Here is a 55,419-nt window from a genome sequence, read left to right as displayed (position 1 = left end):
GCCGCCGGGGCTCACGGCAGAGATGAAGACTTCCTTCATCGTGACCTTCAGGTACTCCTGCTGGCCTTCGCCGGCCTTGCGGCAGGTCAGGACCATGTCCTTGAAGTGCTTGCCGCTCACGCAGTTCTTGGCCAGCACCGGGGAGGCCTTGTCGTAGGTGTGCGTGAAGTGGAATTCACCGGGCGTGGCCTTGCCCTTGCCCGAGCCGCCGCCGGAGCCTGCGCCCGACGAGTTGGCCACGTTCCAGGACCACGACGAAATCTCGATCTCGTCCTTGTGGTCCTTGTGGGAAGACTCGCCCTTGACGCCGTCGAGCTTGATGTGAAAGTCAGATGACATGTTCCTACTCCTTGGAACCCGATTGCGTTCGGGCGGTTGATGATCGAAACGAGAAAAATGGCTGCCGGCGGTGGGAGGTAAGTTCCGATGCCCGGCAGCTACTCATAGAACGAAACGGAACCGGGAATTCAAGAAGAATCCCCAGATTTTTTTCAGCCGGCGCCCTTGGCCGTCGGCAGCTTGGACACCAGGCGCAAAGAAACCGTGAGGCCTTCGAGCTGGTAGTGCGGGCGCAGGAAGAACTTGGACGTGTAGTAGCCCGGGTTGCCTTCCACTTCCTCGACGACCACTTCGGCGGCCGCCAGGGGCTTCTGCGACTTGGTGATTTCCGACGAGTTGGCCGGGTCGCCGTCCACGTAATTCATGATCCATTTGTTCAGCCAGCGCTGCATGTCCTCGCGCTCCTTGAAGCTGCCGACCTTGTCGCGCACGATGCACTTGAGGTAGTGCGCAAAGCGGTTGCAGGCAAAGAGGTAGGGCAGGCGCGCCGCCAGGTTGGCGTTGGCCGTGGCGTCCGGGTCGTCGTACTCGGCCGGCTTGTTGAGCGACTGGGCGCCGATGAAAGCAGCGAAGTCGGAGTTCTTGCGGTGGATCATCGACAGCAGGCCGGCCTTCGAGAGCTCGGCCTCGCGCCGGTCGCTGATGGCGATCTCTGTCGGGCACTTCTGGTCCACGCCGCCGTCGTCGCTCGGGAAGGTGTGCAGCGGCAGGTTCTCCACCGCGCCGCCCGACTCGATGCCGCGGATGCGCGAACCCCAGCCGTACAGCTTGTACGAACGGTTGATGTTGGTCGCCATCGCGTAGGCCGCATTGGCCCAGGCGTACTTGCTGTGGTCGGCGCCGGCGGTGTCTTCCTCGAAGTCGAACTCTTCCACCGGGTTGGTGTTGGCGCCGTAGGGCGTGCGCGCCAGGAAGCGCGGCATGCACATGCCGAGGTACTTGGAGTCGTCCGACTCGCGCAGGCTGCGCCAGCCGGCGTACTCGGGCGTGAGGAAGATCTTGGTCAGGTCGCGCGGGTTGGCGAGTTCCTGCCACGACTCCATCTGCATCAGGTTGGGGCTGGCGCCGGTGATGAAGGGGGCATGCGCCGACGCGGCGATCTTGGCCATTTCGCCGAGCAGTTCCACGTCGGGCGGGCTCTGGTCGAAGTGGTAGTCGCCCACCAGCGCGCCGAAGGGCTCGCCGCCGAACTGGCCGTACTCCTGCTCGTAGATCTTCTTGAACATCGGGCTCTGGTCCCAGGCCGCGCCCTTGAACTTCTTCAGGCTCTTGGCCAGATCCGTCTTGGAGATGTCCATCACGCGGATCTTCAGGTTCTCGTCGGTCTCGGTGTTGTTCACCATGTAGTGCAGGCCGCGCCACGCACTCTCGAGCTTCTGGTATTCGGGGTGGTGGATGATCTTGTTCACCTGGTCGGTGAGCTTGGCGTCGATCGCGGCGATCATGGCCTGGATCGACTTGGTCACGTCCTTGCCGATGACGGTGCTGTTGGCCAGCGCCTGCTGCGCCAGCGTGAGCACCGCGGCTTCGACGGCGCTCTTGGCTTCGTCGCTGCGCGGCTTGAATTCCTTTTGCAGCAGCGACGAAAAGTCGCTGCCCGCGTACGCGACATCTTTCAGCGCGCTCTGTTCGAGTGCTTCGGTGGCCATGGTGGTTTACTCCTCGTGATCCTGTGTGGCGGTCGGATGGGTATCGTCGTCAGGCGGCGGGTGTGCCGCCGGCGTCTTCGGGCTTCTTGCTCGCGGCCAGCGTCTGCAGCAGGGCCGGGTCTTCGAGCACCTTGGCCAGCAGGTCTTCGGCGCCGCCCTTGCCGTCCATGTAGGTGACGAGGTTCGACAGCTGCGTGCGCGCTTCGAGCAGCTTGTTCAGCGCGCCCACCTTGCGCGCCACGGCGGCGGGCGAAAAGTCTTCCATGTTCTCGAAGGTGAGCTCCACCTTCAGGTCGCCCTCGCCGGTGAGCGAGTTCTCTACCGCGAAGGCCGCGCGCGGCTTCATGGCCTTCATGCGCGAGTCGAAGTTGTCGACGTCGATCTCCAGGAACTTGCGATCGGCCACCGGCGCGAGCGGGTCTGCCGGCTTGCCAGAGAGGTCTGCCAGCACGCCCATCACGAAGGGCAGCTGCACCTTTTTCTCTGCCCCGTAGAGCTCCACGTCGTATTCGATCTGGACCCGGGGCGCCCGGTTGCGGGCGATGAATTTCTGACTGCTCTTGGCCATGGAGATGCTCCTTGCGGGTGTGAATGGGGGCGGGTGTGGGGTGGTGCTGGCTTACTCGGACGGGCGGCGGCCCGTGACCGTTTCGATGGTGTCCATCGCGTTCGGCGCGAGGTTGGCCATGATTTCGAGAAAGCTCACGCCTATGAGCTTCTTGGCGCGCTCGATCAGAAGCGGCGCGGGGTTGCCCGGCTCGGCCTGCTCGAGGTAGCGGATCACGCGGTCGAGCATCTGCACCGCGTCCTGCCGGTTCTGGATCTCGCCGCGTGCGCCGGCGGGGCGGGAGGCCGCGCTGCCGTTCGCCTGTGCATCGGCGGCCGTGTCGCCGGAGGCATCCGAAGCGGCATCGGCCGGCGCGCCGCTGGCGGCGGCGCAGGCCTTCTGCAGCACGCGGGCGATGGTGCGAAGCGGTTCGAGGTCGACGGCATCGGCGCGGCCGGTGTGATCGGCGACGAGTTTCTTCAGCTGCTCCACCAGCGCGGGCACGCCGAGGGCGGCCTGGATCGCCTCGGGCCGCTCGGCCTGGATGGCTTCGAGCCCGCCATGCACCTGCGCTGCGGAGTACGTGGCCTCGCCGCCGACGGCGGTGAGCGTGTTGTGGGCAATGGCAATGTCGCGCACGCGGATCGGGCCCACGCCGCGCGCGATGCCGATCTGCGCCTCGTACAGGTCGCGCAGGCCCATGCTCTCGTCGGTCAGCGGCGCGAGCGCGTTCAGGCGCATCGTCGGATCGTTGTCGTCGTCGGCATCCAGCTTTGGATGTATGCCTTCCCAGAAGGTGTCGAGCAATCCGTTGAGCAGGCGCAGCCCGGCGGCGAAGCCTTCCACGCCCTGCATGCGGGTGGATGCGCGCAGCAGCAGCACCGCGGCGCGCACGTCCTTGCTGCGGCGCAGGATGCCGTCGGCCCGTTCGCCCACTTCGCGCCACTCGGGTTCGACCGCGGGAATCACGGTGTCGCCGAACTGCTGCTCGGGCTTGCCCTGCGCGGCCGAGACCAGCGTCATGAAGTCCGCGTCGTACTCGAGATCGTCGCCGCACGGCGAGGCCTCGCCGATGGGCGCGAGCAGTGTGGCTGCGAGTTCGTTGGTCAGCATGTTGCCTGTTGGAGTTCGCTGGTGATAATCAAAGATGCGTCTTGACCGGTCAATGCAACGAAGGGAATAGCATGCGCACGCTGGGTACACACCATTCGTCCTATGAAGGCCTCCTTGGCGCGGCAACGCGGCGCCGCATCGCAGCTCTTGGCCTTGCTGCAGCGGGTCTTTTCATCGCGGGCTGCGCGAGCAAACCGGTGGTCACCACGGTGGCCGTGACCCTCACGGCCGGCGCCGACGCCAACCCCGATGCGCGTGGACGGGCCTCGCCGCTCACCGTGCGCGTGTATGCATTGAAGTCGCCTGGCCCGTTCGAGGGTGCCGACTTCTTCTCGCTGTTCGAGAAAGACCAGGCCACGCTCGGCGCGGAGCTCGTGCAGCGTGAAGAAGTGCTGCTGCGGCCCGGCGAGACGAAGAAGCTCGACTTCAACCTGCCGCCCGATGCGAAGTCCATCGGCGTGATGGCGGCGTTCCGCGATCTCGACCGAGCGCGCTGGCGCGAAGTGCGCCCGGTCACCACGGGCAAGGCGCAGGCACTCGACGTGAACTTCGGCGCACGCGCGATCCGTGTCGACGCGAAGTAGTCGCCGCACCTTGCCCCGGGGGCGGCTCATGACGGCCGCCCTGGCCGCACCAGCGGCTGGTCGGCAGGCAGGAAGTGCTCGAACAGATCGTTCACGAAGGCCCCGCCGGTTGAGTCCGATGCGGCTGCCGTGAGGTAGAGCCCGCGCCAGCGCGGCGCGCGCGAGGTCTTGCCGTGGTTCTCGAACAGCACCTGCGCGAACTGTCGCAGGCCGGGCTGCAGCGCGCGCACGGCCTCCACGAATTCGTGAATGGCGAGCCGGCCCGCGGCGCCGGGCTGCTCGCGCAGCAGCGCCATGCGCAGCGCGTGCAGGTGCTTCGCGATGGGCTCGAACACGGTATCCAGCCGCTCGCCGGCCGGTGTCTCGATGAAGGGCGAGGCGTCGGTCAGGCGATGGCCCAGCACCTGCGCCAGCACTTCGGGCGGCAGCGCGCCGCGCAGGGTCGCATAGCCCGTGAGTTGTTCGAGCCCGGTCACGACGAGGTAGGTGGGCAGTTGCAGGCGCAGGGTGTCGCTGGTTTCGTCGAGCAGGCGGCGCGCCCGGGCGGCCAGCGACTTCAGCTCCGTGGCATCGGCATGCAGCAGCTCGCCCGCCGCCACGCCTACCACCAGGCCGTTGAGAGGCAGCCGGTCGCGCCGCTCGGCCAGCGCGAGCAGCGACTGCAGCCACAGGCCGCGCAGCGGCGGCGTACCGGCCGTGTCGCCGAACGCGCCCGGATGGATCTCTATGGCCACCGTCGCGCCTGTCAGCCACCAGTGCCACCACGTTGCGCCGAAGGGTTCGCCGCCACCTCCGCTCGCAGGTTCGGGCGGGGGCACGCGGTCGGCGTGTGCCGTCGCGAACAGGCCGGCCAGGTTGGCCGCAGCGTCGCCGAAGCACAGGAACCACGGCGCGGGCACCAGGGCCTTCAGCCGTGACGAGCGGCGCAGGGCCTGCTGCGCCTGCGCCATGTCGTCCCTCAGGGCGTCGATGGCAGCCTCGTCGGCGCCGGTGGATGGCGCGCCGAGCGCCGCGATGCGCTTCTGCAGCCCACGCCTGCGCGCACCGCGGCCCGCATCGCGCACCACCGCGTACAGCAGGCCGAAGCCGAGCAGGCACAGCGCCAGCAGCAGCCAGAAGCGATGGGTGGGCGAGAGCAGGGCATTCATCGGGAAACGGTCTCGAGGAAGACGAAGTCGGCGATCAGCCGCTCGCTGCTCTTGCCGGCCGCAAGCGCTTCGCGCAGCCGCAGCAGGTAGGCGGAGGCCAGCTCGTAGGGCGGACGGTCGGAGGTTTCGCTGAATGGCGTCGGTGACGACAGCACGGTGACCAGCACGTTGCCGAAGGGCGGGCTCACCAGCCAGCTCGACGGAATGTCGCGGCCCAGCTCCAGCGTTTCGCCGGCGTGCAGCCGCGTGGGCACCTGCCCGGCATTGAGGTGCATGACCGAGCCGTCGACCGTGTAGTAGTCGACCCAGATGTAGCTGTCGTGGCGCGGCGCGACCACTTGCACGCGCACGTTGTCGCCCTCGCGCAGCTGGCCTTCGCGGGCCGAGAGCGCGGTCACGTCCAGCCCGTAGACCTTCTCGTTGTTGCGCATCTGGTAGGGCTTGAGGATGGCGAACACCTCGCAGTGCGGCCATACGCGCAGGCCGATGTCGAAGCGCGGCGCCTTCACGCCGGGCAGCGCGCTCACTTCATGCTCCACGCGCGGCAGGTCGCCCGGCAGCGAGACGAAGCCGGTCACTTGCGTGCGGCCGTCGCGGTCGACGGTGGCCGTGAGGTCGGCGCAGGCAAAAGTCTGCAGGTGCTGCTCGACGCGTTGGCTCAGGCCGGTGGAGGCCGCGGGCGGACCGGTGGACCACAGCCACAGCAGGTAGAGCAGGGGCAGCGCCAGTGCCAGCGCGGCGCTGCTCAGCAGCAGCGTGCGGTCGCGCCGGCGCGTGTCGTTGGGGCCGCGCGGGTCGGGCACCTCGTAGGGTTGCGGCGTGATGCGGTCCTGCACCAGGCTGCCGGTCGACAGCGGGCGCAGCAGCAGCTGGCTGCCGTGCAGGTCTTTCAGCTTGCCCAGCTCGCCCTGGTCGCCGTCCTCGAAGTAGTACTGGCCCTTAAAGCCGAGCGCCAGCGCATGCCAGTACACCTCGCGCACCGCGTCGTCCCGCGCGCCCAGGGCCGACAGGTGGTGGAAGAACTCGCTGTGCGCGTTGTTGGAGTTGAAGAGCTGCACCTGCAGCGGGGCCGCCGCGCCTGCCGCCAAGGTGGCCTCGGGGTGGCGCGCGAGGATTTCGTCGATCCAGGCCACCATTGCGAAAGCCGCCGATTCGATCTGCCCCGCGGGCGTGCCCGAGGCCTCGGCGGCGGCGCGGGCCGCGTCGAGCCGCTGGCGGGCCTGCTGCTGTGCAGCATCGTGCGCCAGCATGGGCGTGCCGGCCGCGATCGATGCGTCCAGTGCGAGGCCGAACGAGATGAAGCTGGAGAAGCAGTCTAGAAGGCGAGCCATGGGCGGGCCCGCTCAGCCATGCGTTGCGAAGGATGCCCGGCGCCAGAGTCTGCTGCGATGGCACATGCCCATGTCCCCGGTTCCTTCGAGTAGGCGTTCATTCTTCCAAAGGGGGCGCGGCGGGCGCCATATCGCTTGGGGTCTATGCCGTTGGTGGGACGGCCGGCCTTGCTGTGCGGGGCATTCGCCGGTATCTTCAGCGTCTGCAAGTGCACTGCACGCTGGGACACGGGGAAAGACATCATGAAAATCCTGATCGCCGACGACCACCGGCTCGTCATCGAGGCGGTCAAAGCCAAGTTGTCGGAGCTGGAGCCTGGCATCGAATTCGTTCTGACGATGAGCGTCGACGAATTGCTTGCCGGAGCCACCGACGACCTCGACCTGGCCCTGATCGACCTCAACATGCCAGGCGCCGACGGCCAGGCCCACATCGACGAAATCCGCCGCCGCCATCCGGCCGTGCCGGTGATCGTGCTGTCGGGCTACGAAGACCCGGCCATCATGCGCAGCGCGCTCGAGCGCGGCGTGCTGGGCTTCATACCCAAGGCTTACTCACCCGAGGTCATGCTCTCAGCCGTGCGGCTGGTGCTGGCCGGCGGCGTGTATGTGCCGCCGATGATGCTGACGGCGCTGCCGCCGGGCATCGTGGCCGGCGTGGCGCCGCAGGCGGCTGCCGAGGCGCTGACGCGCGGCGCAGGCGGCGGCAATGGCGGCACCCAGACGCTGGAGCACCTGCGCAACGTGCTCACCGAGCGCCAGGTCGAGGTGCTGCAGCTGCTGTCGCAGGGCAAGCCCAACAAGCTGATCGGGCGCAGCCTGGGCATCAGCGAAGGCACCGTGAAGATCCACCTGGCAGCCATCTTTCGCGCGCTCAATGTGCGCAACCGCACAGAGGCGGTGGTGGCTGCGCAGGCGCTGACCGAGGCGCAGCAGGCCTAGGCTGCGCGCAATTCGGGCGCCGGGGTACCGGTACTGCCGCGCAATCCCTCTTTTCTCTGCGCAATGGCTTCCGACAGGAATTCCGCGTCGCGAGCCACGCCCGAGAAGCGCCCCGAACCCCAGGTGTGGAGCCAGGGCAGCCCGAGAAAGTACAGCCCCGGTTCGTTCGTCACGCCGCGCAGGTGCACCGGTGCGCCGCGCCCGTTGAACACCGGCGCATCGACCCATGCGAAATCCGGCGAGAAGCCGATGCACCAGACCACGCTGGTGATGCCCGCAGCAGCAAGGTCGAGCCGCGTGCGTTCTTCCCGTGGCTCCCACACCGGCGTGTAGACCGAAGGCGGCGGCGCCTCGATGCCCTGCGCGGCGATGTGCTTGTCGATCGATGCGTTGATGCGGTTGTAGGTGCCGTCGGCCTGGTCGAGGTTGTCGCGCAGGTTGGGCTGCAGCTCGAAGGCGCCGTTGTCGAAGCCGCTCAGCAGGCCATACAGCTCCATGCCTTCGAGCGCAAAGCGCCGCAGGTCGATGTCGCGCCCGCCGTCGCGGCCGGTCACGTAGTGGTTGGTGTTGTCGCGCACGCCTTCGCGCAGCGGATGCTCGGTGACCGGCATGTCGTAGTACTTCATGTCGGCAAGCCAGTCGACCACCTCGCGGCCACGGTAGAAGCGCGCGCAGCGCGGCGCGTTGCCGGTGGCCAGGTGCACTTTGCGGCCGGCCAGGTGCAGGTCTTCGGCGATCTGCGCGCCCGACTGGCCGCAGCCCACCACCAGCACCGCGCCCTCGGGCAGCTGCGCCGGGTTGCGGTACTGCGCCGAGTGGAACTGCGCCACGCTTGCAGGCAGCTTTTCGGCCAGGCGCGGCACGATGGGGCGGTGATAGCCGCCGGAGGCCACCACCACCTGGTCGGCGGTGTAGAGGCCGGCGTCGGTCTGTACGCTGAAGCGCTCGCGTTCGCCGTCACGCGATACGCGTTCGACAGTCACGCCTTCGATGGCTGGCGCCTTCACGTGCTCGACGAAGCCCGCGAGCCATTCGTTGATCTGGTCCTTGACCATGAAGCCGTGCGGATCGCTGCCGATGTAGCCCCAGCCCGGCAGCTGGCACTGCCAGTTGGGCGTGACGAGGCAGAACGAATCCCAGCGCTGCGTGCGCCATGTGTGCACGAGGCTGCGCTTCTCGATCACGAGGTGGTCGATGCCGCGCTGCTGCAGGCAATGGCTCAGCGACAGGCCGGCCTGGCCGCCGCCGACGATGACGACGCTGTAGTGGCTGCGTCCGCCGTAAGGGTGTGACATGGGTTTCTTTCTCTCTCTGGATATGGGGACGGTCAGTCGAAGGCGACGACGGTGACCTGGGCCTCTGCGGTTTCGCTGAAGCGCGCGGCGATGTGTTCGATCTCGGCGAGCTGGTCCATGGCCTGCGAGCAGGCGAAGCCGTACTTCGCGCGAACCCGCTCCGAGGCCATGCCCAATGCCTCGCGCGTGCGCCGCATGAAGTCGGCCAGGGCGTAGCGCTCGCCGGGCGCAAGGTAGTCGCGCACCACGCTGGAAGGCGAGTAGCAGCGGGTTTCGCTGGCATCGGGCCAGCGCACGCGGAAGTGCATCACAGGCATGCGGAGGGCTCCAGCAGGGCGGAGTGCGGCTGGATGAAGGCGTCGCTGCCGAAGTCCCACAGCAGCGCTTCTTCGCCTTCGGCGCGCAGCCGTACCTGCCGGGTGGCATCGACCTCGCCGATCACGCCGCAGGCGATGTCGCGCGCGGCAAAGCGCGCCATCACCGAGGCCACCTGCGCGGGTGCCACGCTGAGCACGAAGCCGTAGCTCGGAAACGTCGACAGCCAGCGCAGCAGCGGCACGCTATCGGGCCTTGGCAGCGCGTCGAGATCGATGCGCGCGCCAACGCCAGAGCACTCGAGCAGCATCATGGCCGTGCCCACTGCACCGGCCATGCTGATGTCCTTGGCGGCGCCGCACAGGCCGTCTTCGGCGATGGCCGGCAGCAGCTCCAGGTCTGCACGCAGCCGCGCGGCGGGCGCGCGGGTCGAGGCGTTCCAGTACGGAAAGGGCTCTTCGTAGGCGCCGCGCAGGTCGGCGGTCATCACGAGCAGGTCGCCCGGCTTCGCGTCGAAGCTGGTCAGCAGCCGGCGCGCGTGGCCGAGGATGGCGACTGCCAACTGCGGCCGCTCGCTGCGGTTGTTGCTGTGCCCGCCCACGATGGGCACGCCGTAGCGCACGGCGGCCTCGGCCATGCCGCGCAGCACGTCGTCGGCGGGGCTCATGCCGCTGCTCCAAAGCGCATCGACTACAGCGGTGGGGCGTCCGCCCATGGCGTAGATGTCGCTCACGTTGACCATCACGCCGCAGTAGCCCGCGAACCACGGCATGCGCACGATGAAGTCTTCCACCAGCCCTTCGATGGCGAACAGCAGGTAGCCGCCATGGCCGTCGGGGATGGCCGCGCAGTCGTCGCCGATGGGCACGGCCTGCGCGAGCGCGGCATGGCCGCCGGGCAGCGAGCGGCCCAGCGCCGACACCACGTCGCTGATGTCGCGCTTGTGGGCGAAGCCGCGCGTGGCGCGCAAGGCCTCTGCAATCTCGTGGACCTTCGTCGTCATGCCAGCACCTTGGCGCGCGTGACGAAGCCGCTCACGGGGTCATGGCATGGCGGATAGCGGCCGAGGTCGGCCTGCATGCGCGCATGCGGGCGGCCGTGCATGCTCGTTTCTTCGAGCACCGTCCAGCCGAGCTTGTTGAACAGCGGCACGTTCTGCATCTGCACCTGCGCGAGAAAGGTCTCGCAACCCAGCGCGTTGGCGCGCGACACCGCCAGCCGTATCAATGTCGCACCCAGGTGCCCCTGGCTGCGGAACGCGGGGTGCACGGCCAGCCGCGAGCCCCGCCATTCGCCTTCGGCTTCACCGCGATGGATTCGCACAGTGCCCACCACCTGCTCGGGCATGCCGCCGTTGCACGACATGGCCACCAGCAAGCGCGCATGGTCGTCGATGGCATCGCGGTCGTCGCGCACGAAGATGCCCTGCTCGATGCAGAACACCGCGCGGCGCAGCGCCATGGCCTCGTCGCGCTCCCACCGCTGGGCGGCTTCGCGCACCAGGTATTCGACGGGCGCGTAGTGGTCGCCCATCCGTTCGCGCATCTCGCAGAGGTCGTCGATGCACAGCATGCTCAGCTTTCGTAGACGGAGAGCGACGAGCACGCGCCGCATTTGCCGCAGCCGGCCTTGATGTCGGCCGAGCGCAGGCCCGCCGCCACCACGCGCTCACCCAGCGGCGCGAGCAGCGACTTCATGAACTCGGGCGAGGGTGCGGGATGGTCTTCGAGCGGCGTGCCGCTGATCGGCACGAAGGGCACGACGAAGGGGTACACGCCGCGCGCCAGCAACTGGTCGCAGGTGTCGAGAATGGCCTCGCGCGTGTCGCCCAGCCCGGCCAGGATGTAGGTGCTGACCTGCCCGCGTCCGAACACGCCCACGGCGGCTTCGAAGGCGCTCATGTAGCGTGAGACGGGCACGCTGGCCTTGCCCGGCATGATGCGTTCGCGCACCTCGGGCGTGACCACTTCGAGGTGCATGCCCAGCGTGTCGATGCCAGCGGCCTTCATGCGGTGGAACCACTGGTCGTCGTCAGGCGGCTCGCACTGGCCCTGGATGGGAATGTCGACCGCGGCCTTGATGGCGAAGGCGCTCTCGCACAGCACGGCCGCGCCGCGGTCGGTGGCGTTGGGCGTGCCGGTGGTCATCACCATGTGCTTCACGCCGTCGAGCAGCACGGCGGCGCGCGCCACCTCGGCAAGCTGCTCGGGCGTCTTGCGCGCGATGGTGCGGCCGGCCGCGAGCGACTGGCCGATCGCGCAGAACTTGCAGCTTTTTTTGCGGCTTTCGTAGCGGATGCAGGTCTGCAGCACGGTGGTGGCGAGCACGTCGCTGCCGTGCAGCGTGGCGATGTGCGAGTAGGGCACGCCGTCGAAGGTCTGCATCGCGTAGAAGCGCGGCTGCTTCGGAAAGCTGACGCTCGCAATGGGAATGCTGCCGCGCATCACGCGGCTCATGCCGGTGGCGTCGGGCGCCTCGGCGGTGAAGGGCGAGTGCCAGGCGGTGGAGGTGTGGACCGGCACCATGATCGTGTGGCCGTCGACCGTCACGGCCTTGTGGTCCGAAGGGCCCGCGCCGCCGCGGCGGCTCGAGACGCCGGCCGAAGGGTCAACCAGCCGCAACCCGAAGGACTGGAGCTCGGTCATCAGCTGCCGGCTGTCCTGCGGCTGCATCGTCGTGGGTGTTGTCGTCATGGTCGGGGCTCCGTTGGGCAAAAGGTTGCGTGAGGTGCATGGGCACGGTGGTCTGCGCCGGCCGGTCGTTGATGGCGAGCGACAGCAGTTCGGGCCGCGCGTAGTGGCCGACCGAATCCATCATTCGCTTGCGCTTGGCGATCAGCGCCATGTCGAGGTCGGCAACCACCATGCCTTCGCCCTCGGTGAGCGGCGGTGCGAGGTGCTTGCCCTCGGGCGAGACGATGGCCGTGTGGCAGCCGCCGCGCAGCGCCTTCTGCAGGTTGGCGTCGGGCGTCACGCTGCGGATCTGCTCGTCGGTGAGCCAGCCGGTGGCGTTGACCACGAAGCAGCCTGACTCCAGCGCGTGGTGGCGGATGGTCACTTCCATCTGCTCCGCGAAGATCGGGCCGACCAGCGAACCGGGAAACTGCGCGCAGTGGATCTGCTCGTGCTGCGCCATCAGCGCGTAGCGTGCGAGCGGGTTGTAGTGCTCCCAGCAGGCCAGTGCGCCGACGCGGCCCACGGCCGTGTCGACCACCTTGAGGCCGGCGCCGTCGCCCATGCCCCAGACCATGCGCTCGTGATAAGTGGGCGTGATCTTGCGGCGCTTCAGCACCAGAGTGCCGTCGGCGTCGAACACCAGCTGCGTGTTGTAGAGGCTGCCGTGGTCGCGCTCGTTCACGCCGAGCACCACCACCATGCCGCGCGCACGGGCCCGCTCGGCCACCGCCTGCGTGACGGGGCCGGGCACGACCACCGCGCGCTCCACCAGCTGCAGGTGCGGCGCGCCCTGCAGCACCGGCGGCAGCACGAAGCTGAAGTAGGGGTAGTAGGGCACGAAGGTCTCGGGGAAGACCGCGATCTGCGCGCCCTTCGATGCGGCCTCGTCGATGGCGCTGCACACCCGGTCGAGCGTGCCGTCGGGCCGCTCGAAGTCGGGCGCGATCTGGATCGCCGCTGCGCGCACGATGCGGGAGGTGAAAGCCATCGCTCGTGCCGCCTTACAGCGTCCAGGTGTCGATGACCACGGCGTTCGCCTTCTTGTGCAGCAGCACGAGGTCGAGCACGTCGAGCGGGTTGATCGGCGTGATGCCCTCGATCAGCGCGCCTTCGCCATGGCCGTACAGCGCCTGAAGCGCGAAGCGGCAGGCATACACCTTGCCGCCCTCTTCCATGAACTTGGCGAGCTGCTTGTTGAAGTTCTGGTGGCCCGGAAAGGCTTCGTCGCCCAGCGTGGGAAAGCCGCGCTGCACGCCCAGCGTCACGCCGGGGCCGTACAGCAGGACGGAAGTCTCGAAGCCCTTGCGACGCAGCCGCGTGGCCTGCAGCAGGTTCACGAAGCCGATCGAACCCTCGAAGGCCACGGTGTGGAAGGTGACGAGCGCCTTCTGGCCGGGTTCGGCCTTGACGTCTTCGAACACCTTCTCTTCGTAGTCGACGAGGAACTCGCCTTTTTCGTTGCGGGGGCGGGTGACTTTGGGCATGAGGTACTCCGGTTGGGTGATGGGTACGCAGGTGTTGCGTGCCTTTTCCTTCGCAGGCGATGTGCCAGCGGTTTGCCGGGTTCATGCGATCAATGCGCGATCAACGTGCAGCAGTGCGGGCTGCGTGCACGCAAAAATTTTTCCGGTACCCGAAAACGCCGCCTCGGGGTGGGCCCGCGTGGCCTGTTCTGCACCGCGACGACGCACATGCCATGCGATCAATGCACCCGATCAATGGGGTTGATCGCACCTGATCGAAGCATTCATCCCCTCTGGCGCGGGCGCGGATCCTGCATGTTGATCGGTGGCCAGATGCAATCAATGAATGCAATCAACTTCGCCGGACCATCACCGATGACCACGATCACCGCCCACTGGCGCAAGCAGCTGCGCAACACCGCCCGGCCGGCCTACCTGCTGCTGGCTGACCTGATCGCCGACGACATCAAGACCGGCCGGCTCGGCGTGCGCGACCGCCTGCCCACGCTGCGCGAGCTGGCCGCCGACCTGGAGCTGAACTACACGACGGTGGCGCGCGGTTACGCCGAGGCGCGCAAGCGCGGGCTGATCGACTCGCGCGCCGGCACCGGCACCTTCATCCGCTCTGGCAGCCCGAGCCTGCGGCTGCGCGGCGGCAGCGGCGCCGAGATGACGATGAACATGCCGCCCGAGCCCGACGACGAGCACCTGATGGCGCGGCTGCACGACAGCGCCAGCCGCGCCTTCGCGCAGGTCGACTTCCACGACCTGCTGCGCTACCAGGACTTCGGCGGCACCGCGCATGACCGCGCCGCCGCAATGCACTGGCTGCGGCCCTTCGTGCCCGATGCGAGCGTCGACCGCATCCTGGTGTGTCCCGGCATCCACGGCGTGCTGACCGCGCTGTTCTCGCAGCTCGCGCGGCCGGGCGAGCTGATCTGCGTGGAAACGCTCACCTACCCGGGCGTGAAGGCCATCGCCGCGCAGCTCGGCGTGCAGCTGCACGCGCTGCAGATGGACGACGACGGTCCCATCGCCGATGCCTTCGAGCACGCCTGCAAGACGCTCAAGCCCAAGGCGCTGTACTGCAACCCCACGCTGCTGAACCCCACGGCGGCCACCGTGTCGCGCGCACGGCGCGAGGCGCTGGCCGACGTGGCGCTGCGCTATGCGGTGCCGATCATCGAGGACGACGCCTACGGCATGCTGCCGCGCCAGACGCCCGCGTCACTGGCCACGCTGGCGCCGGGGCTCACGTACTACGTGAGCGGTTTCTCCAAATGCTTCGGCGCGGGGCTGCGCAGCGCGTACGTGTGCTCGCCGACCGTGGTGCAGTCGCAGCGGCTGGCGGGCGCGATGCGCGCCACCACGGTGATGGCGTCGCCGATCACCAATGCGCTGACCACGCTGTGGGTGGAAGACGGCACGGCCGAAGAGATGCTTCAGGCGGTGCGCGCGGAGTCGGTGGCGCGACAGGTGCTGGCCACGCGCTACCTGGGCGACAGCGGCCTGCAGGCGCACCCCGAGGGCTTTCATGCGTGGCTGCCGCTCACGCCGGGCTGGAGCCCGGTGGAGTTCGCGTCGTACCTGCGCACGCAGAACGTGGGCGTGGTGGCGAGCGCGGCCTTTTCCACCGATGGCGATCCGCCCGATGCGGTGCGCATCTGCCTGGGCGGGCCGATGTCGCGCGAGCAGTGCGATCAGGCGCTGCGGTTGATTGCGGACACGCTGGCGCATCCGCTGCATCCGCACGCAACGCTGCGCTGACGAGCCACTGTCGTCATGGCTACCAGCGGTAGGTGAGCTTCGCCTGCACCGTGCGCCCCTGGCCGAAGTACTGGCCGTAGCCCGCGACGTAGCTCTTGTCGAAGAGGTTGGTGGCGTTCAGCGCAAAGCTGTAGGGGCCGCGTTCGTAGCGGATGGCCGCATCGACCAGCGTGTAGGCCGGGTTGTAGCTGCTGTTGTCCACGCTGGCCGGCACCTTGCCGACGCGGCGCACGCCGCCGCCCACGCTCCAGCCCTGCAGCTCGGGGCTGCCGAAGCGGTAGTCGAGCCACAGCGCGGCGGTCTGGCGCGCTGTGTTGAGCGGCTGCTTGCCCACTTCTTCGGGGTTCAGGCTGCGGGTGATCTTTGCGTCGAGCAGGGTGTAGCTGGCCACCAGCTTGAGTTGGCGGGTCAGCGAGGCACGCGCCTCGAACTCCGGGCCGCGCGTGCGCACCTCGCCGATCTGCGAAACCGGGTTGAGCACGTACGGGGTGAACGTGGGCGAGTTGTTCTTTTTCAGGTCGAAGACCGACACGGTGAACAGTGCGTCCACGTTCGGCGGGCGGTACTTCAGGCCCACCTCGAACTGCCGGCCGAGCTCGGGCTTCAGGAGGTCGCCGCCGGCGATGGTGCCCAGCAGCGGGGTGAACGAGGTCGAGTAGCTGAAGTAGGGCGCCAGGCCGTTCGGCGCAAGGTAGAGCAGGCCCGCGTTGTAGGTGGTCTTGGTATTGGTGTCGAGGCCGATGGATGACGCTGCCGCCTGCGGCCCCGGGCTGGCGCTGTTGTGCGCCCGGTCCTGCCGCACGGCCAGCCCGAGGGACCACGGCCCCGCGCGCATCTGGTCCTGCACATGGAGCCCGCGCTGCGTGATGCCGTTGGTCGACTGAACGGAGAACGCGGGCTCGGGCACGGGCGCGCCATAGACCGGTGCGAAGGCATCGATGGAGGAGGCCGGATCGACGCTGGTCTGCGTGGTGCTGCTCTGGCGCTGGTACTCCAGCCCCATCAGCAGCGTGTGCTCCACCGGCCCGGTGCGAAAGCGCCCCTCGAGCTGGGTGTCGAGCGTGGTGGTGCGGCTCTTGTCCTTCATCCGCACCACCGAGCGGTCGAGTGTGCGCAGGTCGCTCTCGAAGCCGGTGCCGTAGATCTGCCGGTAGTCGATGTCGAGCGTCGCGTGGCGCGCGTTCTGCCGCAGCGTCCAGTTGTCGTTCAGCTGGTGCTCCAGCAGGTAGGTGAGCGAGAACGCATCGCGGTTGTAGCGGTCGAAGCCGGGCTCGCCGATGAAGCGCTCGCGCGGAATGCTGCCGTTGGGGTTGGGCGAGATGAGGGCGCCTTCGGGCCAGATGCTCTTGGGCGTCATGCGGTCGCGCGTGGCCTCGGCCATCAGCGTGACCTTGGTGCGCGGCGATGGCGCCCACGTCAGCGACGGGGCAATGAAGTTGCGGTCGTCGCGCGAGAAGTCGGTCTGGCCGTTGCTGTTGCGCAGCACGCCGTTGAGCCTGAAGAGCAGGCTGCCGTCGGCGTTCATCGCGCCGCCGAGGTCGAAGCTTCCCTGGTAGCGGTTGCGGTTGCCCACCGAAAGGCTCACCTCGCGCACCGCCTCCGCCGAAGGGCGCTTCGACACCATGTTGATGGCCCCGCCCGGCGCCGACGGGTCGTAGACCGCGCCCGGTCCTTTCAGCAGCTCGACGCGCTCCAGCACCTGCGGCTCGACCAGCCACCGCGTGACGAGGCTGGTGGTGGGGAGCTTGAAGCCGTCGAGATATTCGGCGGGCGTGAAGCCGCGCACCGTGAGCGACGCGAAGCGCGGGTCGTAGCCGCTGACCTCGGTGAGCACGCCGGCGGAATAGCGCAGCGACTGCTCGACGGTGTGCACGGCCTGGTCGTCCATCTGCGCGCGCGTGACGACGGTGACGGCGCGCGGCGTTTCGAGCAGCGACGTGTCGGTGCGTGTGGCGGCGGCGCTGCGCTGCGCCACGTAGCCCTGCACCTGGCCGTCAGCGCGCTCGCCCTGTGCGGTGACGGTGAGCGTGGGCAGGGTGCTGCCGGTGCCCGGGGCTGCCGCCGTGGCCACGGCCGGGCGCACCGCATAGGCGCCGCTGCTGCCGGGCACGGCCTCCAGCTGGTGGGGCGACAGCAGCTCGGCCAGGCCTTCGGGCACCGTGCGGCTGCCCTGCAGCGCGGCCGCGTTCTTGCCGCGCACCAGCGCCGGATCGAAAGACAGCGTGATGCCGGCCTGGCGCGCGAAGGTGCTGAGCGCGTCTTCGAGCGCGCCGGCCGGAACATCGAAACCGGCGCGTGCGGAGGCCTCCGCCTGTGCACGTGCGGATCCTGCGGGCGCAGCCCATCCCGCCGCGACGCCCAGCAGCAGCGCGGGAAGCAGGGTGGGCCTTGCCGGCCGGAACCGCCAGAACCCGGGAGGGCGGTCCGGATTAAGCCGTCTCAACGTCGCGCAACAGTCAATGTGCCTCCTGTGCCATGTTCGAGCCGTACAGGCAGTGTGCGAACCAGCGCTTCGAGCGCGCGGCCGACCGGGTCGGGGCCATTGAGCTGGAACACGCCCGACACGCGCAGCGAGGCCACGTCCGCATCGCACAGCAGCGGAGTGCCGTGGTAGCGCGCCAGTTCGGCGACAAAGGCGTCCAGGCGCATCTGCCGGGCCACCAGCGCGCCGTCGGTCCAGGCGTCGGGCTCGAAGCTGCGGTCGACGATGCGCTGGGGCTGTGCAGCGCCGCCGCGCACGATGTAGCCGTCGCCGGCCTGCGCGACCACCGGCGGCGCACCTTCGGTATGGATGGCCACGCGGCCTTCGGTGAGCGACAGCCGCGTCTGGTCGTCCTGTTCGCGCACGCCGAAGCGCGTGCCGAGTGCCTCGAAGCGTGCATGCGGCGTCTCGACCCAGAAGGCGCGGTGGCCCAGCAGCGCGCCGCTGTCGGCGCCGGTGCGCACGAAGAGCTCGCCGCGATTCAGCACGATGCGCCGCTGGCGCGGCGAGAAGATCACCTGCACCTCGGAGCCGGTGTTGATGTTCAGCTCGGTGCCGTCGGCCAGCGTCACGCGCTGGCGCTCGCCCACGGCGGTGGCGTAGTTCGTGCGTTGCTCCCAGGGCGTTTCGCGCCAGACGAACAGGCCGACAACGCCGCCCGTGACAGCCAGGCCCAGCACGCCGAGTGCGCGGCGCCGGCTTTGCTGCTGCCGCTGCTGTTGCGCGCGCATCAGGGCCGCGGCCTGCAACGCGCCGTGGGCCAGCGCGCCGCCTGCGTCGCCCATGTCGCTGCTCATACCGCCGCTCATACTGCCGCCGATTCGCGGCACCTGGCGGAAGGCGTCTTCCACGGCCTGCACCTGCTGCCAGGCCTGTTCGTGCGCGGGGTGCGCGGCGCGCCATGCGTCGCAGGCGCTGTGCATTGTTTCGTCCGCGCTGCCGGAGCCCAGCCGCACGACCCAGGCGATGGCCTGTTCGAGCAGGTCGGAGGCGTTGCCGCCGTCGCCGGACGAAGGAGAAGAAGAGGGGAATGCAGGTTTCATCGCAGCGCCAGGCAGTGGCGGATGGCAGTTGCCATGTATTTCTCGACCGAGCTCAGGCTCACGTTCAGGCGCTGCGCGATCTCGGCATAGCCCAGGCCGTCGAGCCGCGAGAGCAGGAAGGCGCTGCGCGCCTTGGGCGGGAGACCGTCGAGCATGGTGTCGATGCGCACCAGTGCCTCGACCAGCAGCAGTTGCGTCTCGGGCGAGGGCGCTTGAGGCTCCGGCAGGGCCGCGATGGCTTCCATGCAGGCGCGCTCCAGCGTGCGGCGGCGCACGTGGTCGACCACGAGGCCGTGCGCGATGGTGGTGAGCCAGGCACGCGGCTCGCGCACCTCTTCGACATCGCCCGGACGGCCCAGCACGCGCACGAATGTGTCCTGCGCGAGGTCGGCGGCGTCGCCCGCGTGGCCGAGCTTGCGGCGCAGCCATCCGAGCAGCCAGCCGTGGTGGTCGCCGTAGAGGGTTTCCACACTGCGCGTGGGAGGACGGTCCGGCATGGAAGGGAAAGAGAAGTCGTTCGGGAACGCAGCGAGCGTTGCAGGCATGAATCTATCTCACTGGGTTGGCATTTGTGAAAGCTTTACTGCCGCGGCTGCATCCCGCCGGGGGATGGCCCCGGGTCTGCATGATCGGCGCGAGCGTGGACAGGCTGGCGGCGCTGGTGCTGCCAGCCTCGCAGCGCCCGAGGCCGATCGACAGCGCAAGGCCGCCCGCCGCCGCGCCGAGGCAGCCCGCGCTGGCCAGCCAGGAGCGCAGGGAGCCTGAGGCGCCGACGGTGGCTCGCGCCCGTGTTCGTGCGCGGGTGGGTGGCGGCACGAAGAGCCACGGGGTGGCCATCACAGCAGCCCCTTCGGGGCACGCACCGCGCGGTCGCCGTACAGCGGAAACCGCAGCGTGAGACAGCCGTCGCCAAGAGGAGAGGGCGCGGTATAGATGCGCGCGCCATGCCGCGCCACGATGGCCCGGCAGGCATGGATGCGGGGCGTGGCCGCGCGGCTGGCGCTGGTTTCGAAGGCGTGCGAGAGGCGGGGTGCGTCGGTGTCGCTGTCAATAGTGGCCTCGCGCCAGCTGATCACCGCCTGGTGCCCTTCGGCGCGCGCCAGCACATGCAGCGTCGTGCCCTGCGGCAGGGTGGCAGCCGCCGCGTCGGCGATATGCGCCATGAGCTGGGGCAGGTCGCCCGCGATCACGGCCACCGGCAGCGGGTCTTCCGGCAGGCGCAGGTCGAGCCCGATGCCGCGTTGCGCCAGCGTTGCCCCGTGGGTGACGGCGAGCGCGCGCAGCGGCTGTCGCAGGTCGATGCGCTCGCGCGTGGCGACAGGCTCCGGCCGGGCGCCGATGTGGGCCGGCGGCGTGCCCGCGGCGCGCACACCGAGCGCCTTGCCCGTGAACCAGACGACGCCGAGCGCGAAGAAGGCGGTCGCGACGACGCAAAGGCTGCTTGCGCTCATCGGGCAGCCTCCTGGCGGGGCAACGTGGAAGATTCGGGCGATGACGGTGGCGTGCGGAAAGTGCTCTGAAGCATGGCGAGGCGGCTCCTCTTTCGGTCTCAGGTGAATGCACTTCCTTGCCGAATGGAGCCACCAAAACCCGTAATGGCGTATCGAAAAAAGTTGCGGGTGTCAGTACCTGCACTCGGGCGCAGCCTGGTCGAGCAAGGCCACGATGCGCCCGACCAGCCGCTCGCTGTAGGCCGGGGCTGGGTGCAGCACGTCCGCCATCTCGGCGGGCTTGAAGGACACGGCACCCCAGTCGGCAAACAGCGCGCCGGTCTCGCCGGCCACGCGCCTGGCGATGTTGTCGGCCGCGTCCCTGCCCGGGGCGGGGTGCGTCTGGCGGCTGAGGCCGGTGACGACCGGCGTGCGCCCCTGGGCCTGCACGTGCGCCACCATGCGGCGCAGCGCCGGCTCGTAGGGCTGGCCGAACTGCCCGTCGTTGATGCCGTGTTGCAGCACCACGAAATGCGTGGTCAGCGGCGTGCTGGAGAAGGCGGCCGCGCGCTGGGCGGCCGTCGACCCCGCCACGCTGTTGTCGAGCACCGTGTAGGCCGGCCGCATGCGCTTGAGCATCGCCGCGGGCGGCTCGTCGAAGCGCTGGTTGTTGTTGTAGGCGCCATAGAGGATCGAGTCGCCCTCCAGGGTGACGGTGCAGTCGCGGGGAGCGTCGTCGGGCGCTTTCGCGGACGCCGCCGGACGGGTCGGGGCACTGCTGCTGTGGCTATTGCTGCTGCCCCTGTCGCCTCCGCAGGCGGGGACCAGCGCACCGATCGCAAGGATGGCAAGCAGCGTGAAAGCGATGTCGGACAGGCGGACACAGGCCGCGCGTGGGCGTGCAGAAAGAGAAACCAAGGCGATCTCCGGCAAGGGCCTCCGGCGTTTTCCGGAGGCATCGATCCCTTGCCGTACGAGTTTTCAAAACCCGTAATGCGCCTTGCGTTTCAGGTCAGTCAGCCATGTAAAGCCTGCTTTGTCTTCAGCGCTTGGCGAACACGCCGTTCCACGCGAACACCGAGTTCGGCGCGTTCACGCGCATCGGCAGGGCTGCGGGGCTCGGTAGGGCTTCTTTCTTCTTCGGGGGCTCGTGCTCGACGCGCACGCCCTTGGCCAGCTGGTCTTCGACCAGGCTCTGCAGCGTGACGGAGCCCAGGAATTCCATGACATGGTGCTTGGCGGAGGCCCACAGCGCATCGGTCGAGTAGCAGCCCTTGCTGCTGCCGCCGGCGTCTTCCTTGTTCGGCGAGGCTTCGGTGTCGGCCAGTGGCTGGCCATCGACCGAAGCGAGGATGTCCGCCACGGTGATTTCGGACGCCCTGCGCGTCAGCGTGTAGCCGCCGCCCGGTCCACGCGTTGCCTTGATCAGCGCATGCTGGCGCAGCTTGCTGAACAGCAGTTCGAGCGACGAGCGGGCAATGTGCTGTCGTCGGCTGATCGAGGCCAACGGTACGGGGCCATCCCGTTCGCGCATGGCGACATCGATCATGGCCGTCAAGGCGAAGCCGCCCTTCGTCGTGAGACGCATGGAGTGTTCCTCGGTGTTGGGTTTTGCAAACAATGCGTGGTAGGTGTGCAAAAGACCGGGAAAAGTTTCCTTCGGGAGGTAAAGGCCTTTTTTGAAACAAATCGAAAAAGACCGGCCCATCGACGCTTGCGAGCCTGCAGGAAGGGCTTGGGGCTAGGACGACCAGCGATGAAGTTCCACGCCAGGAGCGTCGAGCGCCAGCTTCAGCACGTTGCCGTGCGTGGAGTCGGTGACGAACAAGGTCGACCTGCCAGGGCCACCGAAGGCGATGTTCGTCGTCGAGGCGCCGGTGGGCCCGCGCAGCACCATGACGGGTTCGGCGCGCGTGTTGAGCACCCAGACATAGCCCAGGCCGGGATTGGCCACCAGCACCCGACCCTGCGTGTCGACCGCAAGCCCGTCGGGGCCGCTGGGCCCGTAGGACGTGAAGAACTGGCTCACCTTGGCAACGCTCCCGTCGGCCAGCAACGGCACGCGCCAGACGCAGTTGCCGCGCGTCACCGCGAGATAGAGCACCTTGCCGTCCGGCGAGAGGGCCACGCCATTCGGGCTGGGCACGTTGGACAGCAGCAGGTCGAGCTGCCCGTCGGGCCTCAGGCGATACAGGCGGCCCGAAGGGTCGTGCAACCCGCTCTGGCCCTGGTCCGTGAAGTAGACGTTGCCCTGCGCATCGAGCACCAGGTCGTTCACGCCCTTGAAGCTCTCGGTGTTGCGCCGCTGAAGGTGCGGCGTGACGCGACCGGTTCGAATATCCACCCGCATCAGGCCGTTCTTGTAGTCGGTGACGAGCAGGGTGTGTGCGTCGACGAACTTCATGCCGTTCGGCTCGCCGTCGTACTCGGCGACCAGCGTCCATTCGCCCGATGTGTCGATGCGGAAGATCCGGCCGAAAGGGATGTCCGTGACGTAGAGGTTGCCGTCGTCGTCGAACACAGGGCCTTCGAGAAAGGAATCGGTCACCTGGCCGCCGCGGTTGGCATCGGCCCAGACGCTGGGCTCCGGGCGGCGGAAGGACTCGGGCATGCTGGTGAAGGTCTGCAGGTCCAGCACCTGGGGCGCTTGCAATAGGTACAAGTCGGTCTCCTCTGCGATCAGGTCATCGCGAAGCCATAGAGCCTCGCCGGGTTGTCGACCAGGATGCGGTCGCGCACGGCGGTGGCGCCGTCGCACCACGCAGAGAGCACGTCGGCCAGGTCGGCATCGTTGACGGTCCCTGGAGTCTCCGTGGTGTGAGGCCAGTCGCTGCCCCAGACCAGTCGTTCCGGCGCTGCCTTGACCAGCGCACGGCCCAGCGCGAAGGCATCCTGGTAGGCGGGCGCCCCGTCGCGCGATCGCATGTAGACGCCCGACAGCTTCATCCACGTGTTGCCACCGTCGAGCAGCCGGCGCGCCACCGCAAATGCCGCGCCGCCGACACCGTCGGCCGGGTCGATGCGGGCCACGTGGTCTATCACCAGCGGCACCGGGAGTGCCGCCAATATTGGCGCGAGTTCCACCAGTTGTTCGGGCTGCAGGAAGACCTGGATGTGCCAACCCAGCCGGGCCACCTTGCGCGCCAGCGTCGTCAGCATCTGCGCCGTGGTGACGCCCCAGGACTGCGGCGTCACGAAGTTCACGCGCAAGCCGCAGACGCGATGCGCCGCCAGGCGGTCGAGCTCGTCGTCGGCCACGTCCTGGCCGACGACTGCGATGCCGCGCGCGCTCTCGCCCAGTTGCGCGAGTGCGTCGAGCGTGCAGGCGTTGTCCGTGCCGTAGGTCGAGGGATTGACGACCACCGTGCGCGAGGTCCCGAGCCGCTGCTGCAAAAGCCGATAGGCGGCCACCTCGGCGCGCGGCGGGTGGCGCTTCCAGTGCGGCGACGCGGCGAAGCGCGGGTCGAAGATGTGCATGTGGCTGTCGCAGGCATCGGCGGGCAGTGCAGTCGCGGGCCGGTTCGTCCCCACCGAATGGGGAACCGGTGGCGCGTCAGGGGCGTGATTCATGGCTGTCTTCAGTCGAGCTTGATGTTGCCCTTGCGGATCACTTCCGCCCATTTCGCATCTTCCTTCTTCAGGAAGTCGGCGAACTCGGATGGCGTCGAGCCGACCGGCTGCACGCCCACGTCCACGAAGCGCCGCTTCACTTCGTCATTCTTCAGGACATCGACCACCGCCTTGTGGAGCTTGTCGGCGATGGGCGCGGGCGTGCCGGCCGGCAGGAGCAGGCCGTTCCACTCGTAGGCCTCGTAGCCGGGCGCAACGGTCTCGGCGATGGTCGGCACATCGGGCAGGCGTGCGGAGCGCTGCGGCGACGACACCGCCAGCGCGCGCAGCTTGCCCGAGGACACGAGCGGATACGACGCCGCGATGGTGCTGAACATGAAGTCGACCTGCCCGCCCATGACATCGGAGATGGCGGGGCCGCCGCTCTTGTAGCCGACATGCACCATGTCGAGCCCGAGCCGCTGGCGCAGCAGTTCCGCCGCAAGCCGCTGCACGGTGCCGCTTCCGCCCGATGCGAAGTTGAGCTTTCCGGGTTCGGCCTTCGCTTTGTCCGCGAGGTCCTTGATGCTCTTCACCGGCGACTCCGCGCGGACGATCACGATGTTGGGCGCCAGCGAGACGAGCGCCAGTGGCTGCAGGGCATTGCCCGTGTACGGCATGCGGGGAAAGAGATGCGGATTGATCGAGTAGGGCGTTGCGTCGTAGAGCACCGTGTAGCCATCGGGCGCGGCCTTGGCCGCAAAGCTCGCGCCGATGGTTCCGCTGGCGCCAGGCCTGTTGTCGACGATCACGCTGGTGCCCAGCTTCTCGCCCATGCGCACCGCCAGCACGCGCGCCAGCGCGTCCGCGGAGCCGCCCGGCGCATACGGCACGACGAGCGTGATGGGGCGGTCCGGAAAGGCGGCCTGGGCGGAAGCGGCAGCAGCGAAGAGGCACGCGGCGAGCATGCGTCGGATGGCTTTCATCATGGGTTCCTTGGGGTGTGCGTTCATTCGGTCTTGAGATCGAGCGTTCGGGCCAGCTCGCCATAGAGCTTGACCTCGCGCGCCAGCTGCGCGCCGAAGGCATCGGCGCAGGTGTTCTGTGCTTCCATGCCGAGCGAACGCAGCTTCTCCTGCGTGGCCGGCGCTTGCGCAAACTCGGTGGCGGCACGGCGCAGCACGGCCAGGACTTCCGGCGGCGTTCTGGCGGGTGCGAGCAAGCCGTACCAGGCGTCGGCCGTGTAGCCCTTGACGCCCACCTCCTCGAAAGTCGGCACGTCCGGCAGCAGTGCCGATCGCTTCGGTGCCGCCACGGCCAGGGCCGTCAGCTTGCCCGACTGCACCTGGGTGAGCACCGAGCCCAGCGTAGCGAAAGAGCTGTCGACCTGGCCTCCCATGAGATCGGTCGTCGCCTGCGCCGCGCCCTTGTACGGGATGTGGTTCATCGACGTGCCTGTCAGCCGCGTGAATTGCGCGCTCGCGAAGTGCCCCGAGCTGCCCGAGCCCGGCGTGGCATAGGTGCGTTTGCCCGGCTCTGCCTTCACCGCCTGCAGGAACGCGCCGAACGACTTGACGGGCATCGACGGCCCTACGACCAGCACCGTCGGGCTCACGGCGAGCGAGCACACCGGGGCGAACGACCGCACGGCGTCGAACTTGACCCGCTGGCTGTAGAGCGCCGGGATCATCGTGTGATTCGTTGCGCCCAGCAGCAGCGTGTAGCCGTCGGCCGGCGCGGCAGCCACTGCCTCTGCCGCCAGGATCGTGTTGGCGCCGGGCTTGTTGTCCACGATGAAGGGCTGGCCCAGTGCGCGCGATGCGTGGTCGGCAAAGGCGCGCGCCACGACGTCGGTGGGGCCGCCTGCGGAGAAGCCGACGAGGATGCGCACCGGCTTGGCCGGCCAGGTCTGTGCATGCGCCGTTGCTACTGCCGCCAGCGTGGCCGACAGCCCGAGCACGGCCACCGCCCGGCGGGCGTTCTTGCCTCTGTTCATTTTTTTGTCTCCTTATCCTGGTCCGGATGGTGCCGCCTTGCGGCTGCGCCTCAGACGCTCGTCGTCTGGCGGGCGAGCACCTGCAGCAGATTCTTCGCCGCGCCCACGCCCATGTTCACGTAGGCATCGCTGGTGACGCCGCCGATGTGGGGGCTCAGCACGATGTTCTTCTCGCCCTGGAACGGATGGCCGGGCGCCATCGGCTCGACAGCGAAGCTGTCCAGCCCGGCCATGGCCACCTGGCCCGAGCGGACTGCCGCCAGCAGCGCGGCCTCTTCGATCAGGCCGCCGCGTGCCGTGTTGATGACGATCACGCCGCGCTTGCATCGTGCCAGCGTCTCGGCGTTGAGCAGCCCGCGGTTGTCGTCCGTCAACGGGCAGTGCAGAGAGATGGCATCCGATTCGGCCCAGGTGGTCGTCAGGTCCACGGCTTGTACGTACGCCGGAAGATTCTTGGCGTACGGATCGAACCCAAGCACGCGCATGCCGAGCGCATCGGCCATGCGCGCAAAGCGAAGCCCGATGGCACCGAGCCCGATGAGCCCGATGGTGCGGCCGCCGAGCTCGAGGCTCTTGTGCGTTGCCTTGTCCCAATGGCCGGCATGCATGCGCGCATCGAGCGCCACCACCGACTTGGCGCAGGCCAGGAGCAGCGCGAGCGCCTGCTCGGCCACCGCCGCGGCATTGGCGCCCACGGCCGCGACGACCTCGATGCCGCGTGCCTGTGCGGCCGCCTTGTCGATGGTGTCCGTGCCGCTGCCGTGTTTGGAGATCACCTTGAGCGCAGGGGCCGCGTCCATGACCGCCGGGCCCACTTTGCCGTAGCGCACGATGATGGCCACCGGGTCATGCGCGCGGCACAGGGCCACGAGGTCGTCTTCGGTCGGTGTCTTGCCCGCGTAGATGACTTCGTATCCCTCGAGGAGGTCGAGTGCCTGTGGCGCGAGGTCGGCGCCCGTCACCAGGATGGCTGTCACAGCGTCTCGCCCTCCTTCAGCACGCCGGCCGTGCGCAGCGCTGCGTCGAGCCACTTGGCGGCGGTGTCCCCGTCCTTGATGGCGGCGATGCGCGCGGCCTCGTCCTTCACCTTCTTCGCGGCGAGAGGCAGCAGCGATTCGATCTTCTCGCGCTCCACCACGACCACGCCGTCGCCGTCGCCGACGATGAAGTCGCCCGGATGCACCGTGACGCCGCCGATCGACACCGGATGGCCGATGCGCCCGCCGATGTTCTTGGTCGGCCCGTTCGGGTTGGTGCCGACGGAAAAGACAGGGAAGTCCATCTCGTCTATCTCGTTGCTGTCGCGGCAGGCCCCGTCGATGACCACGCCGGCAATGCCGACCTGCTTGCAGGCGGTCATCATGATCGTGCCCATGAGCGCGGAGGTCTGGTCGCCCTTGCCGTCGATCACGAGCACGTCGCCGGGCTTCGCCATGGCAATGGCGGCATGGATCATCAGGTTGTCGCCGGGGCGAACTTCTACGGTGATCGCGGTGCCGGCCAGCTTCATGCGGGGGCGCAGTGCCTTGATGCGGCCGTCCACCGCGCCGCGGCGCCCGGCCACGTCGGCCAGGATGGCAGGCTGGAATTCGGCGGCTTGCGCCACGATGTGCGCGGGCACGCGCTCGAAGTTGCGGACGATGTCGGGGAGGGGCGATGACATGAGGGTGCTTTCAGAAGTGATGGGATGAAGAAGGGCGCTCAATCCAGCTTGATGCCCGAAACCTTGACGACGGCGCCCCAGCGAACACCGTCCGTGCGAATCAGCGATGCGAACTTCTCGGGCGGGCCGGACATCACCTCCGCGCCTTGCGCCGCGAGCTTCTTCTGCACCTCGGGCGTGGCGAGCGCCTTGTTGAAAGCTGCGTTGAGCTTGGTGACCGCATCCTTCGGCATGGCTGCAGGGCCCGCCACGCCGAACCATGTGACGGCCTCGAAATCCTTGTAGCCAGACTCGGCCATGGTGGGCACATCAGGCAAGTCGCGGTTGCGTTGCAGCGAGGTCACGGCCAGCGCGCGCAACTGGCCGCTCTTGATCTGCGCGATCAGGGTCGGCACGGACGAGATGTACATCTGGATCTGGCCGCCGACCAGGTCGGTCAGGCCTTGCGATGCGCCCTTGTAGGGGACATGCGTGAACTGCACGCCCGCGGCCTTCTGGAACTGCTCGGTGGCGAGATGGGCCACCGTGCCGTTGCCCGAGCTTGCGTAGTTGAGTGCGGTGGGCTTGGCCTTTGCGGCGGCGACCACGTCCGCGAGCTTCTTGTAGGGCGACGCGGCCGAGACCACCAGCACCAGCGGTGCGGAGGCGACGAGGCCCACAGCTGCGAGGTCCTTCACCGGGTCGTAGGGCAGCTTGGCGTAGAGCGTCGGATTGATCGCGAGGTTGCTGGTCTGCCCCAGCACCAGCGTGTAGCCGTCGGGGTTGGCCTTGGCTGCCGCGTCGACGCCGATGTTGCCGCCGGAGCCGGGCTTGTTGTCGATGACGATGGTCCAGCCCTCCGAGGTCGCGACCTTGTTCGCCACCTCGCGGGCAATGATGTCCGTGCCGCCGCCCGGCGGGAACGGCACGACGAGGCGGATGGGGCGCGCCGGATAGCCTTGAGCCAGCGTCACGCCGCAAGAAAACAGAAGGGCGAGGCCGATGGCCGCGCGGCGAGGAATGGAGCTGGGGCTCGAGGTGCGCATTTGTGTTGTCTCCGGAATCGTTCGATCAATCAGTGCCTGCGAGCGGTGGTGCTCCGAGGCATGAAGCGACTTTAGATTTGCGTTCCGCTCCATACAATGGTGGTCCACTGAACGGACCATGGACCACTGTGCGAAACAAATTGCCGGCAGCCAAGAGGCCGACCGAAGTCATCGAAGAGCCGCGCGAAGTGGACGCGGACGCGACGGGCGGCGTGACCGCCGTCACCCGCGCCCTGCAGCTGCTCGATGCCTTCGGCATGCAGGACGAGCGCCTCTCGCTGGCCGAGCTGACCCGCCGCAGCCACATGCACAAGACAACCGCGCTGCGGCTGCTGCGCACGCTGGCGCTTGCCGGCTACGTGGTGCAGCGCGACGACGGCGAATGGCGACTGGGACCTGCGGCAGGCTGGCTCGGAGCCCGCTACCAAGCCAGCTTCGATGCCAACAATGTCGTGGAGCCGATGCTGCTTGCCCTGTCGCATGCAACGGGCGAGAGCGCGGCGTTCTATGTGCGCGAAGGAAATTCCAGGACTTGCCTGGCGCGCGTGGAAGGGCCGCAGCCCATCCGGCACCACGCGCGCATGGGCGCGATGCTGCCGCTGGAAAAAGGGTCACCGGGGCGGGTGATTCTTGCGTTCTCCGGCGAGCCTGGAAAGCTGTACGAAGACATCCGCAAGAAGGGCTATCACTTCTCCATCGGCGAGCGCGAGAAGAACGTGGCGACCGTGTCGGCGCCGGTCTTCGGCCTGCGCTGGGCGCTGCTGGGGTCGGTGTGCATCTCGGGCCCCGCGGACCGGTTGCCCAAGGCAAAGCTGCTCGGCCACGCGAAGACGATCATGAAGGCCGCGAACGAACTCTCCTACGCACTGGCCGGCCGGCCCACTGCGCAGACTCCGGCGGTGGTCTCCACCTGGCATCCCTAGAAGGGGCCGGTGGAGTCCGCGCTGAGCTCAGGCCGATGCGCGCAGTGTCTTGGCGGCTGCCACCATGTTGGTCAGCGCCGGCACCACTTCAGCCCACTGGCGCGTCTTCAGGCCGCAGTCGGGGTTGACCCACAGGCGTTCGGCGGGAACGCGCTCGGCCGCCTTCTTCATCAGCTGCACGATGTGCTCCTGGCTCGGGATGTTCGGCGAGTGGATGTCGTACACGCCCGGGCCGATCTCGTTGGGGTACTTGAAGTTGTCGAAGGCATCGAGCAGCTCCATGTCCGAACGCGAGGTCTCGATGGTGATGACGTCGGCATCCATGTCGGCGATCGACGCGATGATGTCGTTGAACTCCGAGTAGCACATGTGCGTGTGGATCTGCGTCTCGTCGCGCACGCCGTTGGCCGTGATGCGGAAGGACTCGACAGCCCAGTCCAGGTACTCCTGCCACTGCGACTTGCGCAGCGGAAGACCTTCGCGCAGCGCCGCCTCGTCGATCTGGATCACGCGCACGCCGGCTTTCTCCAGGTCGAGCACTTCTTCGCGTATGGCCAGCGCAAGCTGGTGGCACGACACTGAGCGCGGCTGGTCGTCACGGACGAAAGACCAGTTCAGGATGGTGACCGGACCGGTCAGCATGCCCTTCATCGGCTTTTGCGTGAGCGACTGCGCGTACTTGATCCACTCCACGGTCATCGCCTTCGGACGGCTGATGTCGCCGAACAAGATCGGCGGCTTCACGCAGCGCGAACCGTACGACTGCACCCAGCCGAACTGGCTGAAGGCGTAGCCGTCGAGTTGCTCGCCGAAGTACTCGACCATGTCGTTGCGTTCGGCTTCGCCGTGCACCAGCACGTCCAGGCCCAGGACTTCCTGTTCCTTCACGCTGCGGCCGATTTCGGCCTGCATCGCGGCCTTGTAGCCTGCTGCATCGAGGCGACCCGCCTTGAACTCACTGCGCGCATGGCGGATTTCCGCAGTCTGCGGGAATGAGCCGATGGTGGTGGTCGGGTAGGCCGGCAGCTTCAGCAGGGCGGCTTGCTTGGGCGCGCGCTGGGCGTAGACGCTCTTGCGCTGGCCCAAGGCCGCGTTCAGCCTGGCGATGGCGGCCTTGACGCCGGGGTTGTTCACGCGCGGCGAGTTGCGGCGGGCGGAAATGGCGGCCTGATTGGCTGCCAGCTCATCCTTCACGGCATCGCGGCCGTGGCGCAGGGCGGCGGCCAGCACTCTCAGCTCCTCGAGCTTCTGGAGTGCGTAGGCGAGCCACCACTTGACCTCGGCATCGAGCTTCTGCTCGCTGGCCAGATCCACCGGCACGTGCAGCAGCGAGCACGACGGTGCAATCCAGAGACGCTCGCCCAGGCGCTGCGCCAGCGGCTCGAGCCAGTCGAGGATGGCGACCAGGTCGCTCTTCCAGATGTTGCGGCCGTTGATGACCCCGAGCGACAGCACCTTGTGCGCGGGCAGCATGCTCAGCAGAGGCACCACGTCGTCGCGGCCGTTGATGGCGTCGACGTGCAGGCCCGCCACCGGAAGGTTGGCGGCCAGGTACTTGTTTTCCAGCAGCTGACCGAAATAGGTCGCGAGCAGGATCTTGACCTTGGCGGCCTTGAGATGGTGGTAGGCCGTGTTGAAGGCGTGCTGCCAGTCGGCGTCCAGCTCGGTGACGAGCAAAGGCTCGTCGATCTGCACCCACTCGACGCCCTGGGCCGCCAGTGCGTCGAGCAGTTCCGCGTACACCGGCAGCAGGCGCGGCAGCAGCGCGAGCTTGTCTGAGTCGTCCTTGGCCTTTCCGATGGACAGGTACGTCACGGGGCCGACCAGCACGGGCTTGGCCTTCACGCCCTGCGCCTTGGCTTCGGCGAACTGCTCCAGGATGCGCGATGCGTCGAGCTTGAACTCGGTTGCCGACGTGAACTCGGGGACGATGTAGTGGTAGTTGGTGTCGAACCACTTCGTCATCTCGCCTGCGGCAACGCCGCCGCAGCAGCCCGCGTGGTCTTCGGCGGACTGCGCCGAGCGGCCGCGCGCCACGCGGAAGTAGTTGTCCAGGGTGTCGCCGTGAAAGCCGCGCACGCGCTCGGGCAGGTTGCCGAGCGTGAAGCTCATGTCCAGCACCTGGTCGTAGAACGCGAAATCGCCCACCGGCACCAGGTCGATCCCGGCCTGGTCTTGCCAGTGGCGTTGACGCAGCTCGGCGCCGAGGGCCTTGAGCGCGTCGCGCGAGGACTCTCCCTTCCAGTACGACTCGAGCGCGAACTTCAGTTCGCGCCTGGCGCCGATGCGGGGAAAGCCAAGGTTATGGGTGGTGGTCATGGGTATCGGAGCGTCTGGGCAGTCAGAGAAAGGGTGGATCCTAGGTTTGACGACTCTTGAAGTAAAATGGTCTTATTTCACGTACCCATGAATGCTGCTCATTAGTCATGTTGGAGCGCACGCATCTGGCCATCGTCCAGGAAGTGGACAAGCAAGGCTCGCTCACGGCCGCTGCCGAGGTGCTGCACCTGACGCAGTCGGCCTTGAGCCATTCCATCCGCAAGCTCGAGATCCAGCTCGGAACGGAGATCTGGCAGCGCGAAGGGCGCAGCCTTCGCCTGACCCAGGCGGGCCAGTACCTGCTGGCGGTAGCGAACCGGGTGCTGCCGCAGCTCACGCTGGCGGAGGAACGCCTGCGCCAGTTCGCCCAGGGCGAACGCGGGTCGCTGCGCATCGGCATGGAATGCCATCCCTGCTACCAGTGGCTGCTGAAGGTGGTGTCGCCGTACCTGGCGTCATGGCCCGACGTGGACGTCGACGTGAAGCAGAAATTCCAGTTCGGCGGCATCGGCGCGCTCTTCGGCTACGAGATCGACCTGCTGGTGACTCCCGATCCGCTCTACAAGCCAGGCCTGCACTACGAGCCCGTGTTCGACTACGAACAGGTGCTCGCGGTCGCGCGCGGCCACCGCCTGGCGAACGTGCCCTACGTGAAACCCGCGCAACTGACCGAAGAGGTTCTCGTCACCTACCCGGTTGCGACGGACCGGCTGGACATCTACAACATGTTCCTGATGCCCGCGGGCGTGACGCCCAAGCGCCACAAGGCGATCGAGACAACGGACATCATGTTGCAGATGGTGGCGAGCGGCCGTGGCGTGGCCGCGCTGCCTCGCTGGCTGGTGGAGGAGTACGCGGAGAAGATGGAAATCGTCCCGGTCCGGCTGGGCTCGCGCGGCATCGCCAAGCAGATCTTTCTTGGCGCGCGGGAAGCGGACACCGACGTCGATTACCTGAAGGCCTTTGTCGAGCTGGCGCGTCAGGTGTAGCGCCTTTCCAGCGCGTCCCACTCCGGCTTGTCGATCAGAAACTGTCGCCAGGCACGCGCACCCAGCCTTCCATCAACACGCGGGCGCTCCGGCTCATCAGGGCCTTGGTCACCACCCATTCGCCATCGACCTTGCGGGCCTCGGCGCCGACGCGCAGCGTGCCCGATGGGTGGCCGAAGCGCACGGCCTGGCGCTCGCCACCGCCGGTCGCAAGGTTCACCAGCGTGCCGGGGATCGCCGCTGCGGTGCCGATGGCGACCGCGGCCGTGCCCATCATGGCGTGGTGCAGCTTGCCCATCGACAGCGCACGCACGAGCAGGTCCACGTCCGCCGCCTTCACCGCCTTGCCGCTGGAGGCCGTGTAGTCCCTGGGCGTTGCGACGAAGGCCACCTTGGGCGTGTGCTGGCGCTTGGCCGCTTCACCGATGTCCTTGATGAGGCCCATCTTCACCGCGCCATGCGCGCGGATCGTCTCGAACATTGCCAGCGCCTTCGCATCGCTGTTGATCGCGTCCTGCAACTCGGTGCCGGTGTAGCCGATGTCGCCTGCGTTGACGAAGATGGTCGGAATGCCCGCGTTGATCAGCGTGGCGCGCAAAGTGCCCACGCCGGGCACTTCGAGCTCTTCGACCACCTTGCCGGTCGGGAACATCGCGCTGCCGCCTTCGCCGTCGCCCTCGTCGGCCGGGTCGATGAATTCAAGCGGCACTTCGGCCGCGGGGAAGGTCACGCCGTCGAGTTCGAAGTCGCCGGTTTCCTGAACCTCGCCTCGGGCGATCGGCACGTGGGCGACGATGGTCTTGCCGATGTTGGCCTGCCAGATGCGCACGGTGCACGTGCCGTTCTGCGGTACGCGCGCCCGGTTGATCAGGCCCTGCGCAATTGCGAACGGCCCGACCGCCGCCGACAGGTTGCCGCAGTTGCCCGACCAGTCGACGAAGGCGCTGTCGATGGAGACCTGGCCGAACAGGTAGTCGACGTCGTGGTCCGGCCGCGTGGAGCGCGACAGGATCACGGTCTTCGATGTGGAGGAGGTGGCCGCACCCATGCCGTCGATCTGCTTGGCGTAGGGGTCGGGGCTGCCGATCACGCGCAGCAGCAGCGCGTCGCGCGCCGGCCCGGGCTGCCGCGCCGCCGCGGGCAGGTCCTGCAGGCGGAAGAACACGCCCTTGCTGGTGCCGCCACGCATATAGACGGCGGGAATCTTGATTTGGGGAGCGGATGCCATGGCAAATGGGAGTGGTGGTTGTCTCAGGCTGCCGACTTGTTCTCGGCCAGGAAGTCTTGTGCAAAGCGCTGCAGCACGCCGCCAGCTTCGTAGATCGACACTTCCTCGGCCGTGTCCAGCCGGCAGGTCACCGGAACCTGCAGCGTGTCGCCGCCCTTGCGGTGGACGACCAGCGTGAGGTCGGCGCGCGGTGCGGGCTTGCCGATCACGTCGTAGGTTTCGGTGCCGTCCAGGCCCAGCGTGAGTCGCGTGGTGCCGGGCTTGAACTCCAGCGGCAGCACGCCCATGCCGAGCAGGTTGGTGCGGTGGATGCGCTCGAAGCCTTCGGCCACGACGGTCTCCACACCGGCCAGGCGCACGCCCTTGGCGGCCCAGTCGCGCGACGAGCCCTGGCCGTAGTCGGCGCCGGCCACGATGATCAGCGGCTGCCTGCGGTTCAGGTACGTCTCGATCGCCTCCCACATGCGCACGACCTTGCCTTCAGGCTCGATGCGCGCGAGCGATCCCTTCTTCTGCACGCCGTCGACCACCGCCATCTCGTTGACGAGTTGCGGGTTGGCGAAGGTGGCGCGCATGGCCGTGAGGTGGTCGCCGCGGTGCGTGGCGTAGGAGTTGAAGTCTTCTTCCGGAAGGCCCATCTTCGCCAGGTACTCGCCGGCGGCGCTGTCCAGCAGGATCGCATTGGACGGCGACAGATGGTCGGTCGTGATGTTGTCCGGCAGCAGCGCCAGCGGCCGCATGCCGCGCAGCGTGCGCGGATTGGCCGCGAGCGCGCCCACGCCCTCGCTGTCCCAGTAGGGCGGGCGGCGGATGTAGGTGGACTGCGGCCGCCAGTCGTACTGCGGGCTCACCTTCTCGCCGTTGTCTGCGTGGATCGCGAACATGGGTTCGTACACCTTGCGGAACATCTCGGGCCTGACGGAGGCCGCGACGATGGCGTCGATTTCCTCGTCGCTCGGCCAGAGGTCCTGCAGGCGTATCTCCTTGCCGTTCACGACGTCCAGCACGTCGCGCTCGATGTCGAATCGCATCGTGCCCGCGATCGCGTAGGCCACGACCAGCGGCGGCGACGCGAGAAAGGCCTGCTTCGCGTACGGATGGATGCGGCCGTCGAAGTTGCGATTGCCCGAGAGCACCGCGGTGGCGTACAGGTCGCGCTCGATGATCTCCTGCTGGATCTTCGGGTCCAGCGCACCCGACATGCCGTTGCAGGTGGTGCAGGCAAAGGCGACGATGCCGAAGCCGAGCTGCTCCAGCTCGTGCAGCAAGCCGGCGTCGCGCAGGTAGAGCTCCACGGCCTTGGAGCCCGGAGCCAGCGATGACTTGACCCAAGGCTTGCGCTTGAGGCCCAGGCGGTTGGCATTGCGCGCCAGCAGCGCGGCGGCGATCACGTTGCGCGGGTTCGAGGTGTTGGTGCACGACGTGATGGCCGCGATGATCACGGCGCCGTCGGGCATCAGGCCCGCGGCTTCCTGCCGCCTGGCCTCTGCAAGACCGACGGCGATGTTGCGCTCGGCCAGCTGCGAGGTGGGCAGTCGGCGGTGCGGGTTGGAAGGGCCTGCCATGTTGCGCACCACGCTCGACAGGTCGAACTTCAGCACGCGTTCGTAGCTGGCGGTCTCCAGCGCATCGCCCCAGAAGCCGGCTGTCTTCGCATACGTTTCGACCAGCGCGACCTGTGCGTCTTCGCGGCCGGTAAGCCGCAGGTAGGTGAGCGTCTGGTCGTCGATGTAGAAGAGCGCGGCCGTGGCGCCGTACTCGGGGCACATGTTGGAAATGGTCGCGCGGTCGCCGATGGTCAGGCCGTGCGTGCCTTCGCCGAAGAACTCCAGGTACGCACCGACCACTTTTTCCTTGCGCAGGAACTCGGTGAGCGCCAGCACGATGTCGGTGGCGGTGATGCCCGGCTGGCGTCGGCCGGTCAGCTCCACGCCGACGATGTCGGGCAGGCGCATCCACGAGGCGCGGCCCAGCATCACGTTCTCGGCCTCCAGGCCGCCGACGCCCACCGCGATCACGCCCAGCGCATCGACGTGCGGTGTGTGGCTGTCGGTGCCCACGCAGGTGTCCGGAAAGGCCAGGCCGTCCTGCACGTAGACCACCGGAGACATCTTCTCCAGATTGATCTGATGCATGATGCCGTTGCCCGCCGGAATCACTTCCATGTTGGCGAAGGCGCGCTTCGTCCAGTCGATGAAATGGAAGCGGTCCTCGTTGCGGCGGTCTTCGATCTGCCGGTTTTTCTCGAAGGCGTGCGGATCGAATCCGCCGCACTCCACGGCCAGCGAATGGTCGACGATCAGCTGCACCGGCACCACCGGGTTCACCTGCGCGGGGTCGCCGCCCTCGGCCGCTATCGCGTCGCGCAAACCCGCCAGATCCACCAGCGCGGTCTGGCCCAGGATGTCGTGGCACACCACGCGCACGGGAAACCACGGAAAGTCACGATCGCGCCGGCGCTCGATGAGCTGCATCAGGCATTCATCGAGGATAGACGGGTCGCAGCGGCGCACCAGGTTCTCGGCATGCACGCGCGCGGTGTAGGGCAGGGTGTCCCAGGCGCCGGGGCGCAGTGCATCGACCGCGGCGCGGGCGTCGACGTAGTCCAGCGTGGTGCCCGGGAGTTGTTTTCTGTGTCGTGAATTCATCGTGGCAAATCGGGAAGCGGCTTACTCGGAGCGGATGTCGTTGTCTTTCACGACCTTGGCGTAGCGCGGAATTTCGGCGCGAATCAGCGCGCCGAACTGTTCCGCCGTGCCGCCTGCAGCAGACACACCGGTGGGCTCCAGCTTGGCGTTGAGTTCGGGCGCCTTGAGGCCGGCGTCGAGCGCGCCGTTGAGCTTCGCGAGCACGGCGGGCGGCACGCCCTTGGGCGCGATCAGCCCGTGCCATGCCACCACGTCGTACTCGGGCAGGCCGCCGGCCTCGGCGATCGAGGGAATGTTGGGGTAGGCCTGCAGGCGCTGCGCAGTGGTCACCGCGAACGCACGCAGCCGGCCCGACTGCACGTGCGGCATCAAGGCCTCGGTGCCTGCGACCAGCATGTCCACGTTGCCTGCCACCAGGTCGGTGACAGCCGGCCCCGTGCCCCGGTACGGCACGTGCGTGGCCTTGACCTTGGCCATGCCGAACATGTACTCGGTCACGATGTGCAGGTGGCTGCCGTTGCCCGCCGAAGCGAAGGTCAGCTTGCCCGGGTTCTGGCGCCCGTAGTCGAGCAGCTCCTTCAGGTTCTTTGCAGGCACCTTGGCCGGGTTGACGCACAGCACGTATGCGCCCTTCGACAACTGGATCACCGGCGTCATGTCGGCGACCGGGTCGAAGCGCAGCTTGTACAGGGACGGGTTGACGGTGTAGCTCCCGGCAATCAGCAGCAGCGTGTAGCCGTCGCCGGGCGTGTGCAATGCGTACTCGGTGCCGAGCGTGCCGCCGGCGCCCGGCCGGTTGTCCACCACCACGGCCTGGCCCAGCCGCTGGCTGAGCACGTTCGACGCAACGCGCGCGATGAAGTCGGAGCCCCCGCCGGGTGCGAAGGGGCAGACGATCTTGAGCGACTTGGCCGGAAAGGCATCCTTGGCCCAGCCGGTGCGGGCGACGGGCAATGCCAGCCCGGCCAGGGCTGCTGATGAAAAGGCGCGGCGATTCAGGGTCATGCTGTTGTCTCCAGTGTTGTTGTGCATGCCTCCCGCGACGGCGTGCCATCGCGGTGGCAGGCGCTAGTTTGCGCCCGTATGGCAAACCCGCGACAAACGCTCGGAGACTCCTGCGCGGCTCAGATCCGCGCCTCGATCGGCACGAACTTCACGTCCTCGGGGCCGGTGTAGTTGGCGCTCGGGCGAATGATCTTGTTGTCTATGCGCTGCTCGATCACATGCGCGGCCCAGCCGCTGGTGCGCGCGATCACGAACAGGGGCGTGAACATCGCGGTGGGCACGCCCATCATGTGATAGCTCACGGCGCTGAACCAGTCGAGATTGGGGAACATCTTCTTGGCCTCCCACATCACCGATTCCAGCCGCTGCGCGATGTCGAACATCTTGGTCGAGCCGGCTTCGTCGGACAGCCGCCTGGCCACGCCCTTGATCACCACGTTGCGCGGATCGCTCACCGTGTAGACAGGGTGGCCGAAGCCGATCACCACCTCCTTGGCCTCCACGCGGCGGCGGATGTCGGCCTCGGCTTCGTCGGGCGAGTCGTAGCGCTTCTGGATCTCGAAGGCCACTTCGTTGGCGCCGCCGTGCTTGGGGCCGCGCAGCGCGCCGATCGCGCCCGCGATGGACGAATACATGTCGCTGCCGGTGCCGGCGATCACGCGCGCGGTGAAGGTCGAGGCGTTGAACTCGTGCTCCGCGTACAGGTTCAGCGAGGTGTGCATCGCGCGCACCCAGGCCTTGGAAGGCTTCTCGCCATGCAGCAGGTGCAGGAAGTGGCCGCCGATGGAGTCGTCGTCGGTCTCCACGTCGATGCGCTTGCCCTGCGTGCTCCAGTGATACCAGTACAGCAGCATCGAGCCGAGCGAAGCCATCAGGCGGTCTGCGATGTCGCGCGCGCCGGGCAGGTTGTGGTCGTCTCTCTCGGGCAGGATGCAGCCCAGCGCCGAGACGCCGGTGCGCATCACGTCCATCGGGTGGGCGCCGGCGGGCAGGCTCTCCAGCGCGTCCTTCACGTTCGCCGGCAGGCCGCGCATGGCCTTCAGGCGTGCCTTGTAGGCCTTGAGCTCGGCACGCGTGGGCAGCTTGCCGTGCACCAGCAGGTGGGCGATTTCTTCGAATTCGCAGACCTCGGCGATGTCCAGGATGTCGTAGCCGCGGTAGTGCAGGTCGTTGCCGGTGCGGCCCACGGTGCACAGCGCCGTGTTGCCCGCGGTCACGCCCGACAGGGCGACGGACTTCTTGGCCTTGAAGCCGGCCGGTGCGGCGATCTCGGTCGTGGGGGTCATGAGGGTCGTGGTGGTCATGCGGCTTCCTTGTCCAGATAAGAGCGATCGATGGCGGCGGGGCGGCCGGCGGCATCGACCGCCACCATCTCGAACACGCCCTTGAGGACTTCTTCCGCCGGAACGCCCGGCACGTCGGCCAGGCCGGTCACGCACACGGTCATCGAACAGCGGCCGATGCGGCTGACCCATCCGCGCAGGACGAGTTGATAGCCCACCGGCACGGGCGAGAGAAAGCTGACGCTGGTCACCTCGGCCATCACCACTTCGCGCTGCGCCAGGCCGCGCGCCGCCAGGAAGGCCGCCTTGCTCATGAGCTGCAGGCCCTGGCCGGCGAAGAGCGTGCCGCGGTGATTGGCATGCACCGGCAGCACCAGTTCGCGGAGTTCGGTTGTTCCAACGGGTGTCGTCATGGTTCGCAATCTACGCAGAAAGCAACGACTGCAGAAGGACTGAAAGGGCGAACTCCTGCGAACGGGAGCAGGCAGATTTGCGAATGCTGCGAAGTTCAGCGACTGGAGCCGCGAGCCATACTTGGCGAATGGCTCGATGTCTTGAGCCCTATTGCCTGATGCTCTGGAAAGCACCGGGCATCTAGGCGCCTCGCGGTTCCTGCACGATCAGCGCGTGACGAATCTTCTGCGCCAGTTCGAGCAGAGCGGGCGCCAGCTCGCGCGATACGACGGCGATCGACTCCTCGGTCGAGACGCTGACATTCAGCACGTAGATGACGTCGTCCATCTGCAGTGGCGTGGCCAGCGCCACCACCTCGGGTTGCCAGGCCGCGGCGCAGTACCCCTTGGCATGCACGTCCGCCCACGCCTGCTTGATCTCTGTCTCCATCTTGCGCCAGTGCCTGCGGCGTTGCGCGAACAGTTCCATCAGCCTGGCGCGGCGAGGTTGCGAAGCGACCGCCAGGTAAGCCCTGCCCAGCGACGTGAGTTCCATCGGCACACGCTGGCCCGAAACCACGTGCCGGAGCGCTACGCGCTTGGCATAGCGAATGGATTCAAGGTAAACCATCTCGTCCCGGTCCGGCGCGGCCAGTCCGACGTTGATGCGCTTTTGCAGCGCCAACTCGCGCATGTGCGGTGTTGCTGCCTGTAGAACACGCGATCCGGTGCGCATCGCGTGCGACAAGCTCAACACGGCGGGCGCCAGGCGATAGGCGCGTTCGATGCTGTCCAGCTGCAGCATGCCCGCACCCACCAGCGTCTGCGTGAGTCTGCTGACCGTGGACTTGGAAAGTCCGGTGCGCTCGGCCAGTTCGCCATTGCCCAACAGCTCGGAGCCTGGCCGGAATGCACGCAGGATTTCGATGCCTCGCTCCAGCGATCGATTGGCAGGTGATCGTCCGGGTTTGTGGTCGAGATTGAAGTTGGGAAGTTCGGTCATGGGAGCCTTGCGGACAGGCGACGCGTGGATTCACCGTGAATGGATCGAATCGAAGTATCCATTGCCTGTGTTCCATCCAGTGGAATTGCAATCACCTTTGCGAGCCGCTTGATCCTAGAGTTCAGCTGTCACGCGCTGCAGCTCGGGCATGTGACGGACTTTCAAATCAAACAGTTCTGGAGACATCAGACCATGGCAGCCCCTTCCACCGGGCGAGCACGCGTGCTCGCCTTCCTTCTCGCAGGCTTCGCAGTCGTCGGCACGGCCTTCGCCTACCCCGACAAGCCCATCCGTTTCGTCGTGCCCTTCGCGCCGGGCGGAGGCACCGACCTGATTGCTCGCACGCTGGGCGCGGAAATGTCCAAGGACCTCGGGCAACCGGTCATCATCGACAACAAGCCGGGCGCGGGAACACTGATCGGCACGGACAACGTGGCCAAGAGCGCGCCCGACGGCTACAGCGTCGTGGTCGCCTCGTTCGCCCACGCCGTCAATCCATCGCTGCAGCCCAAGCTTTCGTATGGCAGCAACAAGGCCTTTGCGCCGGTCATCCTCGTCGGTCGCGGACCCAACGTGCTGGTGGTGCGCCCCGACAGTCCCTACAAGTCCGTGGCCGATCTGCTCACCGCCGCGAAGGCCAATCCCGGCAAGCTGACTTTCGCATCGCAGGGCGCGGGCACCTCCGCCCATCTGGCCGGCGAGATGTTCGCCAACCTCGCCAAGGTCAAGCTCTCGCACATTCCCTACCGGGGCGCAGGTCCCGCGCTGACCGATCTGCTGGGCGGCCAGGTCGACATGATGTTCGCCACCGCAGCGGCCGTGTCCACCTTCGTCGACAGCGGCAAGCTGCGCGCCCTTGGCGTGACCACGGCTGAGCCCTCGCCGGCATTCAAGGGTGTGCCGGCCATTGCGGCCAGCGTGCCGGGCTACCTGGTGGAGAGCTGGTACGGCCTGTTCGTGCCGGCCGGTACGCCGCCAGCAGTCGTCGAGCGCCTCAACGCCGCCGGCCGCAAGGCCGCCCGTGCACCCGACTTCGTGCGAAAGATCGAACACGAAGGGCTGGTCATCAACGCCGGGCCGCCGGCTGAACTGGACAACTACGTGCGGGCCGAAGAAGAACGGTGGGCGCGCGTCATCAAGGAAAACGGCATCAAGGCCGATTGAACTGCGGCCATCGGCCGCCCAGGAAAAAGCACATGACATACACCCTCATCGACTTTCAGGTGACGGACGCCATCGCGACCGTGACATTCAACCGCCCGGACAAGCGCAACGCCATGAGCGACGACATGCGCACGGAATTCATCGACGTGCTGGAGCACGTGGCCGCCGACAGGGCCATCAGGGCAATGGTGCTGACCGGTGCAGGCAAGGGTTTCTGCGCCGGCGGGGACATCGGCGGAATGCAGAAGCGCATGAACGCTCCGGCAGGTGAAGTGGGGTTCAACGGCTGGCATCGCCAGCAGCGCGTGCATCACGTGCAGGCCTTGCTGCACACCATGCCCAAGCCGGTGATCGCAGCGGTCAACGGCGCTGCCTCCGGTCTGGGGGCGGACACCGCGATGGCCTGCGACTTCATCATTGCCAGCGAATGGGCCAGCTTCGCCTGGAGCTATGTGCTGCGCGGCATCATTCCCGATGGCGGCGGCATGTACTTCCTGCCGCGCCGCGTAGGCCTGCCCAAGGCCAAGGAGCTGATCTTCACCGGCCGCCAGGTCAAGGTGGACGAAGCCCTCTCGCTGGGCATCGTGGACCGCAAGACCGGCGCGGACACGCTGCTCGCCGACGGGCGGGCGTGGGCGGTCGAACTCTCGTCTGCGTCTTCCACTGCGCTCGCGCTGACAAAGACCATCCTGAACCAGAGCTTCGAGCTGACCTCGCACGACGTGTTCGCACAGGGCAGCCAGGCGCAGGGGATCTGCTACACCAGCAGCGAGCACCGTGCTTCGGTGGAAGCTTTTCTGGCCAAGACGGCCTCCAGGGACTGAGCCATGAACGAAGCCATCGCCAAGCTGCTGTCGCCGCGCAGCGTCGCCGTCATCGGTGCCTCGGCAGACCCCAGGAAAACCACCGGTCGCCCTGTGGCCTATCTGCAGAAGCACGGTTTTGCAGGCCGCATCATGCCGGTGAACCCGAAGGTCGAGCGCATCGGCGAACTGCCGTGCTACGCCGACATCGCTTCGCTTCCGGAAGTGCCCGACGTAGCCGTCGTGCTGCTGGGAGCCGAGCGCGCGCACCTGGCGGTGAAGGAGCTGTCGGCACGTGGCTGCGCCGCCGCCATCGTGCTGGCCAGCGGCTACACCGAAACCGGCGAGGAAGGCGCGCGGCGCCAGCAGCAGTTGATCGAGGCAGCAGGGACGATGCGCATCCTGGGTCCCAACACCATCGGGCTCGTCAACCTCACGGACAACATCGTCCTGTCGCCGTCCGGAGCGCTGGAGATGGATGAGTTCCAGGCCGGCGGGATCGGCGTGGTCTCGCAAAGCGGGGGCATCCTGGGCTCGCTGCTGTCGCGCGCCTCGGCGCGCGGCATCGGCCTGTCGAAGCTGATCTCCACGAGCAACGAGGTCGACCTGGAACTGGCCGACTTCATCGACCACCTGGCCGACGACCCGGCCACCAAGGTGATTGCGCTGTATGTCGAAACCGTGCGCGACCCCGCGAAGTTCCGCGCGGCCTGCCTGAAGGCCGCACGCATGGGCAAGCCGGTCGTGGCCTTCAAGATCGGCCGCTCGGAGGCGGGCGCCAAGGCCGCCGTGTCCCACACCGGTGCCATGGCGGGTGCCGACAGCATGTATGACGCGCTGTTCAGGCAGGTCGGCGTGATCCGGGCGCAGAGCTTCTCGGATCTGCTGGACATTCCTGCCGCGCTGTCCACAGGCCGCAAGCTGCGCGGCGGGCGCGTCGCCATCCTCACTTCCACGGGCGGCGCCGGCACGCTGGTGTCTGACGACCTGGGCGTGGCGGGCTTCGATACGCCCGCGCCCGACGAGGCCACCGCCAATGCACTGCGCGCGCTGCAGACCGGCAGCGAGGCCGTGCTGGACCGCAACCCCATCGACGTGACGCTCGCCGGCCTGCGCCCCGACCTGCTGCGCGGCGCCATCGATGCACTGCTGGCAAGCCCGAGCTATGACGCGCTGGTGATCATCGTCGGCTCCTCCAGCCTGGCCATGCCCGAACTGCTGGCCGGCGCCATCCAGGAATGCCTGCCGAATTCCGACAAGCCGGTGATGGCCTACGTGAGCCCGCATGCGCCCGAAGTGGGAGCGCTGCTCACGCGCCGCGGCGTGCCTGCATTCACCGCAGCCGAGAGCTGCACCGCCGCGCTGGCCGGCATGCTGCGCGTGCAGCGCTTCGTGGCGTCCGGGGAAGACGCCGCGGCCTTGCCGCCGGTGGAGCCCGGCGAACTGCCCTCCGGTTCGCTCGACGAGGCGCAGGCCAAACAGTTGTTCTCGCGCTTCGGCGTGCCTTGCGCCGCGGAACGCGTGGTCGCTTCGCCAGCCGCGGCGGAAGCCGCCGCGCGCGAACTGGGTGGGCGCGTCGTGCTCAAGATCCTGTCGTCCGAGATCACGCACAAGAGCGACGTGGGCGGCGTTGCCGTCGGGCTGGACGGTGACACCATCGGCGAGCGCATCGGCCGCATGGCGGCTGACGTGAAGGCCCGCACCGGCGTGCATCCGCAGCGCTTTCTCGTGCAGGAGATGGTTGCGGGCGGCACGGAACTGATCCTGGGAATGCACCGCGATGCGCTGGGCACGGCCATCCTGCTGGGCATGGGCGGCGTGACGGCGGAGCTTTTCAAGGACACCACCATGCGGCTGCTGGCGCAGGACGCGCGTGGCTTGAAGCCGCTCGGCCGCGCCGAGGCGCTCTCGATGGCGCACGACCTCAAGACCTGGCCGCTTCTGGATGGTTTCCGTGGACGGCCCAAGGCCGACATCGAGGCCTTGGTCGATGCGATCGTCGCCTTCTCGAGGATGGCGGCGCAGCTTGGCGAGCGTCTGGTCGAGGCCGAGATCAACCCCGTCTTCGTGCTGCCGCAGGGGCAGGGCGTGCGCGCCGCCGACGGCGTGGTCGTGCTGGCCTGAGCGACAGGCCCGGCTCTTCTTTTCCTCTTCTTCTCGAACCGATCGGACATCCCGTGTACGCCACCGAAGTATTCGCCCGCTACGCCACCGAATTCCGCCAGGCCCGGCTGGGCGACGAGGTACTGCACCACGCCAAGCGCGCCGTGATCGACTGGCATGCCGCGCTGTTCCCCGGCCTGGAAGTTGCGCCCATGCCGCAGCTTCGCGCGCTGCTTGCCGACGATCTCGACCGTGGCCGTGCGCGCCTGCCCGATGGCCGCCCGGCGCCGGCACGCGCGGCCGCCCTGCTCAACGGCACGGCGGCCCACGCGGCCGAGGTGGACGACAGCTTCCGCGATGCCATGTACCACCCCGGTGCGGCCACGGTGGCGGCCGCGCTGGCCATCGCGCAGGACCGGGGCGCCAGCGGCCTTGAATTCCTGCGCGGCGTGGTGCTCGGCTACGAGGTCTCGACCCGCATCGGTGTGGCGATGGGGCGGGCGCACTATCGCCATTGGCACAACACCGGCACCGTGGGAACCTTTGGCGCGGCCGCTTCCGCCGCCGGCCTGCTGGGGTTGCACGGCGCGCCCTTCGCCCATGCGATGGCTACGGCCGCCACCTTTGCAGCGGGGCTGCAGCAGGCCTTCCGCATGGATTCGATGTCCAAGCCCCTGCATGCGGGGCGTGCTGCCGAAGGCGGCGTGCTCGCCGCGCAACTGGCCGCGCAGGGTGTGACGGGCTCGCTGGACGTGCTCGAGGGCGAGGCGGGCTTCGGCCGCGCCATGAGCGACGGTCCGGACTGGTCGGCGGTGGGCGACACGCTGGGGCGCGACTTCCACATCACCCGGCTGACCTTCAAGAACCACATCGGCTGCGGCCATGCCTTCGCTGCCATCGACGGGGCCCTGGAACTGGCGCGCCAGCATGGCCTGCGGGCTGCGGATATCCGCAGCGTCCACGTGGCCACCTATGGTCCCGCGCTGGACATCGCCTGCTACGAAGATCCGCGCACCGAGAACGAGGCGCGCTTCAGCCTGCGCTTCGTGGTGGCCACGGCGCTGGTGCATGGCAGCGTGCGGCTCGCGGCGTACACGCCCGAGCGGCTGGCGGATGCCGACACGCGCGCGATGATGGCGCGCATCACGGCCGTGGTCGATCCCGGGATCGACGCCGCCTTCCCGGGCCGCCGCTCTGCCCGGGTGGAGATCGAGACGATCGACGGCCAGCGCCACGTCTGGCTCCAGCCCGACCGCAAGGGCGACCCCGAACTGCCGCTGTCGGACGCGGAGCTGGAAGACAAGCTGCTGGAACTGGCGGCGCCGGTGATCGGCACCGAGCGAGCGCGGACGCTGCTGCGCAACATCTGGTCGCTGGAGCAGGCGGGCGACCTGCAGGGACTGGGAGGCTGAGGTCGCGCAGGCCGGCTTCGCAGCCTTCGCTGTTCACCCAGGATTTTCGAAATTTTTTGGAACTCCATTTTTTGAGGGCCAGTAAAGTACCGGGCAATTTTTGAACTCTATTTGTTTGTTTTGAACTCCATCAGCTTCGACCACACCCGCTTCGACGCCGCCATCGTCGACCTCGACGGCACCATGGTCGACACGCTCGGCGACTTTGCTGCGTCGCTGAACCGCATGCTCGACGACCTCTCGCTGCCGCATGTGGCGCCTGCCGCCATCGAGACGATGGTGGGCAAGGGCTCGGAGCACCTGATTCATTCCGCGCTCGTGCATGTGATGGCGCCAGATGCTGCTGCCGATGCGAAGGCACGGGCCTTGTTCGACCGCGCATGGGAGCGCTACCAGCACCACTACCTCGCCATCAACGGACAGCACTCGGCGGTGTACCCCGGCGTGATCGACGGGCTGAAGGCGTTGCGCGCAAGCGGCCTGCGGCTGGCCTGCCTTACCAACAAGCCGACGTCGTTCGCAAAGCCATTGCTGGTCGACAAGGGCCTCGACGGTTTCTTCGAGCTGGTGTTCGGTGGCGATGCCTTCGAGCGCAAGAAGCCCGATCCGATGCCGCTGCTGAAGACCTGCGAAGCGCTGGGCACCACGCCCGCGCGCACGCTGATGATTGGCGACTCGAGCAACGACGCGCGCGCCGCACGCGCCGCGGGCTGCCCCGTTGTGCTCGTGACCTACGGCTACAACCACGGTGAGCCGGTGCGCGGCGTCGATGCCGACGGCTTCGTCGATTCGCTGGCCGAGCTTGCTCCGGCTGCGTTGCGGTAGCGGCCCTTCTTATTGCTTGCCGAGCAGCGCGTCCTTCAGCTTCCAGTCGGCCGGGTTCGGCCCCAGCCAGATGCGCAGCAGCGCATTGAAGAAGGCCGGCTCCTTCACCGGGTCGGGCTGAGGCACGCCGCGCACCGTGATCACCGTGCCGGTGCCGGGAAGCCAGTCGATGGTGAAGGTGTCGCCAGTCTTCAGCTGTTTCTGGTCCGCGAACATCTGGCCCATGCGCAGCAGGCCCGGAATGAGGTTGACCATTTCGCTCTTGGGCGAGTTGTCTTCCACGCCCTTTGTGAAGAGCTTGCCGAGTTCGTTCGCGTCGATGTCGCGCAGCATGGTGATGGCCACGCGCTTGGGGCCCGGCGCGGCCAGGGCCTCTTCGGTGGTCGACACCTTCTTGCCCACGTACAGGCCGGCCGTGTAGACCTTGAAGATGGCCTTGTAGCGGATGCCCGCGCCATTGAGCACCAAGGGGCTGCCGCGCAGATCCATCTGGTCTTCGAGCTTGACGCCGGCCACGTCGACCTGCGCGGCCGAGGCGCCGAGGGCGGTGGCCAGGCAGGCGGCCAGGGCGAGGCGGGAGAAGAGCACGGTCGGAAGCGAAAGAGCGGTCAACGGAGTCTCCTTGGAGTTTTGCGAACGGTCGTGCGAATGTATCTTTTTGTTTTACGTTCACGGCTTCGGGGGAACCCTGAAAGCGGCCAATGAAGACGACCGTTGCACGCTTTGGCGTTTTCGTGGGCTAAACTCCGCGCCTCATATGTTCGTTCATCACATCATTCAAACAGGTGAAGGCAGCCGGGGAGCCTGGCCCTGGCGTCGCCATACTTCGCTGACTGTTTGATTGCACGGCGCACGCCGTGCGCCCGCGGTTCCGAGTCGATACACACTACGACGCCGGACCACCCGTGAATGACCTTGCCGCCGGCCGAAGGAGCGCCGCAGGCAACTGGAGAACGAATCCGTGATCACCGAACTTGAATTCAAGAGCCTCAGCGCCCAGGGCTACAACCGCATTCCGCTGATGGCCGAGGCCTTTGCCGACCTCGAGACGCCTCTTTCCCTCTACCTCAAGCTGGCCCATTCGCAGGGCGGCGGCAAGCACAGCTTTCTGCTCGAATCGGTGGTGGGCGGCGAGCGCTTCGGGCGCTACAGCTTCATCGGACTTCCGGCTCGCACGCTGCTGCGCGCCAGCGGCTTCGGCGCCGAGGCCGTCACCGAAGTGGTGACCGACGGGCAGGTGGTCGAGACTGCAAAGGGCAACCCGCTCGACTTCGTGGCCGAGTACCAGAAGCGATTCAAGGTTGCGCTGCGGCCCGGCTTGCCGCGCTTCTGCGGTGGCCTTGCCGGCTACTTCGGCTACGACACCGTGCGCCACATCGAGCGCAAGCTCGAAAAGAGCTGCCCGCCCGACACGCTGGGATGCCCCGACATCCTGCTGCTGCAGTGCGAGGAGCTGGCCGTCATCGACAACCTGTCGGGCAAGCTTTACCTCATCGTCTATGCCGATCCGAAGCAGCCCGAGGCCTATGCCGTGGGCAAGCGCCGCCTGCGCGAGCTGAAGGAAAAGCTCAAGTACTCGGTGAGCGCCCCCGTCGTGAAGCCCACGCAGCCGCATCCGCCGGAGCGAAGCTTTGCCAAGGCCGACTACCTTGCGGCCGTCGAGCGCGCCAAGGAAATGATCGCCGCCGGCGACTTCATGCAGGTGCAGGTGGGCCAGCGCATCAGCAAGCGCTACACCGAGTCGCCGCTGTCGCTGTACCGCGCGCTGCGTTCGCTGAACCCGTCGCCCTACATGTACTACTACAACCTTGGCGACTTCCACGTGGTGGGCGCTTCGCCCGAGATCCTGGTGCGTCAGGAAAACACGGGCGAGGGCGAACAGAAGATCACCATCCGCCCGCTGGCCGGTACGCGCCCCCGCGGCGCATCGATCGAGCTCGACAAGGCGGCGGAGGAAGAACTCATCAACGACCCGAAGGAGCGCGCCGAGCACGTGATGCTGATCGACCTCGCGCGCAACGACATCGGCCGCATCGCCAAGACCGGCACGGTGAAGGTGACGGAAGCCTTTGCGGTGGAGCGCTACAGCCACGTGATGCACATCGTGAGCAACGTCGAAGGCACGCTGAAGGACGGCATGACCGCCATCGACGTGCTCAAGGCTACCTTCCCGGCGGGCACGCTGACCGGCGCGCCGAAGGTGCATGCGATGGAGCTCATCGACCAGTTGGAGCCGACCAAGCGCGGGCTGTATGGCGGCGCGTGCGGCTACATCAGCTACGCGGGCGACATGGACGTGGCCATTGCCATTCGCACCGGCATCGTGAAGGACCAGATGCTGCACGTGCAGGCCGCGGCCGGCGTGGTGGCCGACTCGGTGCCCGAGCTGGAGTGGAAAGAAACTGAAGCCAAGGCGCGCGCACTCCTGCGTGCCGCCGAACTGGTCGAGGAAGGCCTGGAATGAGCACCGCACCCGATATTCAGAACGACTTCTCGCACGAGATCATCGGCGCGGCCGTCGAGGTGCAGCGCGTGCTCGGCACGGGGCTCGATGAAGGGGCCTATGCGGCTGCGCTGGCCATCGAGCTCGCCGAGCGCGAGATCGGCTTCACGCGCGACGTGGCGCTGTCGGCCAGCTACAAGGGCCGCTCGCTCGGCGAGGTGTACCGTGCGGGCTTCGTGATCGAGCAATCTGTCATCGTCGAACTCAAGGCGGTCGACGTGCTGACCGACCTGCATCGTGCGCAGGTGCTTGCCGCGCTGCGCCTGTCGGGCCTCAAGCTGGGCCTTCTGATCAACTTCAACGTGTTCCCCGTCGTCAAGGGCGTGCACCGGATTGTGAGCAAGCCATGAAACTGCTGATGATCGACAACTACGATTCCTTCACCTACAACATCGTCCAGTACTTCGGCGAGCTGGGTGCGGACGTGCAGGTGCACCGCAACGACGAGATCACGGTGGAGCAGATCGGCGAGCTGATCGCCTCCGGCGTGACGCGGCTGGTGGTGTCGCCCGGGCCGTGTTCGCCGGCGGAAGCGGGTGTTTCGGTGGCGGCCATCGAGGCCTTCGCGGGCAAGCTGCCCATTCTTGGCGTGTGCCTGGGCCACCAGGCCATCGGCGCGGCCTTCGGCGGCAAGATCGTGCGCGCGCAGCAGCTCATGCACGGCAAGACCAGCGAGATCACGACCACGCAAGAAGGCGTGTTCGCGGGTCTGCCCGAGAAGTTCATCGTCAACCGCTACCACTCGCTTTCCATCGAGCGCGAGAGCTGCCCGAAGGCACTGGCTGTCACCGCATGGACCGATGACGGCGAGATCATGGGGGTGCGGCACACCGGATTCGCGCATGACGTGCGCATCGAAGGCGTGCAGTTCCATCCCGAATCCATCCTGACGGAGCACGGCCACGCCATGCTCAAGAACTTCCTGGACTGAGCCACCATGAACGATCGCACTTCCCTCGTCGACCTGCGCAGCGACACCGTCACGCAACCCACGCCCGCGATGCGGGAGGCCATGATGGCGGCGCCGCTGGGCGACGACGTCTTCGGCACCGACCCGAGCGTCAATGCGCTGCAGGAAAAGATTGCCACGATGCTGGGCTTCGAGGCTGCGCTGTTCGTGCCCACCGGCACGCAGAGCAACCTGTGCGCGATTCTTTCGCACTGCGGCCGCGGCGACGAATACATCGTCGGCCAGCAGGCGCACTGCTATCGGTGGGAAGGCGGCGGCGCGGCGGTGTTCGGCAGCGTGCAGCCCCAGCCGCTCGACCACGCGCCCGACGGCACGCTGCCGCTGGCGCAGATCGAGGCGGCCATCAAGCCCGATGACGCGCACTTCGCGCGCACGCGGCTGCTGGCGCTGGAGAACACGCTGGGCGGCAAGCTGCTGCCCTTCGAGTACGTGCAGGCTGCGACCGATCTGGCGAAGAGCAAGGGGCTGCAGCGGCATCTGGACGGCGCACGGCTCTTCAATGCGGCGACCGCGCAGGCGGCGTTGAACAAGCGCAGCGACATCCGCGCGGAGGCGCGCCGCATCGCGCAGTGCTTCGACAGCGTGTCGGTGTGCTTCAGCAAGGGGCTGGGAGCGCCCATCGGCTCGGCGCTGGTGGGGTCGCGTGAATTCATAGCACGCGCACATCGCATTCGCAAGATGGCAGGCGGCGGCATGCGGCAGGCCGGGCTGCTGACTGCGGCTGCATCGCATGCGCTCGATCACCACATCGATCGCCTGGCCGACGACCATGCATTGGCACAGCGGCTTGCACAAGGGCTCGAAGGCATCGAGGGCCTGACGGTCGAGGCGCCGCACACGAACATCGTGTTCGCGGATCTCACCGGGGCTGCGCAGGCGCGTTCGTCGGAACTGATTGCGAGCCTGAACCAGCAAGGCATCCTGGCGACGGGGCTTTACCGGTTGCGCTTCGTGACGCACCTCGACGTCGATGCCGCCGGCGTCGACCGGGCCGTCGCCGGGATCCGCGCCTTCTTCAACGCCTGAGCCCTGCGAGGACGCGATGCCTGATCTTCCCCATCTGCTCGCTTTCATCGCCGCCGGCTGGCTGCTGAACCTCACGCCCGGGCCCGACGTGCTGTACGTCGTGACGAATTCGCTGCGCTCCGGCGTGCGCGCCGGCATCGTGGCGGGGCTGGGCATCACGGCCGGCTGCTTCGTTCACATCTTTGCCGCCGCAGTCGGCGTCGGCACCCTGATGGCGACATCGGCGGCGGCCTTCACGGTGCTCAAGTACATCGGTGCGGCGTACCTGCTGTATCTGGGCGTGCGCATGCTGCTGTCGCGCGCGGCGCCGCCTGCAGATCTCGACAAGGCGGCCGCCGATGCGGGCGGGGAGCGCAGTCTCAAGGCGATCTTTCTCGGGGGCTTCTGGACGAACGTGTTGAACCCCAAGGTCGCGCTGTTCTTCCTGGCCTTCGTGCCGCAGTTCATCGCGCCGGGCACCGACAACAAGGCGTTGGCCTTCGTGCTGCTGGGCGTGCTGTTCAACCTCAATGCCATTCCCGTCAACGTGGGATGGGCCTTGGCCGCAGGCTGGATGGCGCACCGCAGCGCCGTGCAGAAGGGCATGCACTGGCTCGACCGCGCCGCCGGCGTGCTTTTCATCGGCTTCGGCCTCAAGCTCGCGTTCACCGACGCGCCCGCCGTTCGCGTCGGCCGCTGATTCACTCTCGAGGAGACTTTCCATGATCACCCCCCAGGAAGCGCTGCAGCGCACCATCGAACACCGCGAAGTCTTCCACGACGAGATGCTGCACATCGTGCGCCTCATCATGAGCGGCGAGTGCTCGCCCGTGATGATGGCCGCGCTGATCACCGGCCTGCGCGTGAAGAAGGAAACCATCGGCGAGATCACCGCCGCCGCGCAGGTGATGCGCGAGGTGTCGACCAAGGTGCCCGTCGCGGACACGACGCACCTCGTGGACATCGTCGGCACGGGTGGCGATGGCTCGCACACCTTCAACATCTCGACCTGCTCGATGTTCGTGGCGGCCGCGGCGGGCGCCAAGGTGAGCAAGCACGGCGGTCGCAGCGTGTCGAGCAAGTCGGGCAGTGCCGACGTGCTGGAGTCGCTGGGCGTGAACATCAACCTCAAGCCCGAGCAAATCGCGCGCTCGATCGAGGAATGCGGCATCGGCTTCATGTTCGCGCCGAACCATCATCCGGCGATGAAGAACGTCGCGCCGGTGCGCAAGGAGCTCGGCATCAAGACCATCTTCAACATCCTTGGGCCGCTGACCAATCCGGCCGGTGCGCCGAACATCCTGATGGGCGTGTTCCACCCCGACCTCGTGGGCATCCAGGTGCGCGCGCTGCAGCGGCTCGGCGCCGAGCATGCGGTGGTGGTCTACGGGCGCGACGGCATGGACGAGATATCGCTCGGTGCCGCCACCATGGTGGGCGAGCTGAAGGACGGCGAGATCCGCGAGTACGAACTGCATCCCGAGGACTTCGGCTTCCAGATGTCGAGCAACCGCGCGCTGCGCGTGGAAACGCCCGAGCAGTCGAAGACGATGCTGCTGGGCGTGCTCGACAATCAGGCCGGCCCTGCGCTCGACATCGTGCTGCTGAATGCTGGCGCGGCACTGTACGCGGCGAACGTGGTCGATTCGGTGCAAGCGGGTGTGGAGCGCTCGCGCAGCGCCATCGCTTCGGGCGCGGCGAAGGCCAAGCTGGCCGAGCTGATCAAGGCCTCCACGACAGTCTGAGTCCCAAGAAACCGGAAACCCCAGAAGCTATGTCCGACATCCTCGACAAGATCGTTGCCGTCAAGCACCAGGAGGTGGCTGCGGCCCTGAAGCGAGCGCCGCTCGAGGCCGTGCGCTTCGATGCCGAGAGCCGCGTGCTGACGCGCGACTTCGAAGGCGCCCTGCGCGCCAAGATCGCCGCCGGGCAGGCCGCGGTGATTGCCGAAGTCAAGAAGGCCAGCCCGAGCAAGGGCGTGCTGCGCGAAGACTTCATTCCGGCCGACATCGCCCAGAGCTATGCGGAGGGCGACGGCGAGATCAGCGCGGCCTGTCTTTCGGTGCTGACCGACAAGCAGTTCTTCCAGGGCGGCGTGGACTATCTCAAGCAGGCGCGCGCCTCGTGCGACCTGCCGGTGCTGCGCAAGGACTTCATCATCGATGCGTACCAGGTGTACGAATCGCGCGCGATGGGCGCCGATGCCATCCTGTTGATCGTCGCTTGTCTCGATGATGCGCAGATGAAGGACTACGAAGCCATCGCGCGCGGGCTGGGCATGGCGGTGCTGGTGGAGGTGCACGACGCGGCTGAGCTCGACCGTGCGCTCAGGCTGAAGACGGCGCTGATCGGGGTCAACAACCGCAATCTGCGCAACTTCGAAGTGTCGATCCAGGCGACCATCGACTTGCTGCCGAAGCTGCCTTCCGATCGTTTGCCGGTGACCGAGTCGGGCATCGGCACGCGCGAAGACGTCGCCACGCTACGTGCGGCCGGTGTCAACGCCTTCCTGGTCGGCGAAGCATTCATGCGCGCCAAGGAACCCGGCGAGGCCCTCGCTGCGTTGTTCAAATGAGCCGGCCCGATCAGCTGTCGAGCAGCGATCCTGCCGACTGGCCGGTGGCGCCTGGCTGGCAGCCACTGGTTGACGATTTCTTTGGCGGTGTCGTGGGACAAAAGCTGCTGGGCTTCTTGCGCGAGCGTCTCGATGCGGGGGCGGTGATTTTTCCGCCGCAGCCGCTGAGGGCGCTGGAACTCACGCCGCCGGAGGACGTGCGCGTAGTGATCCTGGGCCAGGACCCGTACCACGGGCGCGGCCAGGCCGAGGGGCTGGCGTTCTCCGTGGCGCCCGGCGTGGCACTGCCGCCTTCGCTGCGCAACATCTTCAAGGAGCTCCAGCGCGACCTGGGCACACCTCCGCCAGCGTTCCCGAATCCGGGCGGCAGTCTGGTGAAGTGGGCGATGCATGGCGTACTGCTGCTCAACACCTGCCTGACAGTCGAGGAAGCGCAGCCGGCCAGCCATTCCGGCCGTGGCTGGGAGGTGCTGACGGATGCCGTCATTCGCCATGTTTCAGACGGCGCAAAACCTGTTGTTTTTATGCTGTGGGGCTCGCACGCGCAGAGTAAGCGGGCGTTGATCGACGTTAAGCGCCATAAGGTGCTGATGTCGAATCATCCGTCCCCTCTTTCGGCGTTGCGCCCGCCCGTGCCGTTCATCGGCTGCGGCCACTTCGGTGAAGCGCGTGCGTGGCGGGAGGCCCAGCGGGCGGAGGGGTGAAGTTGGGCGATAATCGTAGGCTCACACCTTGAGCAGTTTCCCAGCATCTTCTGGATGCTTGGATTTCTGAGTAGTCACAAAACCGTGCTATATTTCGAGGTTCGCCGGAGAGGTGGCCGAGTGGTTAATGGCAGCAGACTGTAAATCTGCCCTCTTACGAGTACGCTGGTTCGAATCCAGCCCTCTCCACCAGCGATGAATTTGGTTTCTAAGAGCGATTGGATTTCGCGCTTTGGGTGCCTTGAGTGCCCCCGATGCGGGAGTAGTTCAATGGTAGAACCCCAGCCTTCCAAGCTGATGACGCGGGTTCGATTCCCGTCTCCCGCTCCAGAGACTCGGTTCATTGTTGAGGCGATGTGAATTCGTAACTTTGTTACAAATGCCCTTTTGGCTCAGTGGTAGAGCACTCCCTTGGTAAGGGAGAGGTCGCGGGTCCGATTCCCGCAAAGGGCACCAGTTTTTGGGGGTTGCAACGGCAGCTTTGCAACCCATCTGCATACGTTGGAAACGTTTTTTTCGGAGTCGAAAAATGGCAAAAGGTAAATTCACCCGCACCAAGCCGCACGTGAACGTGGGCACGATCGGTCACGTTGACCACGGCAAGACGACGCTGACGGCTGCGATCGCGACGGTTCTGTCGGCCAAGTTCGGCGGCGAAGCCAAGGCCTACGACCAGATCGACGCTGCGCCTGAAGAAAAGGCCCGCGGCATCACGATCAACACCGCGCACGTCGAGTACGAAACGGCCAACCGCCACTACGCACACGTCGACTGCCCCGGCCACGCCGACTACGTGAAGAACATGATCACCGGCGCTGCCCAGATGGACGGCGCCATCCTGGTGTGCTCGGCCGCCGACGGCCCGATGCCCCAGACCCGTGAACACATCCTGCTGGCTCGCCAGGTGGGCGTGGGCTACATCATCGTGTTCCTGAACAAGTGCGACATGGTCGACGACAAGGAGCTGCTCGAGCTGGTCGAAATGGAAGTTCGCGAACTCCTCGACAAGTACGAATTCCCCGGCGACGACACCCCGATCATCCATGGCTCGGCCAAGCTCGCCCTGGAAGGCGACAAGGGTGAACTGGGCGAAGGCGCCATCATGAAGCTGGCAGAAGCCCTGGACACGTACATCCCGACGCCCGAGCGCGCCGTGGACGGCACGTTCCTGATGCCCGTGGAAGACGTGTTCTCGATCTCGGGTCGCGG

At 67.3% G+C, this 55,419-nt stretch carries 53 protein-coding genes and 3 tRNA genes (1 of these 56 only partly in view); 22 read left to right on the top strand and 34 right to left on the bottom strand.

All coding sequences use genetic code 11. The features are described from left to right. The 4 genes from BLW48_RS12250 to tssA all read right to left on the bottom strand — a co-directional run. Window positions 1-339, bottom strand: the 5' portion of a protein-coding gene (locus tag BLW48_RS12250) for an Hcp family type VI secretion system effector (protein ID WP_093058763.1). It extends 141 nt beyond the left edge of the window; only the first 339 of its 480 coding nucleotides appear in the window; the start codon lies at window positions 337-339; the stop codon falls past the left edge of the window. 152 nt (window positions 340-491) lie between these two features. Further along, window positions 492-1,988: a type VI secretion system contractile sheath large subunit gene (gene tssC / locus BLW48_RS12245; protein ID WP_093058764.1), complete on the bottom strand. Its 1,497-nt coding sequence runs from the start codon at window positions 1,986-1,988 to the stop codon at window positions 492-494. Window positions 1,989-2,037: 49 nt separating this feature from the next. After that, window positions 2,038-2,556, bottom strand: coding sequence for a type VI secretion system contractile sheath small subunit (gene tssB / locus BLW48_RS12240; protein ID WP_093058765.1), 519 nt, complete (start codon window positions 2,554-2,556; stop codon window positions 2,038-2,040). A gap of 51 nt (window positions 2,557-2,607) precedes the next feature. Continuing rightward, window positions 2,608-3,648 (bottom strand): type VI secretion system protein TssA, encoded by a 1,041-nt coding sequence (gene tssA / locus BLW48_RS12235; protein WP_093175030.1) that lies wholly within the window; start codon window positions 3,646-3,648, stop codon window positions 2,608-2,610. 71 nt (window positions 3,649-3,719) lie between these two features. Here tssA and tssJ point away from each other — a divergent pair, with 71 nt between their 5' ends. After that, the gene (gene tssJ, locus BLW48_RS12230; RefSeq protein ID WP_093058767.1) at window positions 3,720-4,232 is read left to right on the top strand and encodes a type VI secretion system lipoprotein TssJ; all 513 of its coding nucleotides are present in this window, start codon (window positions 3,720-3,722) and stop codon (window positions 4,230-4,232) included. 26 nt (window positions 4,233-4,258) lie between these two features. Here the strand turns inward: tssJ and BLW48_RS12225 are convergent, their stop codons facing one another. Together BLW48_RS12225 and BLW48_RS12220 are read right to left on the bottom strand one after the other, a co-directional pair. Next, on the bottom strand, window positions 4,259-5,380 hold the full coding sequence (locus tag BLW48_RS12225) for a type VI secretion system protein (RefSeq protein ID WP_093175028.1): 1,122 nt from the start codon (window positions 5,378-5,380) through the stop codon (window positions 4,259-4,261). After that, complete coding sequence (locus BLW48_RS12220; RefSeq protein ID WP_093175026.1) at window positions 5,377-6,711, bottom strand: DotU family type IV/VI secretion system protein; 1,335 nt, start codon at window positions 6,709-6,711, stop codon at window positions 5,377-5,379. The genes BLW48_RS12225 and BLW48_RS12220 overlap by 4 nt, the downstream gene beginning before the upstream one ends. Before the next feature lie 243 nt (window positions 6,712-6,954). On the opposite strand from BLW48_RS12220, the gene BLW48_RS12215 reads away from it, so the two are divergent. Continuing rightward, window positions 6,955-7,653: a response regulator transcription factor gene (locus BLW48_RS12215; RefSeq protein WP_093175023.1), complete on the top strand. Its 699-nt coding sequence runs from the start codon at window positions 6,955-6,957 to the stop codon at window positions 7,651-7,653. Here the strand turns inward: BLW48_RS12215 and BLW48_RS12210 are convergent. From BLW48_RS12210 to BLW48_RS12180, 7 genes are read right to left on the bottom strand one after another with little or no spacing between them, the layout of a single operon-like run. Next, window positions 7,650-8,948: an MSMEG_0569 family flavin-dependent oxidoreductase gene (locus tag BLW48_RS12210; protein WP_093175021.1), complete on the bottom strand. Its 1,299-nt coding sequence runs from the start codon at window positions 8,946-8,948 to the stop codon at window positions 7,650-7,652. The two genes, BLW48_RS12215 and BLW48_RS12210, sit on opposite strands and share 4 nt — an antisense overlap. Window positions 8,949-8,980: 32 nt before the next feature. Then, window positions 8,981-9,265, bottom strand: coding sequence for an MSMEG_0570 family nitrogen starvation response protein (locus tag BLW48_RS12205; RefSeq protein WP_093058771.1), 285 nt, complete (start codon window positions 9,263-9,265; stop codon window positions 8,981-8,983). Next, window positions 9,256-10,266 (bottom strand): sll0787 family AIR synthase-like protein, encoded by a 1,011-nt coding sequence (locus tag BLW48_RS12200; protein ID WP_093175018.1) that lies wholly within the window; start codon window positions 10,264-10,266, stop codon window positions 9,256-9,258. The genes BLW48_RS12205 and BLW48_RS12200 overlap by 10 nt, the downstream gene beginning before the upstream one ends. Continuing rightward, window positions 10,263-10,835 (bottom strand): MSMEG_0567/Sll0786 family nitrogen starvation N-acetyltransferase, encoded by a 573-nt coding sequence (locus BLW48_RS12195; protein ID WP_093175015.1) that lies wholly within the window; start codon window positions 10,833-10,835, stop codon window positions 10,263-10,265. Before BLW48_RS12195 ends, BLW48_RS12200 begins: the two co-directional genes overlap by 4 nt. A gap of 2 nt (window positions 10,836-10,837) precedes the next feature. Continuing rightward, on the bottom strand, window positions 10,838-11,908 hold the full coding sequence (locus BLW48_RS12190) for an MSMEG_0568 family radical SAM protein (RefSeq protein ID WP_093175644.1): 1,071 nt from the start codon (window positions 11,906-11,908) through the stop codon (window positions 10,838-10,840). Next, window positions 11,871-12,926, bottom strand: coding sequence for a Nit6803 family nitrilase (locus BLW48_RS12185; RefSeq protein ID WP_093175013.1), 1,056 nt, complete (start codon window positions 12,924-12,926; stop codon window positions 11,871-11,873). The genes BLW48_RS12190 and BLW48_RS12185 overlap by 38 nt, the downstream gene beginning before the upstream one ends. A 13-nt stretch (window positions 12,927-12,939) precedes the next feature. Continuing rightward, complete coding sequence (locus BLW48_RS12180) at window positions 12,940-13,422, bottom strand: MSMEG_0572/Sll0783 family nitrogen starvation response protein (RefSeq protein ID WP_093058775.1); 483 nt, start codon at window positions 13,420-13,422, stop codon at window positions 12,940-12,942. Window positions 13,423-13,776: 354 nt separating this feature from the next. On the opposite strand from BLW48_RS12180, the gene BLW48_RS12175 reads away from it, so the two are divergent. Then, a complete protein-coding gene (locus BLW48_RS12175; protein ID WP_093058776.1) occupies window positions 13,777-15,168 on the top strand; it encodes an aminotransferase-like domain-containing protein in 1,392 nt (463 codons plus the stop codon). Between the two features lie 19 nt (window positions 15,169-15,187). On the opposite strand, the gene BLW48_RS12170 is transcribed toward BLW48_RS12175, so the two are convergent. From BLW48_RS12170 to BLW48_RS12110, 13 genes are all read right to left on the bottom strand, one after another. Continuing rightward, complete coding sequence (locus tag BLW48_RS12170) at window positions 15,188-17,611, bottom strand: TonB-dependent siderophore receptor (RefSeq protein ID WP_093175010.1); 2,424 nt, start codon at window positions 17,609-17,611, stop codon at window positions 15,188-15,190. Continuing rightward, window positions 17,608-18,693: a FecR family protein gene (locus BLW48_RS12165; RefSeq protein ID WP_093175008.1), complete on the bottom strand. Its 1,086-nt coding sequence runs from the start codon at window positions 18,691-18,693 to the stop codon at window positions 17,608-17,610. Before BLW48_RS12165 ends, BLW48_RS12170 begins: the two co-directional genes overlap by 4 nt. Continuing rightward, a complete protein-coding gene (locus BLW48_RS12160) occupies window positions 18,690-19,190 on the bottom strand; it encodes a sigma-70 family RNA polymerase sigma factor (protein WP_093058818.1) in 501 nt (166 codons plus the stop codon). Before BLW48_RS12160 ends, BLW48_RS12165 begins: the two co-directional genes overlap by 4 nt. Window positions 19,191-19,529: 339 nt before the next feature. Continuing rightward, on the bottom strand, window positions 19,530-20,144 hold the full coding sequence (locus BLW48_RS12155) for a sensor histidine kinase (RefSeq protein WP_093058779.1): 615 nt from the start codon (window positions 20,142-20,144) through the stop codon (window positions 19,530-19,532). A gap of 171 nt (window positions 20,145-20,315) precedes the next feature. Further along, window positions 20,316-21,041, bottom strand: coding sequence for an SGNH/GDSL hydrolase family protein (locus tag BLW48_RS12150; protein WP_177142326.1), 726 nt, complete (start codon window positions 21,039-21,041; stop codon window positions 20,316-20,318). 124 nt (window positions 21,042-21,165) lie between these two features. After that, entirely contained in the window at window positions 21,166-21,711 is a 546-nt protein-coding gene (locus tag BLW48_RS12145) for an Rrf2 family transcriptional regulator (RefSeq protein ID WP_093175641.1), read from the bottom strand. A gap of 153 nt (window positions 21,712-21,864) precedes the next feature. Then, window positions 21,865-22,785: an SMP-30/gluconolactonase/LRE family protein gene (locus BLW48_RS12140; RefSeq protein ID WP_093175003.1), complete on the bottom strand. Its 921-nt coding sequence runs from the start codon at window positions 22,783-22,785 to the stop codon at window positions 21,865-21,867. Between the two features lie 17 nt (window positions 22,786-22,802). Continuing rightward, a complete protein-coding gene (locus BLW48_RS12135) occupies window positions 22,803-23,693 on the bottom strand; it encodes an amidohydrolase family protein (protein ID WP_093175000.1) in 891 nt (296 codons plus the stop codon). 8 nt (window positions 23,694-23,701) lie between these two features. Next, entirely contained in the window at window positions 23,702-24,658 is a 957-nt protein-coding gene (locus tag BLW48_RS12130; RefSeq protein ID WP_093175639.1) for a tripartite tricarboxylate transporter substrate binding protein, read from the bottom strand. Between the two features lie 23 nt (window positions 24,659-24,681). Next, window positions 24,682-25,668 carry a Bug family tripartite tricarboxylate transporter substrate binding protein gene (locus tag BLW48_RS12125; RefSeq protein ID WP_093174998.1) on the bottom strand — a complete coding sequence of 329 codons (987 nt, stop codon included), beginning with the start codon at window positions 25,666-25,668 and terminating at the stop codon, window positions 24,682-24,684. A 50-nt stretch (window positions 25,669-25,718) separates the two neighbouring features. Beyond that, window positions 25,719-26,645 (bottom strand): NAD(P)-dependent oxidoreductase, encoded by a 927-nt coding sequence (locus BLW48_RS12120; protein ID WP_093174995.1) that lies wholly within the window; start codon window positions 26,643-26,645, stop codon window positions 25,719-25,721. Further along, window positions 26,642-27,331 (bottom strand): RraA family protein, encoded by a 690-nt coding sequence (locus BLW48_RS12115; RefSeq protein ID WP_093058786.1) that lies wholly within the window; start codon window positions 27,329-27,331, stop codon window positions 26,642-26,644. The genes BLW48_RS12120 and BLW48_RS12115 overlap by 4 nt, the downstream gene beginning before the upstream one ends. Window positions 27,332-27,369: 38 nt before the next feature. Next, the gene (locus BLW48_RS12110) at window positions 27,370-28,356 is read right to left on the bottom strand and encodes a Bug family tripartite tricarboxylate transporter substrate binding protein (protein WP_093174993.1); all 987 of its coding nucleotides are present in this window, start codon (window positions 28,354-28,356) and stop codon (window positions 27,370-27,372) included. A gap of 170 nt (window positions 28,357-28,526) precedes the next feature. Here BLW48_RS12110 and BLW48_RS12105 point away from each other — a divergent pair, with 170 nt between their 5' ends. Continuing rightward, window positions 28,527-29,279, top strand: a complete 753-nt coding sequence (locus BLW48_RS12105) for an IclR family transcriptional regulator (RefSeq protein ID WP_093175636.1) — start codon at window positions 28,527-28,529, stop codon at window positions 29,277-29,279. A 27-nt stretch (window positions 29,280-29,306) separates the two neighbouring features. Here the strand turns inward: BLW48_RS12105 and metE are convergent, their stop codons facing one another. Beyond that, window positions 29,307-31,598, bottom strand: coding sequence for a 5-methyltetrahydropteroyltriglutamate--homocysteine S-methyltransferase (gene metE / locus BLW48_RS12100; RefSeq protein ID WP_093174991.1), 2,292 nt, complete (start codon window positions 31,596-31,598; stop codon window positions 29,307-29,309). 107 nt (window positions 31,599-31,705) lie between these two features. Between metE and BLW48_RS12095 the strand changes: the two genes are divergently transcribed. Further along, window positions 31,706-32,587: a LysR family transcriptional regulator gene (locus tag BLW48_RS12095; RefSeq protein ID WP_093058789.1), complete on the top strand. Its 882-nt coding sequence runs from the start codon at window positions 31,706-31,708 to the stop codon at window positions 32,585-32,587. A gap of 34 nt (window positions 32,588-32,621) precedes the next feature. Here the strand turns inward: BLW48_RS12095 and prpF are convergent, their stop codons facing one another. The 6 genes from prpF to BLW48_RS12065 form a co-directional block, all read right to left on the bottom strand. Then, the gene (gene prpF / locus BLW48_RS12090; RefSeq protein WP_093174988.1) at window positions 32,622-33,815 is read right to left on the bottom strand and encodes a 2-methylaconitate cis-trans isomerase PrpF; all 1,194 of its coding nucleotides are present in this window, start codon (window positions 33,813-33,815) and stop codon (window positions 32,622-32,624) included. A 23-nt stretch (window positions 33,816-33,838) separates the two neighbouring features. Continuing rightward, window positions 33,839-36,463: a Fe/S-dependent 2-methylisocitrate dehydratase AcnD gene (gene acnD / locus BLW48_RS12085; RefSeq protein ID WP_093174986.1), complete on the bottom strand. Its 2,625-nt coding sequence runs from the start codon at window positions 36,461-36,463 to the stop codon at window positions 33,839-33,841. A 21-nt stretch (window positions 36,464-36,484) separates the two neighbouring features. Next, a complete protein-coding gene (locus BLW48_RS12080; protein WP_093175633.1) occupies window positions 36,485-37,468 on the bottom strand; it encodes a tripartite tricarboxylate transporter substrate binding protein in 984 nt (327 codons plus the stop codon). A 119-nt stretch (window positions 37,469-37,587) separates the two neighbouring features. Then, window positions 37,588-38,772 (bottom strand): bifunctional 2-methylcitrate synthase/citrate synthase, encoded by a 1,185-nt coding sequence (prpC, locus tag BLW48_RS12075; RefSeq protein ID WP_093174983.1) that lies wholly within the window; start codon window positions 38,770-38,772, stop codon window positions 37,588-37,590. Then, entirely contained in the window at window positions 38,769-39,164 is a 396-nt protein-coding gene (locus tag BLW48_RS12070; protein WP_093174980.1) for an acyl-CoA thioesterase, read from the bottom strand. The genes prpC and BLW48_RS12070 overlap by 4 nt, the downstream gene beginning before the upstream one ends. 181 nt (window positions 39,165-39,345) lie before the next feature. Beyond that, a complete protein-coding gene (locus BLW48_RS12065) occupies window positions 39,346-40,146 on the bottom strand; it encodes an IclR family transcriptional regulator (RefSeq protein WP_093174977.1) in 801 nt (266 codons plus the stop codon). Window positions 40,147-40,338: 192 nt separating this feature from the next. Between BLW48_RS12065 and BLW48_RS12060 the strand changes: the two genes are divergently transcribed. The 5 genes from BLW48_RS12060 to BLW48_RS12040 all read left to right on the top strand — a co-directional run bounded on the left by BLW48_RS12060 (window position 40,339) and on the right by BLW48_RS12040 (window position 46,453). After that, window positions 40,339-41,310, top strand: coding sequence for a tripartite tricarboxylate transporter substrate binding protein (locus BLW48_RS12060; RefSeq protein WP_093174975.1), 972 nt, complete (start codon window positions 40,339-40,341; stop codon window positions 41,308-41,310). A 32-nt stretch (window positions 41,311-41,342) separates the two neighbouring features. Beyond that, the gene (locus BLW48_RS12055) at window positions 41,343-42,134 is read left to right on the top strand and encodes an enoyl-CoA hydratase/isomerase family protein (RefSeq protein WP_093174972.1); all 792 of its coding nucleotides are present in this window, start codon (window positions 41,343-41,345) and stop codon (window positions 42,132-42,134) included. 3 nt (window positions 42,135-42,137) lie between these two features. Further along, window positions 42,138-44,237 (top strand): acetate--CoA ligase family protein, encoded by a 2,100-nt coding sequence (locus BLW48_RS12050; protein ID WP_093174970.1) that lies wholly within the window; start codon window positions 42,138-42,140, stop codon window positions 44,235-44,237. Window positions 44,238-44,290: 53 nt separating this feature from the next. Beyond that, window positions 44,291-45,628 carry an MmgE/PrpD family protein gene (locus BLW48_RS12045; RefSeq protein ID WP_093174967.1) on the top strand — a complete coding sequence of 446 codons (1,338 nt, stop codon included), beginning with the start codon at window positions 44,291-44,293 and terminating at the stop codon, window positions 45,626-45,628. A 120-nt stretch (window positions 45,629-45,748) separates the two neighbouring features. Beyond that, on the top strand, window positions 45,749-46,453 hold the full coding sequence (locus BLW48_RS12040) for a phosphoglycolate phosphatase (RefSeq protein WP_093174964.1): 705 nt from the start codon (window positions 45,749-45,751) through the stop codon (window positions 46,451-46,453). A 9-nt stretch (window positions 46,454-46,462) separates the two neighbouring features. Here the strand turns inward: BLW48_RS12040 and BLW48_RS12035 are convergent, their stop codons facing one another. Then, window positions 46,463-47,065, bottom strand: coding sequence for a chalcone isomerase family protein (locus BLW48_RS12035; RefSeq protein ID WP_093077145.1), 603 nt, complete (start codon window positions 47,063-47,065; stop codon window positions 46,463-46,465). Between the two features lie 349 nt (window positions 47,066-47,414). Between BLW48_RS12035 and trpE the strand changes: the two genes are divergently transcribed. The 12 genes from trpE to BLW48_RS11975 form a co-directional block, all read left to right on the top strand. After that, window positions 47,415-48,917: an anthranilate synthase component I gene (trpE, locus tag BLW48_RS12030; RefSeq protein ID WP_093058806.1), complete on the top strand. Its 1,503-nt coding sequence runs from the start codon at window positions 47,415-47,417 to the stop codon at window positions 48,915-48,917. Continuing rightward, complete coding sequence (locus BLW48_RS12025) at window positions 48,914-49,306, top strand: GxxExxY protein (protein ID WP_093058807.1); 393 nt, start codon at window positions 48,914-48,916, stop codon at window positions 49,304-49,306. Before trpE ends, BLW48_RS12025 begins: the two co-directional genes overlap by 4 nt. Then, window positions 49,303-49,887, top strand: coding sequence for an aminodeoxychorismate/anthranilate synthase component II (locus BLW48_RS12020; protein ID WP_093058808.1), 585 nt, complete (start codon window positions 49,303-49,305; stop codon window positions 49,885-49,887). Before BLW48_RS12025 ends, BLW48_RS12020 begins: the two co-directional genes overlap by 4 nt. 6 nt (window positions 49,888-49,893) lie before the next feature. Further along, window positions 49,894-50,952: a low-specificity L-threonine aldolase gene (gene ltaE / locus BLW48_RS12015; RefSeq protein ID WP_093174962.1), complete on the top strand. Its 1,059-nt coding sequence runs from the start codon at window positions 49,894-49,896 to the stop codon at window positions 50,950-50,952. Between the two features lie 16 nt (window positions 50,953-50,968). Then, on the top strand, window positions 50,969-51,631 hold the full coding sequence (locus BLW48_RS12010; RefSeq protein WP_093174959.1) for a LysE family translocator: 663 nt from the start codon (window positions 50,969-50,971) through the stop codon (window positions 51,629-51,631). Window positions 51,632-51,653: 22 nt separating this feature from the next. After that, window positions 51,654-52,676: an anthranilate phosphoribosyltransferase gene (gene trpD / locus BLW48_RS12005; protein WP_093174957.1), complete on the top strand. Its 1,023-nt coding sequence runs from the start codon at window positions 51,654-51,656 to the stop codon at window positions 52,674-52,676. Between the two features lie 29 nt (window positions 52,677-52,705). Continuing rightward, window positions 52,706-53,506, top strand: a complete 801-nt coding sequence (trpC, locus tag BLW48_RS12000; protein ID WP_093058812.1) for an indole-3-glycerol phosphate synthase TrpC — start codon at window positions 52,706-52,708, stop codon at window positions 53,504-53,506. Then, window positions 53,503-54,210 (top strand): uracil-DNA glycosylase, encoded by a 708-nt coding sequence (locus tag BLW48_RS11995; protein WP_093174954.1) that lies wholly within the window; start codon window positions 53,503-53,505, stop codon window positions 54,208-54,210. The genes trpC and BLW48_RS11995 overlap by 4 nt, the downstream gene beginning before the upstream one ends. Before the next feature lie 106 nt (window positions 54,211-54,316). Continuing rightward, window positions 54,317-54,402, top strand: a tRNA-Tyr gene (locus BLW48_RS11990). A 64-nt stretch (window positions 54,403-54,466) separates the two neighbouring features. Then, window positions 54,467-54,540 (top strand) — tRNA-Gly (locus tag BLW48_RS11985). A gap of 51 nt (window positions 54,541-54,591) precedes the next feature. Continuing rightward, a tRNA-Thr gene (locus BLW48_RS11980) sits at window positions 54,592-54,666 on the top strand. A 73-nt stretch (window positions 54,667-54,739) separates the two neighbouring features. Next, on the top strand, window positions 54,740-55,419 hold a 680-nt coding region (locus tag BLW48_RS11975; protein ID WP_143047743.1), incomplete at its 3' end, for a GTP-binding protein.

The sequence above is a fragment of the Variovorax sp. YR266 genome, from assembly GCF_900107295.1.
Lineage (GTDB): Bacteria > Pseudomonadota > Gammaproteobacteria > Burkholderiales > Burkholderiaceae_C > Variovorax.
Note: the sequence above shows the minus strand (reverse complement) of the source record. Positions and strands in the feature narration are given on the sequence as shown.

Bases quoted from the DNA above. Each gene is read 5' to 3' on its own strand.
- tssC (WP_093058764.1), bottom strand. From the start codon at position 1,988: ATGGCCACCGAAGCACTCGAACAGAGCGCGCTGAAAGATGTCGCGTAC.
- tssB (WP_093058765.1), bottom strand. From the start codon at position 2,556: ATGGCCAAGAGCAGTCAGAAATTCATCGCCCGCAACCGGGCGCCCCGG.
- tssA (WP_093175030.1), bottom strand. From the start codon at position 3,648: ATGCTGACCAACGAACTCGCAGCCACACTGCTCGCGCCCATCGGCGAG.
- tssJ (WP_093058767.1), top strand. From the start codon at position 3,720: ATGCGCACGCTGGGTACACACCATTCGTCCTATGAAGGCCTCCTTGGC.
- BLW48_RS12225 (WP_093175028.1), bottom strand. From the start codon at position 5,380: ATGAATGCCCTGCTCTCGCCCACCCATCGCTTCTGGCTGCTGCTGGCG.
- BLW48_RS12220 (WP_093175026.1), bottom strand. From the start codon at position 6,711: ATGGCTCGCCTTCTAGACTGCTTCTCCAGCTTCATCTCGTTCGGCCTC.
- BLW48_RS12215 (WP_093175023.1), top strand. From the start codon at position 6,955: ATGAAAATCCTGATCGCCGACGACCACCGGCTCGTCATCGAGGCGGTC.
- BLW48_RS12210 (WP_093175021.1), bottom strand. From the start codon at position 8,948: ATGTCACACCCTTACGGCGGACGCAGCCACTACAGCGTCGTCATCGTC.
- BLW48_RS12205 (WP_093058771.1), bottom strand. From the start codon at position 9,265: ATGCCTGTGATGCACTTCCGCGTGCGCTGGCCCGATGCCAGCGAAACC.
- BLW48_RS12200 (WP_093175018.1), bottom strand. From the start codon at position 10,266: ATGACGACGAAGGTCCACGAGATTGCAGAGGCCTTGCGCGCCACGCGC.
- BLW48_RS12195 (WP_093175015.1), bottom strand. From the start codon at position 10,835: ATGCTGTGCATCGACGACCTCTGCGAGATGCGCGAACGGATGGGCGAC.
- BLW48_RS12190 (WP_093175644.1), bottom strand. From the start codon at position 11,908: ATGACCGAGCTCCAGTCCTTCGGGTTGCGGCTGGTTGACCCTTCGGCC.
- BLW48_RS12185 (WP_093175013.1), bottom strand. From the start codon at position 12,926: ATGGCTTTCACCTCCCGCATCGTGCGCGCAGCGGCGATCCAGATCGCG.
- BLW48_RS12180 (WP_093058775.1), bottom strand. From the start codon at position 13,422: ATGCCCAAAGTCACCCGCCCCCGCAACGAAAAAGGCGAGTTCCTCGTC.
- BLW48_RS12175 (WP_093058776.1), top strand. From the start codon at position 13,777: ATGACCACGATCACCGCCCACTGGCGCAAGCAGCTGCGCAACACCGCC.
- BLW48_RS12165 (WP_093175008.1), bottom strand. From the start codon at position 18,693: ATGAAACCTGCATTCCCCTCTTCTTCTCCTTCGTCCGGCGACGGCGGC.
- BLW48_RS12160 (WP_093058818.1), bottom strand. From the start codon at position 19,190: ATGCCGGACCGTCCTCCCACGCGCAGTGTGGAAACCCTCTACGGCGAC.
- BLW48_RS12155 (WP_093058779.1), bottom strand. From the start codon at position 20,144: ATGAGCGCAAGCAGCCTTTGCGTCGTCGCGACCGCCTTCTTCGCGCTC.
- BLW48_RS12145 (WP_093175641.1), bottom strand. From the start codon at position 21,711: ATGCGTCTCACGACGAAGGGCGGCTTCGCCTTGACGGCCATGATCGAT.
- BLW48_RS12135 (WP_093175000.1), bottom strand. From the start codon at position 23,693: ATGAATCACGCCCCTGACGCGCCACCGGTTCCCCATTCGGTGGGGACG.
- BLW48_RS12130 (WP_093175639.1), bottom strand. From the start codon at position 24,658: ATGAAAGCCATCCGACGCATGCTCGCCGCGTGCCTCTTCGCTGCTGCC.
- BLW48_RS12125 (WP_093174998.1), bottom strand. From the start codon at position 25,668: ATGAACAGAGGCAAGAACGCCCGCCGGGCGGTGGCCGTGCTCGGGCTG.
- BLW48_RS12115 (WP_093058786.1), bottom strand. From the start codon at position 27,331: ATGTCATCGCCCCTCCCCGACATCGTCCGCAACTTCGAGCGCGTGCCC.
- BLW48_RS12110 (WP_093174993.1), bottom strand. From the start codon at position 28,356: ATGCGCACCTCGAGCCCCAGCTCCATTCCTCGCCGCGCGGCCATCGGC.
- metE (WP_093174991.1), bottom strand. From the start codon at position 31,598: ATGACCACCACCCATAACCTTGGCTTTCCCCGCATCGGCGCCAGGCGC.
- BLW48_RS12095 (WP_093058789.1), top strand. From the start codon at position 31,706: ATGTTGGAGCGCACGCATCTGGCCATCGTCCAGGAAGTGGACAAGCAA.
- prpF (WP_093174988.1), bottom strand. From the start codon at position 33,815: ATGGCATCCGCTCCCCAAATCAAGATTCCCGCCGTCTATATGCGTGGC.
- acnD (WP_093174986.1), bottom strand. From the start codon at position 36,463: ATGAATTCACGACACAGAAAACAACTCCCGGGCACCACGCTGGACTAC.
- BLW48_RS12080 (WP_093175633.1), bottom strand. From the start codon at position 37,468: ATGACCCTGAATCGCCGCGCCTTTTCATCAGCAGCCCTGGCCGGGCTG.
- prpC (WP_093174983.1), bottom strand. From the start codon at position 38,772: ATGACCACCACGACCCTCATGACCCCCACGACCGAGATCGCCGCACCG.
- BLW48_RS12070 (WP_093174980.1), bottom strand. From the start codon at position 39,164: ATGACGACACCCGTTGGAACAACCGAACTCCGCGAACTGGTGCTGCCG.
- BLW48_RS12065 (WP_093174977.1), bottom strand. From the start codon at position 40,146: ATGACCGAACTTCCCAACTTCAATCTCGACCACAAACCCGGACGATCA.
- BLW48_RS12060 (WP_093174975.1), top strand. From the start codon at position 40,339: ATGGCAGCCCCTTCCACCGGGCGAGCACGCGTGCTCGCCTTCCTTCTC.
- BLW48_RS12055 (WP_093174972.1), top strand. From the start codon at position 41,343: ATGACATACACCCTCATCGACTTTCAGGTGACGGACGCCATCGCGACC.
- BLW48_RS12050 (WP_093174970.1), top strand. From the start codon at position 42,138: ATGAACGAAGCCATCGCCAAGCTGCTGTCGCCGCGCAGCGTCGCCGTC.
- BLW48_RS12025 (WP_093058807.1), top strand. From the start codon at position 48,914: ATGAGCACCGCACCCGATATTCAGAACGACTTCTCGCACGAGATCATC.
- BLW48_RS12020 (WP_093058808.1), top strand. From the start codon at position 49,303: ATGAAACTGCTGATGATCGACAACTACGATTCCTTCACCTACAACATC.
- ltaE (WP_093174962.1), top strand. From the start codon at position 49,894: ATGAACGATCGCACTTCCCTCGTCGACCTGCGCAGCGACACCGTCACG.
- BLW48_RS12010 (WP_093174959.1), top strand. From the start codon at position 50,969: ATGCCTGATCTTCCCCATCTGCTCGCTTTCATCGCCGCCGGCTGGCTG.
- trpD (WP_093174957.1), top strand. From the start codon at position 51,654: ATGATCACCCCCCAGGAAGCGCTGCAGCGCACCATCGAACACCGCGAA.
- trpC (WP_093058812.1), top strand. From the start codon at position 52,706: ATGTCCGACATCCTCGACAAGATCGTTGCCGTCAAGCACCAGGAGGTG.
- BLW48_RS11995 (WP_093174954.1), top strand. From the start codon at position 53,503: ATGAGCCGGCCCGATCAGCTGTCGAGCAGCGATCCTGCCGACTGGCCG.